This window comes from Pseudomonas sp. Irchel s3a10 (assembly GCF_900187525.1).
Taxonomy (GTDB): Bacteria; Pseudomonadota; Gammaproteobacteria; order Pseudomonadales; family Pseudomonadaceae; genus Aquipseudomonas; species Aquipseudomonas koreensis_G.
In genome coordinates this window covers 230687-288357 of sequence record NZ_FYDR01000004.1, presented here as the reverse complement: position 1 = coordinate 288357, position 57671 = coordinate 230687, and the positions used below count along the sequence as shown (strand labels likewise).

Here is a 57671-nt window from a genome sequence, read left to right as displayed (position 1 = left end):
CCGCAGTTCATCGAGACGATCCTGGGTCTGGTAGGCAATGATGTTGTTGGTCCGCTCATCCACCGTGATCGAGCCGCGCTCATCGATTTTCGCTTCGGCGCTGGTCACCGACTGAAACAGCTTGGCGATGTCCGCGGCCTTGGCGTAGTTCACTTGCAGCAGCTCGCGACGCAGCGGTGCCAGTTCGGCGATCTGTTTCTGCGACTCCAGTTCCTGGCGCTCGCGAGCGGCAATTTCATCGGCCGGCGCCACCAGCAACACATTGCCGATCTTGCGCTTGTCCAGGCCTTTGGTTTTCAGCACCAGATCCAGCGCCTGGTCCCATGGCACATTCTGCAGGCGCAAGGTGATCCCGCCCTGCACCGTATCGCTGGCCACCAGATTGAGGTTGGTGAAATCGGCGATCAGTTGCAGCACCGAGCGCACGTCGATGTCCTGGAAATTCAGCGAAAGCTTTTCGCCGCTGTAGCTGTTGCGGTCGGCGTTACGCTTTTGCAGGTCATCGACGGTCATCGGGCGAATGCTGACGGTCAGTTTGTTGTCGGTCTGATAGGTGGAATAGTCGAACGTGCCGCTGGGTTCGACGGTGATCACCGCACGATCGCCAGTGGCGGCGGCATTGACGAACTGCACCGGGGTGGCGAAGTCCTTGACGTCGAGGCGTACTCGCAGTCTGTCGGGCAACTGCGTGCGGGCAAAACTGAGGATGATCTTGCCGTCATGCTCCTGGATGTCCGGAGCGATGGTCGGGTCCGACAGATCGATGACGACGTTGCCCTCTCCCGCGGTGCCGCGCTGGAAGTCCACGCCGCGAATGGTTTTGGCGACGGGGGTGTAAGCCTTCGCCGGTGCTGCGACCGGTCGCGGCGCAACAGCGGCGGGCCGTGGCGCAGCAGGCTTGGTGCCCTGCCCGACCACCACGAACAGATTGTTGCCCTCGACCCGCGAGGTATAGGGCGTCAGTTGCGTCAGGTTGATGATCAGGCGCGTCCGGTCGTTGGCCTCGACCACCGTTGCGGTTCGCGCGTTGCCACTGCCCAGATCGCGAGTCTTGCTCGTCAGTTGGCTGGCGACACCCGGCAGATCCAGGGCGATGCGCGCCGGCGATTCGGTGGTGTAGCCCTTGGGTTGCGGTGGCGGGCTGTCGAACGACAGCTTCAACTCGATGCGGTCACCCGGTAACGCCGCGACATCCAGCGTCTTGAGGCTGGCCGCCTGAACCATCGGTGAAAGCAACGCTATCCATAGCGAAAAACCGAGGGTGGAGAAAATCCTGTTCATTGTTCGACTTCCACTATGAGTGCTCTTTCAAAGGAATGGTGCGCGGACGTTCCAGCCAGGCGCCTTCGCCGTCGGGCACGATCTCGACCACATCGACCTGAGTGGCGCTGATGGCGACAATGCGCCCGTCGTTACGCCCCAGGTAGTCGCCGACTTTCAACCGATGCACCGCACCCGCCCCGCGCAGCAAAGCAAACGAGCCGGAAGCATTGGAGATAGTGCCGACCATTTCAAACTGCTCGATGTTGAAACCTTCGAGGTATTGCTTGACCCGGTTGGGGTCGGGTTTGACATTGCGCGAACCGCGCTGCTGCCCGGCCAGATCGACCCGAACCTGGCGCGAGAACGGGCTGCGCAGGTTGGCCGCGCTGTAGGTAAAGGCGGGATAGGAACGGAACGTCGGCGTCGGCTCGATCCGGCCGGCCGGCCGCAGACGCACTTCGTTCATGTAGGCATCGAGGTCGCTGAACCCGTCACTGCTGCCGCAACCATTGAGGCCGAGCAACAGCATCGACAGGGCGATATAACGGTTCGGGGTCATTTATCCAGCCCCTTGTCGTTATAGCGGTAAGTCTTGGCGAGGATGCTCATGCGCAATTTCGTCCCGCCGTCGGGGTTGGCCGGGGCCAGTTCGAAATCGTGCAACGTGACGATCCGTGGCAGTCCGGCGACGCCGCTGACGAAGGTCGCAAGGTCGTGGTAAGCCCCGGTGACGGTGATCTGGATCGGCAACTCGATGTAGAACGGCTGGGTGACTTCCGACAGCAGCTTGATTTCTTCGAACTCGAGGCCACTGCCCAACCCGGTGCGGGTGATGTCCTCCAGCAACCCGGGGACTTCGGTGTCGCTGGGCAATTGGCGCAGGAGCACGCCGAAGGTGTTTTCCATCTCCTTCATCTGCTGGGTGTACAGCTCCAGGTTGGCAGCCATGCGTGCCTTGCTGGCGAATTGCTCCTTCAAGGTGTCTTCTTCCTGACGCTTGGCATCCAGCTGGTTTTCCATGTCACTGATGAAAAAGTTATAGCCAAACGCCAACACCAGCACCATCAGCAGCGCCCCCGCCATGGCTTTCACCGCAGCCGGCCAGGAACCGATATTGCTGGTGTCCAGATCATTGAAGTCGATGTTGCGCAGACTTTGCAGCCATTCGGACGGCTTCATTTGTCGCCCTCCGTAGCTGCAGGCTGGGTCTGACGCACGGTCAACTGAAAGACGTTGGCCTGATCCACCTGACCGGCGGTCGTCGCTTTCACTTCATTAAGGCTCGGCGCATCGAACCAGTCGGAGGCATCCAGATTGCGCATCAGCTCCGAGACGCGATTGTTCGACTCCGCCGCGCCACTGATCGACAGTGTTTTGCCGAGCAGTTTCACGCTGGTGAAATACACCCCGTCCGGCAGCGTGCGCGCCAGTTGATCGAAGATCCGTCCGCTGATCTGCCGGTTGCCCTGCAAGTCCTGGATGATGCGCATGCGTTCGACCAGTTGCTGGCGCCGCGCCTTGAGCTCGCTGATCTGCTTGATCCGTTCATCGACCACGGCAATCTGTTTACCGATGTAGTCATTACGCGCCGCCTGCCGCTCGATGGCGGTGCTGACGATCTGATCGGCGATGAACACCGCACCCACCGAGCCGACGAACACCCCGATCAGGATCAGCAGAAAGCGTTTGCGCCGCTCTTCGCGGCGCTCCTCACGCCAGGGGAGAAGGTTGATCCGCGCCATCAGTCGAAACTCCTGAGCGCGAGCCCGCAGGCAATCATCAGGGCCGGCGCGTCACTGGCCAGAGCCCCGGCGTTGACCTTGCTGCTCAAGGCCATTTCGGAAAACGGGTTGGCGACCTGGGTCGGAGTGCCCAGACGCTGCTCGATCAGCCGATCCAGCCCCGGCACCGACGCCGTGCCGCCGGCCAGCAGGATGTGATCGACCGCGTTGTACTGCCCGGAGGCAAAGAAGAACTGCAACGAGCGCGAGACTTGCTGCACCAGTGCGTCACGGAATGGCTGCAACACCTCGCTGACATAATCATCCGGCAGACCACCCTGCTTTTTCGCCAGCCCGGCCTGCTCGACGGTCAGGCCGTAGCGGCGCTGGATCTCCTCGGTCAGTTGCCGGCCACCGAACAGCTGCTCGCGGGTATAGATGATGCGGCCGTTGTGCAGGACGCTGAGGGTGGTCATGGTCGCGCCGATGTCCACCACGGCGACGGTCAGGTGTTCCTGCGAGGCCGCCAACTGAGTGGCAAGCAGGCCGAACGAGCGCTCCAGCGCATAGGCTTCGACATCGACCACCCGCGCGGTCAGCCCGGCCAGCGCCAGCGCTGCTTCGCGCACTTCAACGTTTTCCTTGCGACAGGCGGCCAGCAGCACGTTGACCCGCTCCGGGTTGCGCGGCGACACACCCTGGACTTCGAAATCGATGGCGACTTCGTCCAGTGGATAGGGAATGTATTGGTCGGCTTCGAGCCTGAGCTGGTTTTCCAGTTCGTCTTCGGAAAGCCCGGCGTCCATCTCGATGATTTTGGTAATCACCGCCGAGCCGGCCACTGCAACTGCCACGCCCTTGAGCCCGGTGCGCGCCTTGACCAGCACCCGACTCAGGGCTTGGCCAACGCCTTCGAGTTCGGCGATGTTCTTTTCGACCACGGCATTGGGCGGCAGCGGTTCGACCGCGTACGCCTCGACCCGGTAGCGGTCGCCCTGACGGCTCAGTTCCAGCAGCTTCACCGAAGTGGAGCTGATGTCGATCCCCAGCAACGCATTGGTCTTTTTCTTGAAGAGTCCCAGCACTACCAATTCCCTATGACTTTCCGTGAGTTACGGACTCTGTAATACGCATTGCGTTCCTTCACCCCGTCTTGACAGAAGCGCAAATGACGCCCCCAGCAGAAAAGTGCTTATAATGCCCAGCGTTTTTTTCCGCTTTTTACTGCCGGCGCGGGCCGTTCTGTGTGTAACCGGAACCCTGTCGCCACATTCATTCTTTGCCCTGGGTGCCCAAAAGCCTTGATTCGTCTGCTGAAATTTTTCGGTTGGTCCATCGTCGCCGTTTTCTGCGGACTGCTTTTAGGTCTCAGCGGCGCGTTTCTTTACCTTAGTCCGGGTTTGCCGTCTGTGGAGGCGCTGAGAAGCATTCAGTTGCAGATTCCCCTGCGGGTCTACAGCAGCGACAACAAGTTGATCGCAGAATTTGGCGAAATGCGCCGTACTCCGATCCGTTTCGCCGACATTCCGCCCAATTTCATTAATGCGTTACTAAGTGCTGAAGACGACAATTTCGCCAACCACTATGGCGTTGATCCGAGCAGCCTGATGCGTGCCGCGACCCAACTGGTGAAAAGCGGGCACATTCAGTCCGGCGGCAGCACCATCACCATGCAGGTGGCGAAGAACTTCTTCCTGACCAGCGAACGCAGCTTCTCGCGCAAAACCACCGAGATTCTTCTGGCCCTGCAGATCGAACGGCAGCTGACCAAGGACGAGATCCTCGAGTTGTACGTGAACAAGATTTATCTGGGTAACCGCGCCTACGGCATCGAGGCGGCGGCGCAGGTGTATTACGGCAAGTCGATCCGCGACGTCAGCCTGGCGCAGATGGCGATGATCGCCGGCCTGCCGAAAGCCCCGTCGCGCTTCAACCCGCTGGCCAATCCGGCGCGCAGCAAGGAACGCCGTGACTGGATTCTCGGCCGCATGTACAAGCTCGGGAAGATTTCCGAGGCCGACTACACCGCCGCGATCAACGAGCCGCTGAACGCCAGTTATCACGTGCCGACCCCGGAAGTGAACGCGCCGTACATCGCCGAAATGGCCCGTGCCGAAATGGTCGGCCGCTATGGCAGCGACGCTTACACCGAAGGTTTCCGCGTCACCACCACGGTGCCGAGCAACCTGCAGGAAATGGCCAACACCGCGCTGCACGAAGGCTTGATGACTTACGACCAGCGTCACGGCTACCGTGGCCCCGAGTCGCGCCTGCCGGGCAAGACCCACGAGGCATGGGCGACCGAGCTGACCAAGCAGCGCACCATCAGCAGTCTGGAACCGGCGATCGTCACCCAGGTCGACAAGAATGGCCTGCAGGTGCTGACCCGTACCGGCGAAGAACACGTCGCCTGGGACACCATGAAATGGGCGCGGCCGTTCCTCAATACCAACAGCATGGGCGCCGCACCGCGCCAACCGTCGGATGTGGCGCAGGTCGGCGATCTGATTCGCGTGCAGCGTCAGCCGAACAATTCGCTGAAATTCAGTCAGATTCCGCAGGCGCAAGGCGCGCTGGTATCGCTGGATCCGCAGAACGGCGCGATTCGCTCGCTGGTCGGTGGTTTCGCCTTCGAGCAGAGCAATTACAACCGCGCCCTGCAGGCCAAGCGTCAGCCGGGTTCGAGCTTCAAACCGTTCGTCTACAGCGCTGCGCTGGACAGCGGTTACACCGCCGCGACTCTAGTCAACGACGCGCCGATCGTGTTCGTCGACGAGTACCTGGACAAGGTCTGGCGGCCGAAGAACGACACCAACACCTTCCTCGGCCCGATCCGTCTGCGCGAAGCGCTGTACAAGTCGCGTAACCTGGTGTCGATCCGCCTGTTGCAAGCGATGGGTGTGGGCAAGACCATCGACTACATCACCCGTTTCGGCTTCAACAAGCAGGACCTGCCGCCGAACCTGTCGCTGGCACTGGGCACCGCGACCCTGACCCCGATGGAAATCGCTACCGGCTGGAGCACCTTCGCCAACGGCGGTTACAAGATCACCCCGTACATCATCGACAAGATCGAAAGCCGCAACGGCGACACGCTGTTCGTCGCCAACCCGCCGACCGTGCCACAGGGTGGCTCGGCGACCGATGGCCTTGCCGCGCCGGAGTCTCAGCCGATCACCGTCAACGCCGCTCCGGTTCCGGGTGAAGCACCGGGCGCTGCCGCCGCGCCACAAGCGCCGGCCGTGGCTGAGCGGATCGTCGATGGCCGCACCACGTACATCCTCAACAGCATGCTGCAGGACGTGATCAAGCTCGGCACCGGTCGTCGCGCTCTGGCCATGGGTCGCAGCGACATCGCCGGCAAGACCGGTACCACCAACGAATCGAAGGATGCGTGGTTCTCCGGTTACAACGCCGATTATGTGACCACCGTGTGGACCGGCTTCGACCAGCCGGAAAGCCTCGGTCGCCGCGAGTTCGGCGGCACCGTAGCGCTGCCGATCTGGATGAACTACATGTCGGCTGCACTGAAGGACAAGCCGCCGCACGTGCAGCCTGAGCCGGAAGGCATCCTCAGCCTGCGGGTGGATCCGATCAGCGGTCGTGCCGCCACCCCGAGCACGCCGGGCGCGTACTTCGAACTGTTCAAGTCCGAAGACACGCCGCCCTCGGTGAACGAACTGGGTAACGGCGCCGTACCGGGCAGTCCGCTGCCGGCGGATGAGCAGGCACCGATCGATCTGTTCTGATCCAGCCTTGGCAAAAAGCCCCGACTTCGATTGAAGTGCGGGGCTTTTTATTGCCTGTTGGTTTTGTGGTGAGACCACTGGCCTCATCGCGAGCAGGCTCACTCCTACAGGGGCCAAGGTGCGGCATAGATAGAGTGAACAACTCAAACCCTGTAGGAGTGAGCCTGCTCGCGATGACGCCATTCCAGTCGCGACAAAAATATCAGACATAAAAAAGCCCCGACTCATTACGAGCCGGGGCTTCTGGTTGAGGCGCTACAAAGGCTTAGCCGTTGAACACGTCATCCACGCTTTTCAGCGGGTAGTTCTTCGGATACGGCAGGGTCGCCACACCGGTCTCGATCGCGGCCTTGGCCACAGCGTCGGAGATCAGGGTGATCAGGCGCTTGTCCATTGGCTTCGGAATGATGTACTCACGACCGAATTCCAGCGGCGCACCACCGTAGGCGTCACACACGTCCTGTGGCACTGGCAGTTTGGCCAGTTCGCGCAGGGCATTGGCCGCAGCCACTTTCATTTCCTCGTTGATGCGCTTGGCGCGAACGTCCAGGGCACCACGGAAGATGAACGGGAAGCCCAGTACGTTGTTGACCTGGTTCGGGTAGTCGGAACGACCGGTGGCCATGATCACGTCGCTGCGGGTGGCGTGCGCCAGTTCCGGGGAGATTTCCGGATCCGGGTTCGAGCAGGCGAAGACGATCGGGTTGGCCGCCATCGACAGCAGGCCTTCAGCGCTCAGCAGATTCGGGCCGGACAGACCGACGAACACGTCAGCGCCTTTCAGAGCGTCAGCCAGGCTGCGCTTGTCGGTGGCGTGAGCGAACACGGCTTTGTACTGGTTCAGGTCATCACGGCCGGAGTGGATCACGCCGGTACGGTCAACCATGAAGATGTTTTCGATTTTTGCGCCCATGCTCACCAGCAACTTCATGCAGGAGATGGCCGCAGCGCCGGCGCCGAGGCAGACGATCTTGGCTTCCGGCAGGGTTTTGCCGGCGATTTCCAGGGCGTTGATCATGCCCGCAGCGGTCACGATCGCGGTGCCGTGCTGGTCATCGTGGAATACCGGAATGTCGCACTGCTCGATCAGAGCACGCTCGATCTCAAAGCACTCAGGCGCCTTGATGTCTTCCAGGTTGATGCCACCGAAGGTGATGGAGATGCGTTTTACGGTGTCGATGAAGGCTTGCGGGCTTTCGGAATCGACTTCGATGTCGAACACGTCGATGCCGGCGAAGCGCTTGAACAGTACGCCTTTACCTTCCATCACTGGCTTGGAGGCCAGTGGGCCGAGGTTACCCAGGCCCAGAATCGCGGTGCCATCGGAAATGACTGCAACCAGGTTGCCCTTGCCGGTGTATTTGTAGGCCAGTTCAGGATCGCGGGCGATCTCACGCACTGGTTCAGCTACGCCGGGGCTGTAGGCCAGCGACAGGTCGCGGGCGGTAGCAGTGGCCTTGGTGAGCTCGACACTCAGCTTCCCTGGACGAGGATTGGCATGATATTCGAGAGCGGCAGTTTTCAGATCAGACATTTTGGCATTCCGCTTTTTACTGTTGGACAGACTGGTCAGCGAGGATACGCGCCTCGCAAAGTCCCCACAAGACTGAGCGGTCACCCCTGTCAAGCGCCCTGTCCTACGACTTTGGGCCAAGAGCCACGGCGCACAAGGGCTTGACTGTTCACAATCGATAGAAAAAATGTCTACAATTTTTCTTCAGCGAGTGCTTTGCAGCATCGACGGATCGGTCAATGGCAGCAGCCAACGCGGCTGACCCGGTTTCAACCCGCCACGCCGCGAACGATCGACAACCCACCCGCGAGCCTCGATCTGTCTGCCCTGCAGCGCCTGCAACCGAGCGCTGTCGAATTGTCCGACCAGATTGGGTGCAACGCGCAGTACAACCGCGTCCTGCAACTCGATCCAGATTCCGCCGCGATTGCGCTGAACCCTGCTCACACGCCCACTGACCACGGCGAAACCCGAAGTGCGGATCTGCTCCGCTTTCAGTACAGGCGACTGGCGCCACAGGCCTCGACCGGCCTGCCGGGCGCTGCGTTCGGCCGCCTGCTGACAGGCAACAAGATCGACATTCGGCGCCACCGCCACCTGAAATCCAAGGCCGTCGGCGAGCATTTGCGCTTCAAGATTGGTGCCGTTGGTGCTGTAGACATGCGCGAGGATGCGGCCGTAATGGTCTTTGGCCTGCTGGCCGGGTTGCAAACCGACCCGGCCACCGCTGTCCGCCACCAAGGCTTCAAGGCGTTTACGTGCCGCCACGGCGAAGGGTTCGTCACTGCGACCCTGCTTGCCCAGCTCCGGCGTGTTGAGACCGATCATCCGCACACTGCGCCCATCGCTCAGGCGTAGCGTGTCGCCATCGACCACGCGCTGGACGCTGACGCTGCTCAGGCCGGCAGGCGTGGGGCAAAACGCCTGGGCAGCGGACAGCCAAATCGCGGACACAAAAAAGGCGCCCACAAGGGACGCCTTTTTCATCAGCCTGGAGAAACCGTCGAAGTTTTCCAGAATGACCAATCTTACTTCTTGGCGCCGAAGGCACCGAAACGGTCGGCGAACTTCTGAACGCGACCACCGGTGTCCAGAGTCTTCTGCTTACCGGTGTAGAACGGGTGGCACTCGTTGCAAACGTCGATCGCCAGGGCCTTGCCGAAGGTCGAACGGGTTTCGAACTTGTTGCCGCAGCTGCAGGTTACTGCAACTTCTGGGTAATTCGGGTGGATATCAGCTTTCATGATGTCTTCCTCAGCTAGCGTGCCGCCACCCAACACTATTGTTGAATACCGCACGTAATTAGGCCGCGGATTCTACCAGACAATGTCAATCGCGCAAGCTGTCCCTGAGACCGACCGTCTGCTAGGCTCCCGGGCTTGAACGCACTCCCCTGTGGGAGCGAGCTTGCTCGCGAATGCGGTGTGCCAGGTGATGACTTCGTGCCTGAAACACCGCGTTCGCGAGCAAGCTCGCTCCCACAATTGATCTGCGCCAAGCCTCCTTTTGTGTTGATAGAGATCCCCCCGCGTGCCCGACGCCATTCTGCGCCTCGCCCTGCCTTCGCCCCTGCGCCGCCTGTTCGACTATCGGGCGCCGGCCGGGGTGTTGCGTGCCCAGTTGCAGCCGGGCATGCGCCTGCGGGTGCCGTTCGGGCGACGGGAAATGATCGGGATTCTGGTCGAGATCACCGACACCAGCGACGTGCCGCTGGAAAAACTCAAGCCGGCGCTGGCCCTGCTCGATGTCGAACCGCCGTTGCCGCCCGCACTGTTCAAGCTGTGCCTGTGGACGTCGCAGTATTACCAGCACAGCCTCGGCGACACTTTGAGCTGGGCGCTGCCGGTGCTGCTGCGTCAGGGCGAACTGGCCGAGGCGCGCCAGGAGCGCTTCTGGTCAGTTGCCCCCGGCGCCAGCCTCGATGATCCGCGCGTCGCCCGCGCCCCGCGCCAGCGTGAAGCACTGGCGACACTGGCGCAGCACCCGCACGGCGTCGCCCATCAGTTGTTGAGCAAGCTGATGCTGAGCAAGGACAGCCTCGACCTGCTGCTGGCCAAGGGCCTGGTACAAGTGGAAATCCGCCGGCACGCCCCCGGCGTGCGCCATGAACACTGGTTGGCGCAACCGGAGTTGCCGCTGAACACCGAACAACGCGCCGCTTACGAAGCGATCCGCGCCGGGTTCGACAGTTATCACGCGTTTCTGCTGGCCGGGGTCACGGGCAGCGGCAAGACCGAAGTCTATCTACAGCTGATCCGCGAAACCCTCGAGGCGGGCAAACAGGCCCTGGTGCTGATCCCGGAGATCAACCTCGGCCCGCAGACCCTGGTGCGTTTCGAGCAACGCTTCAATGCGCGTATCGCCCTGCTGCATTCGGCGGTCAACGACCGTGAGCGCCTCGACGCCTGGCTCGCTGCCCGCGACGGCGAGGCCGACATTATTATCGGCACCCGCTCGGCGCTGTTCACCCCGATGAAGAACCCGGGGCTGATCATCATCGACGAAGAGCACGACGGCTCCTATAAACAGCAGGAAGGCCTGCGCTACCACGCCCGGGATCTGGCGCTGGTGCGCGCGCGACAGGAAAACATCCCGATCGTCCTCGGCTCCGCCACGCCGTCGCTGGAAAGCCTGCACAACGCCTACACCGGTCGCTATGGCCTGCTGCGCCTCAACGAGCGGGCCGGCGGCGCCAAACAACCACGATTCCTGCGCCTGGACGTAAAAAGCCGTCCGCTGGACAGCGGCATTTCCGGGCCGATGCAACAAGCCATCGGCCAGACCCTCGCGGCGGGCCAGCAGGTGCTGGTATTCCTCAACCGGCGCGGCTTTGCGCCGACGTTGCTGTGCCACGATTGCGGCTGGATGTCCGAGTGCTCGCGCTGCGATGCGCGAATGACCGTGCACCAGCGCTACGGCGAACTGCGCTGCCACCACTGTGGCAACGTCGAGCGCACGCCGCGCCAGTGTCCCAAGTGCAACAAAGTCGATTTGCGACCGGTCGGCGCCGGCACCGAGCGCGCCGAGGAACGCCTGGCGATTCTGTTCCCGGACTACCCGGTACTGCGCGTCGACCGCGACAGCACCTCGCGCAAGGACGCGATGAATCAACTGTTCGCGACGATTCAGAAGGGTCAGCCGTGCATTCTGGTCGGCACCCAGATGTTGGCCAAGGGTCACCATTTTCCTCGCGTGACACTGGTGTCGATTCTGGATGCTGACGGCGGCCTGTTCTCCGGCGACTTCCGCGCCAGCGAACGGATGGCGCAATTGATCGTACAAGTCGCCGGCCGTGCCGGGCGGGCGGAAGAGCCGGGCAAAGTGATCATCCAGACCCACCTGGCAGACCATCCTTTGTTGGTGCAACTGACCGAGCAGGGCTACTTCGCCTTTGCCGAGCAGGCCTTGAGCGAGCGCCGTGCCGCCGGACTGCCGCCGTTTTCACACTTGGCGCTGTTGCGTGCCGAAGCGCACAAACCGGGGCAGGCCGAAGGTTTTCTCGATGAGGCATGCAGCGCGGCCGAGCGCTTGCTGGTCGAGCAGAATCTGAGCGGCATCGAACTGCTCGGGCCGGTGCCGGCGCCGATGGAGCGCCGTGCCGGGCGCTATCGTGCACAGTTGTTGGTGCAGGCGGCCGCGCGGGCACCGCTGCATCGGTTGCTCGCCAACTGGTTGCTGGAGCTGGAGCAGATGCCGAGCGGGCGGGCGGTGCGCTGGTCGCTGGATGTCGATCCCGTGGATCTGTATTGATCTGAAAATCGCCTTCGCGAGCAAGCCCGCTCCCACAGGGTATGAGCCAGACAAATGAACGCCGCTGATCCATTGTGGGAGCGGGCTTGCTCGCGAAGAGGCCCGAATTGTCACCACATATCCATAAGCTGCCTGCTAAGGTTGGCAAGCCCGTCTTCGCAACGGATAATGCCCAGTTTTTCCACCCGCGCATCGATGCGCCGCCGCGCTTGCGGTCGAAAGAGAAGACCATGAAAGACACCATTCGCCAGCTGATCCAACAAGCCCTCACCCAACTCGTCAACGAAGGTGTGTTGCCTGAAGGCCTGTCGCCGGCGATTCAGGTGGAGAACGCCCGTGACAAGACCCACGGCGACTTCGCCAGCAACATCGCCATGATGCTGGCCAAGCCTGCGGGCATGAAGCCGCGCGATCTGGCGGAGAAAATCATCGCTGCGCTGCCGGCCGACGAGAACGTCACCAAGGCCGAAATCGCCGGTCCAGGCTTCATCAATTTCTTCCAGAACACCCAGGCCCTCGCCTCGCGCCTCGACGCCGCTCTGGCTGACGCGCATGTTGGCGTGCGCAAGGCCGGCCCGGCGCAGCGCACCGTGGTCGACCTGTCGGCACCGAACCTGGCCAAAGAGATGCACGTCGGCCACTTGCGCTCGACCATCATCGGCGACGGCGTGGCCCGCGTTCTCGAATTCCTCGGCGACGAAGTGATCCGCCAGAACCACGTGGGCGACTGGGGCACCCAGTTCGGCATGTTGATGGCGTATCTGCAGGAAAACCCGATCACCAGCGACGAGCTGTCCGACCTGGAAAACTTCTACCGCGCCGCCAAGCAGCGTTTCGACGAATCCGAAGAGTTCGCCGACCGCGCCCGTGGTCTGGTGGTCAAGCTGCAGGCCGGCGATGCCGAGTGCCTGGCGCTGTGGACCAAGTTCAAGGACATCTCGCTGTCGCACTGCCAGAAAATCTACGAACTGCTCAACGTCAAACTGACCATGGCCGACGTGATGGGCGAAAGCGCCTACAACGACGACCTGATCAACGTGGTCAACGACCTGAAAGCCGCTGGCATGCTGGTCGAGAGCAACGGCGCCCAGTGCGTGTTCCTCGACGAGTTCAAGAACGCCGACGGCGATCCGCTGCCAGTGATCATCGTCAAGGCTGACGGCGGTTACCTGTACGCCACCACTGACCTGGCGGCCGTGCGCTACCGCAGCGGCAAGCTCAAGGCTGACCGCGCACTGTACTTCGTCGACCAGCGTCAGGCCCTGCACTTCCAGCAAGTGTTCGCCGTGGCACGCAAGGCCGGTTTCGTGACCCATCCGATGGAAATGGAGCACATGGGCTTCGGCACCATGAACGGCGCCGACGGCCGTCCGTTCAAGACCCGTGACGGCGGCACCGTGAAGCTGATCGACCTGCTGACCGAAGCGCAGGAACGTGCCTATAACCTGGTCAAAGAGAAGAACCCGACACTGGCCGAAGACGAACTGCGCAACATCGCCAAGGTTGTCGGCATCGGTGCGGTGAAATACGCCGACCTGTCCAAGCACCGCACCAGCGACTACAGCTTCAACTTCGACCTGATGCTGAATTTCGAAGGCAACACCGCGCCATACCTGCTGTACGCCTACACCCGTGTGGCCGGTGTGTTCCGCAAACTGGGCAAGGACTTCAGCGAAGTCGACGGCCAGATCGTCCTCGAAGCCGAGCACGAGCAAGAGCTGGCGGCGAAGCTGGCGCAGTTCGGCGAAGTGCTGAACAACGTCGCGGAAAAAGGCACGCCGCACATCCTCTGCACCTATCTGTATGACGTCGCCGGTCTGTTCTCCAGCTTCTACGAGAACTGCCCGATCCTCGCCGCCGAAACGCCGGCCCAGATGCAGAGCCGTCTGCGTCTGGCCGCGCTGACCGGTCGTACTCTCAAGCAAGGCCTGGAGCTGCTGGGCCTGGAAACTCTGGAGCGCATGTAAGTTGGCTGCCAAGAAAAAACCTGCACCCAAGCGTGGCGCCAGCCGTTACCAAGCTCCTGCAAAGCAACCGATCCCGGGCTGGCTGTGGATGGCCATCGGCCTGACGGTCGGTGCGTTCATCGTGTTCCTGATGAAACTGGAGCCGGGCAAGGGCAGCGACACGGTCAAGCGCGAGAAAATCGAGCAGGCGCAACAGCAGAAAGCGTCGAAGATCGCTGAGGCCAACAAGACTCCGCCGAGCCCGACGCAACCGGTGAAGCCGAAGTACGACTTCTACACGCTGCTGCCGGAATCGGAAGTGATCGTGCCGCCGGATGCCGTGCCGGAGAAAACCCTGCCGACGCCACAAGTGCCGACCACGCCGGTCACACCGGCGGAAGCGGCGAAGATCGACACCGCGCGGGCGCAGGCTGCGCTGTCGGGCATTACCCCGCCACCCGCGCCGCCGGTGGCGAAAGCGGCGCCGGTGACCAAGTTCTTCCTCCAGGCCGGATCCTTCCGCAAAGAGGCGGATGCGGACAAGGTGCGGGCGCAGATCATCCTGCTGGGCCAGGCCGTTTCGGTTGAGTCGGGCACGGTGAAGGATGAAACCTGGTACCGCGTATTGGTCGGCCCGTTCAGCAATCGCGAGCAACTGACCACCGCACAGAAACAACTGGCCGGCAGCGGCTTCAGCAACCTGTTGTTACAACAACGCCAGAGCCGCTGATTCAGCTTCCACAGGCAACACCAATCCCCTGTAGGAGCTGCCGCAGGCTGCGATCTTTTGATTTTGTTTCAAGATCAAGATCAAAAGATCGCAGCCTTCGGCAGCTCCTACAGTGGGTCACCGCTCGTCTCCTCTCTCCGCCCCCGGTTGAAATCCTCTCCAGCACCCCCATATGAATGGGCATAAGGCATTTTCGCCCCGCTGCGTGGAGACTCTTCCCTTGACCACCATCGTTTCAGTCCGCCGCCACGGCAAAGTCGTCATGGGCGGCGACGGCCAGGTTTCTCTCGGCAACACCGTGATGAAAGGCAACGCCAAAAAGGTGCGTCGTCTGTACCACGGCCAGGTCATCGCCGGTTTCGCCGGTGCCACCGCCGACGCCTTCACTCTGTTCGAACGTTTCGAAGGCCAACTTGAGAAACATCAGGGCCACCTGATCCGCGCCGCTGTCGAACTCGCCAAAGAATGGCGCACCGACCGCTCCCTGAGCCGCCTCGAAGCCATGCTCGCGGTCGCCAACAAGGACGCCTCGCTGATCATCACCGGCAACGGTGACGTGGTCGAACCCGAAGACGGCCTGATCGCCATGGGCTCCGGCGGCGCCTACGCGCAAGCTGCGGCCAGCGCGCTGTTGAAAAAGACCGACCTGTCGGCCCGTGAGATCGTCGAAACCGCCCTCGGTATTGCCGGCGACATCTGTGTATTCACCAACCACACCCAGACCATTGAGGAGCAGGATCTCGCTGAATAAGCCTGACGCGGCCTAAGTGCCACGGCTTGTTTCTGCTTGAGGACCGTCAATTACTATGTCCATGACTCCCCGCGAAATCGTCCACGAACTCAACCGCCATATCATCGGCCAGGACGATGCCAAGCGCGCCGTCGCGATTGCCCTGCGCAACCGCTGGCGCCGCATGCAGCTGCCTGAAGAGCTGCGTGTTGAAGTGACCCCGAAAAACATCCTGATGATCGGCCCGACCGGTGTCGGTAAAACCGAGATCGCCCGTCGTCTGGCGAAACTGGCCAACGCGCCGTTCATCAAGGTCGAAGCAACCAAATTCACCGAAGTCGGCTACGTTGGCCGTGACGTCGAATCGATCATCCGTGATCTGGCCGACGCCGCGATCAAGATGCTCCGCGAGCAGGAAATGACCCGCGTGCGCCACCGTGCCGAAGACGCTGCCGAGGACCGTATCCTCGACGCACTGCTGCCACCGGCACGCATGGGCTTCAGCAATGAAGAGGCACCGAGCAGCGATTCCAACACCCGTCAGTTGTTCCGCAAACGCCTGCGCGAAGGTCAGCTGGACGACAAGGAAATCGAGATCGAAGTCGCCGAAGTGGCCGGCATCGAGATCGCTACGCCACCTGGCATGGAAGAGATGACCAGCCAGTTGCAGAACCTGTTCGCCAACATGGGCAAGGGCAAGAAGAAAGCGCGCAAGCTCAAGGTCAAAGAAGCGCTGAAACTGGTGCGCGACGAAGAGGCCGGGCGCCTGGTCAACGAAGAAGAGCTGAAGGCCAAGGCCCTGGAAGCGGTCGAGCAACACGGCATCGTGTTCATCGACGAAATCGACAAGGTCGCCAAGCGCGGTAATGTCGGCGGCGCCGATGTCTCCCGTGAAGGCGTACAGCGCGACCTGCTGCCGCTGATCGAGGGCTGCACCGTCAACACCAAGCTTGGCATGGTCAAGACCGACCACATCCTGTTCATCGCCTCCGGTGCGTTCCACCTGAGCAAGCCGAGCGATCTGGTGCCTGAGCTGCAAGGCCGTCTGCCGATCCGCGTCGAACTCAAAGCCCTGAGCCCGGAAGACTTCGAGCGCATCCTCAGCGAGCCGCACGCTTCGCTCACCGAGCAATATTGCGCGCTGCTGAAAACCGAAGGCCTGAACATCCAGTTCCAGCCGGAAGGCATCAAGCGTCTGGCGGAGATCGCCTGGCAGGTCAACGAGAAAACCGAGAACATCGGTGCCCGTCGTCTGCACACGCTGCTTGAGCGTCTGCTGGAAGAGGTGTCGTTCAGTGCCGGCGACCTGGCCAGCGCACATGACGACAAGCCGATCCTGATCGACGCTGCATACGTCAACAGCCATCTGGGCGAATTGGCGCAGAACGAAGACCTGTCCCGTTATATCCTGTAAGCCATACTTACAGCGGTAGCGGACCCTGTGGGAGCGGGCTTGCTCGCGAAGAGGCCGTGCCAGTCGACACCAATGTTGGCTGACACACCGCATTCGCGAGCAAGCCCGCTCCCACATTTGAATCAGGGTCGCCCACACAACGGACGCCAGACCATGACCTCAATCCCCACCGACATCAAACTGCACAAAGCCTCGAAAACCCTGACGCTCAAATACGCGTCCGGCGAGGAGTACACCCTGCCCGCCGAATTTCTGCGCGTGCATTCCCCTTCCGCCGAGGTCCAGGGCCACGGCAAACCGATCCTGCAATTCGGCAAGCTCAATGTCGGCCTCAGCGGCCTGGAACCGGCCGGTCAGTACGCACTGAAACTGACCTTCGATGACGGCCACGACAGCGGCTTGTTCACCTGGGATTATCTCTACGAGCTGGGGCGACGTCATGACGTACTCTGGGCCGATTATCTGGCCGAGCTCAAAGCGGCCGGGAAAACCCGCGATCCGGACGAGTCAATCGTCAAGCTGATGCTCTAGTCCGAGACTCTTGCTCTTTAGAGGGCATTTTCTAAATTCATCTGTTTGAATGCTCTGCTGTGTGGCCGAGGATCGGCCTGCTTGCGAAAAAAATTAAACTCGGGTAACCAATGGAGCTGGCAAGTTCCCTGCAGTGCTCTACGACTGTAAAGCAGCTATGCAGAATTAACGGTCACCCGAGCAGTAGTACCTGGCATTCGCTGTGGAACTGCACAGCAGAAACCGGGTACTCGTCTCAGGACAATGGAGCGTCGTAGATGAGTAACAAGAATAACGATGACCTGAAGTACCAAGCCTCGGAAAACACCCTGGGGCTTAATCCCGTCGTTGGGCTGCGCGGAAAGGATCTGCTGGCCTCTGCTCGAATGGTGCTGACCCAGGCCATCAAACAACCGATCCATAGCGTCAAGCACGTGACCCATTTCGGTCTTGAACTGAAGAACGTGCTGTTCGGCAAATCGGAACTGCAACCGGCCAGCGATGACCGTCGCTTCGCTGATCCGGCGTGGAGTCAGAACCCGCTCTACAAACGTTATCTGCAAACTTATCTGGCGTGGCGCAAGGAGCTCCACTCCTGGATCGACGACAGCAGCCTGTCACCCAAAGACATCGCACGCGGCCACTTCGTGATCAACCTGATGACCGAAGCCATGGCCCCGACCAACACCGCAGCCAATCCGGCAGCGGTCAAACGCTTCTTCGAGACCGGCGGCAAGAGCCTGCTCGATGGCCTCTCGCATCTGGCCAAGGATCTGGTGCACAACGGCGGTATGCCGAGCCAGGTCAACATGGGCGCGTTCGAGGTCGGCAAGAGCCTTGGCGTGACCGAAGGCGCGGTGGTGTTTCGCAACGACGTGCTGGAGCTGATCCAGTACAGGCCGATCACCGAGCAGGTACACGAACGCCCATTGCTCGTGGTGCCGCCACAGATCAACAAGTTCTACGTATTCGACCTGAGCCCGGACAAGAGTCTGGCGCGCTTCTGCCTACGCAATAACGTGCAGACCTTCATCGTCAGCTGGCGTAACCCGACCAAGGCCCAGCGCGAGTGGGGCCTGTCGACCTACATCGATGCGCTCAAGGAAGCGGTCGACGTGGTCACGGCCATCACCGGCAGCAAAGACGTGAACATGCTCGGCGCCTGCTCCGGCGGTATCACCTGCACCGCGCTGCTCGGCCACTACGCCGCCCTCGGACAGAACAAGGTCAACGCCCTGACCCTGCTGGTCAGCGTGCTCGACACCACCCTGGACAGCGACGTCGCCCTGTTCGTCGACGAACAGACGCTGGAGACCGCCAAGCGCCATTCGTATCAGGCCGGCGTGCTCGAAGGCAAAGACATGGCCAAGGTCTTCGCGTGGATGCGCCCCAACGACCTGATCTGGAACTACTGGGTCAACAACTACCTGCTCGGTAACGAGCCGCCGGTGTTCGACATCCTGTTCTGGAACAACGACACGACCCGGTTGCCGGCAGCGTTTCACGGCGACCTGATCGAGATGTTCAAAAACAACCCACTGATCCGCCCCAATGCACTGGAAGTGTGCGGCACGCCGATCGACCTCAAGCAGGTCACCGCCGACATCTTCTCGCTGGCCGGCACCAACGACCACATCACCCCGTGGAAGTCCTGCTACAAGTCGGCGCAGCTGTTTGGTGGCAAGGTCGAGTTCGTGCTGTCGAGCAGCGGGCACATCCAGAGCATCCTGAACCCGCCGGGCAACCCGAAATCGCGCTACATGACCAGCGAAGGCATGGCCGCCAATGCCGACGAATGGCAAGAGAACTCGACCAAGCACACTGATTCCTGGTGGCTGTACTGGCAGGCGTGGCAGGCCGAACGCTCGGGCAATCTGAAAAAGGCGCCGACCAAACTCGGCAACAAGGCTTACGCGCCAGGTGAAGCATCGCCGGGCACATATGTTCACGAGCGGTAACTGACACACCTCATCCCCCTGTGGGAGCGGGCTTGCTCGCGAAAGCGGTTGATCAGCCAACAACATTGGCGACTGACACGACGCCTTCGCGAGCAAGCCCGCTCCCACAAGGGATTGGAGGTGATATTGAGATTGACCCACAGGGCCTGAAGCATGCCGCAACCGTTCATTTTCCGTACCGTCGATCTGGATGGGCAGACCCTCCGCACCGCGGTACGCCCCGGCAAGCCTCATTTGACGCCCTTGCTGATTTTCAACGGCATCGGCGCCAACCTGGAGCTGGTGTTTCCGTTTGTCGCGGCGCTGGACCCGGATCTGGAAGTGATCGCCTTCGACGTGCCCGGTGTCGGCGGCTCGTCGACGCCCAACCGGCCGTATCGCTTTCCCGGGTTGGCGAAGCTGACGGCGCGGATGCTCGATTACCTCGACTACGGTCAGGTCAATGTGATCGGCGTGTCCTGGGGCGGTGCGCTGGCGCAGCAATTCGCCCACGACTACCCCGAACGCTGCAAGAAACTGGTGCTGGCGGCGACTGCGGCCGGCGCCTTCATGGTGCCGGGCAAGCCGAAAGTGCTGTGGATGATGGCCAGCCCGCGGCGCTACATCCAGCCGTCCCACGTGATCCGCATTGCGCCGTTGATTTACGGCGGCTCGTTCCGCCGCGACCCGACGCTGGCTGCCAGCCATGCGGCGAAAGTGCGTTCGGCGGGCAAGCTCGGTTACTACTGGCAGTTGTTCGCCGGCCTCGGCTGGACCAGCATTCACTGGCTGCACAAGATCCATCAGCCGACCCTGGTGCTGGCCGGCGACGACGATCCACTGATCCCGCTGATCAACATGCGCATGCTCGCCTGGCGGATTCCCAACGCCCAACTGCACATCATCGACGACGGTCATCTGTTCCTGATCACCCGCGCCGAAGCCGTGGCGCCGATCATCATGAAATTCCTTGAGGAGGAGCGGCAGCGCGCCGTGATGCACCCGCATCCGACCCCGCTGGGCGGATAAATCACGGCGGCAGGCTTTATGCAGGGTTTTGAACAAAGTGCGCGGCAGGACGCCGCGCAGGCAGCAACCCGTAACAGCGACTATGGTGTTCTGGTTCGGTGAGTTTGTTTTTGACCTGAAGACGAAGGAGTGTTGAGTCATGCGCGACAAACCTGCGACGGGCGTAGTGCCCAGTCCCGCCGTGTTCATCAATGCACAAAGTGCAATGACCGGCCTGCGTGGGCGGGACCTGCTCTCGACCTTGCGCAGCGTCGCCGCCCACGGTCTGCGCAACCCGATTCACAGCGCGAAGCACGCCTTGAAACTCGGTGGCCAGCTCGGTCGCGTGCTGCTCGGTGAAACCCTGCACCCGACCAACCCGCAGGACGCGCGGTTCGCCGATCCGGCGTGGAGCCTCAATCCGTTCTACCGGCGCAGCCTGCAGGCGTATCTGGCCTGGCAGAAACAGGTCAAGAGCTGGATCGATGAAAGCAGCATGAGCGAGGATGACCGCGCCCGCGCGCACTTCGCGTTCACCTTGCTCAACGATGCCGTCGCGCCCTCCAACACCTTGCTCAATCCGTTGGCGGTGAAGGAACTGTTCAATTCCGGCGGCCAGAGCCTGGTGCGCGGCCTGAGCCATCTGTTCGATGATCTGCTGCACAACGATGGCCTGCCGCGACAGGTTACCAAGCAGGCGTTCGAGGTCGGCAAGACCGTTGCCACCACCACCGGCGCGGTGGTGTTTCGCAACGAGATGCTCGAGCTGATCCAGTACAAGCCGATGAGCGAAAAGCAGTACGCCAAGCCGCTGCTGGTGGTGCCGCCGCAAATCAACAAGTACTACATTTTCGACCTCAGCCCGCAGAACAGCTTCGTCCAGTACGCGCTGAAGAACGGCCTGCAGACCTTCATGATCAGTTGGCGCAACCCGGACGTGCGCCATCGCGAATGGGGCCTGTCGACCTATGTCGAGGCGGTGGAAGAAGCGATGAACATCTGCCGGGCGATCACCGGCGCGCGCGAGGTCAACTTGATGGGCGCCTGCGCCGGCGGCCTGACCATCGCTGCGCTGCAGGGTCATCTGCAGGCCAAACGGCAACTGCGGCGGATCTCCAGTGCGACCTATCTGGTCAGCCTGCTCGACAGCGAGATCGAGACCCCGACCACCCTGTTCGCCGACGAACAGACCATCGAAGCGGCCAAACGCCGCTCCTATCAGCGAGGCGTGCTCGACGGTCGCGACATGGCCAAGGTGTTTGCCTGGATGCGGCCCAACGATTTGATCTGGAGCTACTTCGTCAATAACTACCTGCTCGGCAAAGAGCCGCCGGCCTTCGACATTCTCTACTGGAACAACGACAACACCCGCCTGCCCGCCGCGTTCCACGGCGACCTGCTGGACTTCTTCAAACACAATCCGCTGACCCACCCAGGCGGGCTGGAAGTCTGCGGTACGCCAATCGACCTGCAGAAAGTCACCGTCGACAGCTTCAGCGTGGCCGGCATGAACGACCACATCACGCCGTGGGACGCGGTGTACCGCTCGACCCTGCTGCTCGGTGGCGAGCGACGTTTCGTACTATCCAACAGCGGTCATGTGCAAAGCATCCTCAACCCGCCGAGCAACCCGAAAGCCAATTACGTCGAGAACGGCAAGCTGAGCAGCGATCCGCGTGCCTGGTACTACGACGCCAAGCGCGTCGACGGCAGTTGGTGGCCGCAGTGGCTGGAGTGGATACAGCAGCGCTCCGGCGCCCAGCGCGAAACCCTGATGACCCTCGGCAATCCGAACTATCCACCGATGGAGGCAGCGCCCGGCACCTACGTGCATGTGCGCTGACGCTTAACCGAACTTTTCTAAGAAGACTGGATGAAAACCCGCGACCGGATTCTCGAATGTGCCCTGCAACTGTTCAACGAAAAGGGTGAGCCCAACGTCTCCACCATGGAAGTTGCCAACGAAATGGGGATCAGCCCCGGCAACCTCTACTACCACTTCCACGGCAAGGAGCCGATGATTCTCGGCCTGTTCGAGCGCTTCCAGAACGAACTGGCGCCGCTGCTCGATCCGCCATCGGATGCCGAACTGGCGCCGGAGGATTACTGGCTGTTTCTGCACCTGATCGTCGAGCGTCTGGCGCAGTACCGGTTTCTGTTCCAGGACCTGTCGAACCTCGCCGGGCGCCTGCCGAAACTGGCCAAGGGCATTCGCAACCTGCTCAACGCGCTCAAGCGCACGCTGGCATCCTTGCTGGCGCGGTTGAAGGCTTCGGGCCAACTGGTCAGTGACACCCAGGCGTTGGGGCAACTGGTGGAACAGATCACCATGACCCTGCTGTTCTCGCTGGACTATCAGCGGATTCTCGATCGCGAAGGCGAGGTCAAGCTGGTGGTGTACCAGATCATGATGCTGGTGGCGCCGCATCTGCTGCCGCCGGTGAAAGTCGCTACTGAACGGATGGCCCTGCAGTATCTCGAAGATCACGACTGAATGGGCTACACATTGCCCCCCCTGTGGGAGCGGGCTTGCTCGCGAAAGCGGTGGCTCAGCCAATATCAATGCTGAATGACACACCGCCTTCGCGAGCAAGCCCGCTCCCACAGGAGAATGGCGTTGTTCCAGCGATTATCTGCATAAACAAAAACGCCCGACCTTCACAGGCCGGGCGTTTTGTTTTGCCCTGAAAAATCAGGACTGACTGGTTGGCGTCGACGGGGTCGATGCAGCAGTCGGGGTAGCTACCGGAGTCGGTGCAGCGGCCGAGTTCGACGCGCTGGCCGGGGTTGCCGGGGTGGCTGGCTTGGCTGCTGCGGGTGCAGCAGGCTTCGGCGCAGCGGCTTTCGGCGCAGCCGGTTTTTTCACTGCCGGTTTTTTCGCCGCAGCCGGTTTGGCCGCTGGCTTGGCAGCCGGTTTGGCGGCAGCGGTTTTCGCTGCTGGCTTGGCTGCTGGCTTCGCCGCGGTTTTAGCGGCAGGCTTCGCAGCTGCCTTGGCGGCTGCAACCGGCTTGGCCGCTGCTTTCGCAGCAGGTTTGGCGGCAGCCGTTTTCGCTACGGATTTAACGGCTGATTTAGCCTTCGCCACCGGTTTCGCAGCCGCTTTGACCAATGGCTTGGCAGCAGTTTTGGTCGCCGGTTTTGCCGCTGCAGTTTTAGCGGCTGGTTTGGCCGCAGCGGTTTTCGCCGCTACCGGACGTGCCTTCTCGCCAGTGAGTTTCTCGATCTGCTTGGTCAGCGTTTCGACCTTGCTGTGCAGCGCTTTGACTTCATTGCGGCTAGGCACACCCAGGCGCGAAATCGCGCTGTTCAGGCGCTTGTCGAAAGCCCCTTCCAGCTCGTCCCACTTGCCCAGTGCGCGATCTTTCACGCCGCTGATGCGCGATTTGGCCGAAGAAGCGGAATCCTTGGCGGCATCGACCTTCTTGCCGACTGCAGACTTGGTGAGCTTCTCGGCTTTCTCGCCGTCTTTGACCAATGTATCGAAGAGCTTGCTGCCGTCAGTGTCGATCTTCGAGTACACGCCTAAACCAGCCAGCCAGATTTTGCGGGAGTAGTCTTCGACTTTCCCAATCCACGAGCTGCCTTCTTTATCGGTGTTCTTTTTACCAGCCATCCCGTTCTCCTTAAGATTTACGCGCGACGCGTTCGAGCAATGCCGTCAGCTCATCGAGCTTAGCAGAGAGTGTCTCAACGTCATGTTTAGACGGAATGCCGATACGATTCAAGGCGCTTGCTACACGGGAGTCGAACGCCTTCTCGACCTTGTCGAGTTGAACTTCGACGCGACCTTTGAACGAGCTGACTTCATCCCTGGCTTCATCGATCTCGGCGTTGGCCGCTTCGAGTTTTTCGGTGACGACTCTTTTGCCTTTCTTTTCAACAGTTTGACCAGCCTTGATCAACTCTTGAAAGTAGTCGCTGCCCTCTTGGCCGACCTTGGTGTAGGCACCCAGGCCTGCCAGCCAGATCTTGCGAGCATAGGATTTGACGTCGCTCAGAGCAGAAGTCGAAGCGTCGATTTTTTTCTTCAGAATGACTTTGGCCATGGTGCACCTCACGCGCAGAAGGTTTGAGGAACTGCCCGCAGATGTGTCGGGCTCAGGCACAAAGTAGGGAGAAAAATTAGAAACGGCACCCTAACAACTGACATAAATGAGGGGTGCCTGAATGAAAAGATCGCAGCCTTCGGCAGCTCCTACAGGAACACACACTCCCATGTAGGAGCTGCCGAAGGCTGCGATCTTTTGATCTTCAGACCAAGGCTTTGTCCAGCGCCTTCTCGATCTCGGCTTTGATCATGCCGCTCATGGCCGACATCATGATGCCCAGTTCCACGTCAACGCGGATCGAATCGTCAGCCACATGCACCGCGCCTTTCACGCCGGAGCGCTTGAGGTTCAGGGTGTCGCCCGACCACTGCGGCTCCAGGCCATATTGATCGGAGAGTTTCTGCGCCAGCTTGTCGGCCTTCTCGCGGGCGGCTTCCTTGCCCAGGCTGTGGGCACGCTCAACACTGATTTTGGCCATCGAATGACTCCTGCTTGATGAATAGGTGACGGTAAATCTTGACCGCGTCTGCGGCAAATCGTCCCGAAGGTCGCCCATCTTACCTTTAGCCATTCCAAGACAAAGCATGGCTTGGGGATTAGAATGTCGCGCATTCTCTTTTGGTGACAGCGATATGACTGATCAGCGCAAAGGCAGCGATGCCGAACCCACCACTCACTTCGGCTTCAAAAACGTTCCGGAAAGCCAGAAAGCGGAAAAAGTCGCTGAGGTGTTTCACTCCGTAGCCGCGAAGTACGACCTGATGAACGACCTTCTGTCGGGCGGCATGCACCGTCTGTGGAAGCGTTTCGCGATCGAACTGTCCGGTGTGCGTGCAGGCAACCGCGTGCTCGACATCGCCGGCGGCACCGGTGACCTGACCAAGAAATTCTCGCACCTGGTTGGCCCGACCGGCCAAGTGGTACTGGCCGACATCAACGAATCGATGCTCAAGGTCGGCCGTGACCGCCTGCTGGATCTGGGTGTGTCGGGCAACGTCGAATTCGTTCAGGCGGACGCGGAAAAACTGCCGTTCCCGGACAACCACTTTGACTGCGTGACCATCGCCTTCGGCCTGCGCAACGTGACGCACAAAGAAGACGCCCTGCGCTCGATGCTGCGCGTGCTCAAGCCCGGCGGCCGCCTGCTGGTGCTGGAATTTTCCAAGCCGACCAACGCACTGATGTCGAAAGCCTACGACGCCTACTCGTTCGCCTTCATGCCGCTAATGGGCAAGCTGATCACCAACGATTCGGAAAGCTATCGCTACCTGGCCGAATCGATCCGCATGCACCCGAATCAGGAAACCCTGAAGTCGATGATGGTCGACGCCGGTTTCGACCGCGTGACCTATCACAACATGACCGCAGGCATCGTCGCCCTGCACCGCGGCATCAAGCCCTGATGTTGCTTACCGGGCTGCTCGCCAGCGTCGAACTCGGCCTCAACCGGGTGCTGCGTCTCGACAGCACGGCGCTGCCGCGGCTGGCGCATCTGACCGGCAAAGTCATTGCCGTCGATTGCCGCAGCCCGGCGCTGCAACTGTTCATCCTGCCCAGCGATGAGGGCCTGATGCTCGCCTCGCAGTGGGAAACCGGCGTCGACTGCACCCTGCGCGCCCCGGCGTCGAGCCTGGTGAAACTGGCCGTGAGCAAAGACAAGACCGCGGTGCTACATGCCCCGGAAGTCGAGCTCGACGGTGACAGCGGCGTGCTGCTGGAACTGGCCGGCGTGCTGCAGGACCTCGAGCTGGACTGGGAGTACGAACTCTCGCGCTGGCTCGGCCCGGTGGCCACGCAACTGATCGGTGGCCATCTGCGCAGCCGTGCACGCTGGTATCAACAAGGATTTGCCAGCCTCAACCAGAATCTCGCCGAATACCTCGCCGAAGAATCGCGCACCCTCGTCGGCCAGCGCGAAGCCGAAGCGCGGTTCAGCGAACTGGACCGGATCAAACTTGATCTGGAACGTCTCGAGGCGCGTTTCGAGCGCCTTTCCCGATCCCTCGACCCAAGCGATAACGCATGAAGCTGCTTGCCGTCCGCCGTCTGTTGCGCATCCAGCGCGTCGTGATCCGCTACCGCCTCGATGATCTGCTGTTCGAGCTGCCGCTGCCCTGGTTCCTCCTGGCGCTGCGCTACGTGCTGCCGTGGCGCTGGTTGCCGCGCAAGCCGCTGGAGCTGAGCCGTGGTGCGCGCCTGCGTCTGGCGTTGCAGGATCTGGGGCCGATCTTCATCAAGTTCGGGCAGATTCTCTCGACCCGCCGCGACCTGCTGCCGGAAGACATCGCCGATGAGCTGATGCTCCTGCAGGACCGCGTGCCGCCGTTCGATTCGCAGCTGTCGATCAAACTGATCGAAGAACAGCTGGGCAAGAAAATCAGCGAAGTGTTCAGCCGTTTCGACGTCGAACCGCTGGCCTCGGCCTCGGTGGCACAGGTACACGCCGCACAACTGAAGACCGGCGAAGAAGTGGTGGTCAAGGTGATCCGCCCGGGCCTGAAACCGGTGATCGCTCAGGATCTGGCGTGGCTGTTCGTCCTCGCCCGCGCCGCCGAAAAGGTCTCCGCCGACGCGCGTTTGCTGCACCCGGTCGACGTGGTGCAGGACTACGAAAAAACCATCTACGACGAGCTCGACCTGCTGCGCGAGGCGGCCAACGCCAGCCAGCTCAAGCGCAACTTCGAAGGCTCGCCGCTGCTCTACGTGCCGCAAGTCTATTGGGACTGGTGCCGGCCGAAAGTGCTGGTGATGGAGCGTATCTACGGGATTCAGGTGACGGACCTGGCGACCCTCGCCGACCAGCGCACCGACATGAAAATGCTCGCCGAACGCGGCGTGGAGATCTTCTTCACCCAGGTGTTCCGCGACAGTTTCTTCCACGCCGACATGCACCCGGGCAACATCTTCGTCAGCACCGTCAACCCGTGGAGCCCGCAGTACATCGCGATCGACTGCGGTATCGTCGGCAGCCTGACCCCGGAAGACCAGGACTACCTGGCGCGCAACCTGTTCGCTTTCTTCAAGCGCGATTACCGCCGTGTGGCGCAGTTGCACATCGATTCGGGCTGGGTGCCGGCGGAAACCAAACTCAACGAATTCGAAGCGGCGATCCGCACCGTATGCGAACCGATCTTCGAAAAACCGTTAAAAGATATTTCATTTGGCCAGGTGCTGATGCGCCTGTTCCAGACTGCGCGGCGCTTCAACATGGAAGTCCAGCCGCAGTTGGTATTGCTGCAAAAGACCCTGCTGAACATCGAAGGCCTTGGCCGTCAGCTGTACCCGGATCTGGATCTGTGGAACACCGCGCAGCCGTTCCTCGAGCGCTGGATGCGCGAGCGCGTCAGCCCCAAAGCCTTGCTCGGCAACGTGCAGAGCCAGTTCGAGCAGCTGCCGCACCTGGCCAACATGGCCCGCGACCTGCTCGAACGCATGTCGCAACCGCACGCCTACGACCCGCCGCCACCGTGGCACAAACGCAAGGACGACTGGTTTCTGCGCCTGCTTGGCAGCGCACATCTGGCCGGCGGCACGATCCTCGCCGCCGGTGGCCCGCTGCACGAACTGGGGCATTGGCCGGCGGGCATCATGGTGGCCGTCGGCTTGTATCTGGTCGTTCGCCGATAGCCAGTTTGCTGATCGGCTGGCACACTGTTTCAACGCCTGAACCTGACTATTGAAGTACGGGTTCGCTGTCGGAGTCGAAGATGAAAAACTGGCTGGACGAGATCAAGTGGGACGCTGACGGCCTGGTGCCGGCGATTGCCCAGGATCACAAGACCGGACGCGTGCTGATGATGGCCTGGATGAACCGCGAAGCGCTGGAACTGACCGCCGCGGAAAACCGTGCAATCTACTGGTCACGTTCCCGTGGCAAGCTGTGGCGCAAGGGCGAAGAGTCCGGCCACGTACAGACCTTGCATGAAATGCGCCTGGACTGCGACGCCGACGTGATCATCCTGATGGTCGAACAGATCGGCGACATCGCTTGCCATACCGGCCGTCAAAGCTGCTTTTACCGCGTCTACGAAAACGGCGACTGGAAAACGGTCGACCCGGTTCTGAAAGACCCGCATGCAATCTACTCCGCAGGACACAAACATGAGTGACACCCTGACCCGCTTGGCCGAAGTGCTCGAAGAGCGCAAAGGCGCAGCTGCCGACAGCTCCTATGTGGCCAGTCTGTATCACAAGGGTTTGAACAAGATTCTGGAGAAAGTCGGCGAAGAGTCGGTCGAAACCATTATTGCCGCCAAGGACGCCGCCATCAGCGGTGACTGCAGCGACGTGATCTACGAGACCGCCGACCTGTGGTTCCACAGCATGGTCATGCTTGCCCAACTGGGGCAGCATCCGCAGGCCGTGCTGGATGAACTGGATCGTCGCTTCGGTCTGTCCGGACACGTCGAGAAAGCCTCGCGTCCGTCCGCCTGAACAATTTTTAGAGAGGAACAGCAACATGGGCATTTTTGACTGGAAACACTGGATCGTCATTCTGGTAGTCGTGGTGCTGGTGTTCGGCACCAAGAAACTGAAAAACCTCGGCACCGACGTTGGCGAGTCGATCAAGGGCTTCCGCAAAGCCATGAACGACGACGAAAAGCCGGCCGCCGATCCGACCGTGACGCCTGCGCAGCCGGTACCACCGGTGCAGCCGCAAGCCACCGCTCAGGCCAACCCGCCGCACACCATCGACGTGCAGGCGCAGAAAGTCGAAGAGCCGATCCGCAAAGACGTGTGAGCACTGACTAATGTTTGGTATCAGCTTCTCTGAACTGCTGCTCGTCGGCCTCGTCGCCCTGCTGGTGCTGGGCCCCGAGCGTCTGCCGGGCGCTGCGCGCACCGCCGGCCTGTGGGTCGGCCGGCTGAAGCGCAGCTTCAACGCGATCAAACAGGAAGTTGAACGTGAAATCGGTGCCGACGAGATTCGTCGGCAACTGCACAACGAGCACATCTTGTCGCTGGAGCAGGAGGCGCGGAAGATTTTCAACCCGGTTCAGCAGGAGCCGACGCCGGTTGAACATGTGGGTCAGCAGACGATTCATGCGCCGACTGCACCCGTCGCGCCTGCTCCGACACCTGCACCTGCTGCCGTTGTAGCGCCGACAGAACCGGCAGCCGTAGAAACCTCGGTTGAACACGATGCGCCAAACGCCGCGCCGATCACACCAGCGCCTCACGACTCCACTCTGCCGCCGCGAGCCCCATGAGCGATCTCCCCGAAAACGACCAGCACATGCCGCTGGTTTCGCACCTCACCGAGTTGCGTACCCGCCTGCTGCGTTGCGTGGCGGCGATCTTCATCATCTTCGCCGGGTTGTTCGCCTTCACCCAGCAGATCTACACCTTCGTCTCGACGCCGCTGCGCCAGTACCTGCCGGTCGGCGCGACGATGATCGCCACTGATGTGTCGTCGCCGTTCCTGACGCCGCTGAAGCTGACGATGATGGTCTCGCTGTTCCTCGCGATCCCGGTGATCCTGCATCAGATCTGGGGCTTCATCGCGCCGGGCCTGTACAAGCATGAGAAGCGCATCGCCGTGCCGCTGCTGGTGTCGAGCATCCTGCTGTTCTACATCGGCATGGCGTTCGCCTATTACTTCGTGTTCCCGCTGATCTTCAAATTCTTCGCCGCCGCCACCCCGGCCGGCGTGGAAATGATGACCGACATCGCCAGCTACCTCGATTTCGTCATGACGCTGTTCTTCGCCTTCGGCGTGGCGTTCGAAATCCCGGTGGCCGTGGTGTTGCTGGTGTGGATCGGCGTGGTCGACGTCGCCTACCTGAAGAAAATCCGCCCGTACGTGATCATCGGCTGCTTCGTGGTCGGCATGATCCTCACGCCGCCGGACATCTTCTCGCAGACCCTGCTGGCGGTACCGATGTGGATGCTGTTTGAAATCGGCATTCTGTTCGGCGGTCTGATCAGCAAGCGCGAACGTCCGGACGAAACGCCGGCCGACGATCACAACGACCAGCCGCCAGCGACCCAGGCATGAACCTGCTGTTGCTCGAAGAGGCCGACTTCATCGCGGCCGACCGCGTCGTGCTGCGTGACCGGCGCCTGACCCACATGCAGGAAGTTCATCGTTCCGAAGTCGGTGACAGCCTGCGCGTGGGGCGGATCAATGGCTTGATGGGCTCCGCTGAGCTGCTGCGCCTTGAGGCCGGTGAAGCCGAGTTGCGTGTCACCCTCGATCAATCACCACCGGCCAAGCTGCCGCTGACTCTGGTACTGGCGCTACCGCGCCCGAAGATGCTGCGTCGGGTGTTCCAGACCGTGGCGACCATGGGCGTGTCGAAGGTGATTCTGGTCAACAGCTACCGCGTCGAGAAGAGCTTCTGGCAGACGCCGTTTCTGGAGCCGGAAGCGATTCGCGACAATTTGATCCTCGGCCTCGAACAGGCCCGCGATACCGTGCTGCCGGACATCATCATCGAGAAGCGCTTCAAACCGTTCGTCGAAGACCGCCTGCCGGCGATCACCGAAGGCACCCTCGGCCTGGTCGGCCATCCCGGCAATTACCCGGCGTGCCCACGAGCACTCAGCGAGCCGGTAACGCTGGCGATCGGCCCCGAAGGTGGCTGGATTCCCTACGAAATCGACCTGCTGGGCAAGTCCGGTCTGCAACCAGTGCAACTGGGCGAACGCATTCTGCGCGTCGAAACCGCCGTCACCGCCCTGCTCGCCCGCCTGTTCTAACCCCAGCAACGTCCCCTTGTAGGAGCTGCCGCAGGCTGCGATCTTTTGATTTTGTTTTTTAACAGCAAGATCAAAAGATCGCAGCCTCGTTGCACTCGTCAGCTCCTACAGAACCCGGGTTGGCATTCAAATCAGGTTACAGATTGCCATCATCCAGCCGATACAGTCCCCATAAGTCCAATTAGCAAGTGGTCCGAGGGGAGTCGTCGCATGTACCGTTGGTTAGCCGAGAATCTTGGAAACGTCAGCGTCAAACGCAAACTGGGCATCGGTTTTGGCCTGGTGCTGTTGCTCACCCTGCTGATTACCTTTACCGGCTGGACCGGCATGAGCGGCATCATCAGCCGTGGCGATAAACTGGGCTTCATCTCCAGCCTCAATGAGCTGACCAAGGACTTGCGCCTGGCGCGCATGGACTACGACATGCGTCGCGGCGAGCAGGGACCGGGCGCCGTCAATGAATTGCTGGCCAAACTCGAAAGCGGCCTGCAATCGGCGCGCAGCATGATCGAACAACCCGCCGATGCAGCGATGGTCGACCAGCAACTGGCGGCCGTAGCCGCGTACAAGCGAGCGTTTGGGGAAATGACCCAGGCCACCGTGCAACGTGAGGACGCGCGCAACAAGCTGGGTGCAAACGCAGACAATGCCGTGGCCAAGGTCAGCGAAGTCGAAAATGCACTGCTGCAAGGGGACAGCGTCGCGCAGTTCAATGCCGTGATTGAGCTGAGCAAACTGCTGCAGCAAGCGCGCTATCAGGTGCGCGGTTACACCTACAGCGGTAAGGCCGAGGCCGAACAACCGGCGCTGACGGCTATCGATAATGCCCTGAAAAACCTCGAAAGCCTGCCGACTCGGGTGCCGGAACAGCACATTGCCAACCTGCAACAAGCCACTGATTCGCTCAAGGCGTACCGCGCCGCAGTCAGCCAATTCCGTGATTCACAGGTGAAGAACGCCGCAGCGCTCGCCAGTATGGCGGCGCAGGGCGACATTCTGATCGCGGTCAGCAAGAAGCTCACCGAATCGCAGACAGTGGTTCGGGACACTGACGCCGCACGCGCCAAGAACCTGCTACTGATCGCCACCGCGCTGGCCTTGGCGTTCGGCTTGCTCGCCGCCTGGGCGATTACCCGGCAGATCATCATTCCGCTGAACCAGACCCTGAAAGTCGCCGAACAAGTGGCCGCTGGCGACCTGACCCACAATCTGGTCTCGCTGCGCCGCGACGAACTCGGTCAGTTGCAACGTTCGATGCAGAGCATGACCCAAGGCTTGCGCGAGTTGATCGGCGGCATCAGCGACGGCGTCACGCAGATCGCCAGCGCCGCCGAGGAGCTCTCGGCGGTGACCGAGCAGACCAGCGCCGGGGTCAACAATCAGAAAATCGAGACCGATCAGGTCGCCACCGCCATGAACGAAATGGCCGCCACCGTGCAGGAAGTCGCGCGCAACGCCGAGGAGGCTTCCGAAGCCGCCGTGGCCGCCGACCAGCAAGCCCGCGAAGGCGACAAGGTGGTTGGTGAAGCCATCGCGCAGATCGAGCGTCTGGCCGTCGAAGTCGGCCACTCCACCGAAGCCATGGGCGAACTCAAGCGCGAGAGCGACAAGATCGGCAGCGTGCTCGACGTGATCAAGTCGGTGGCCCAGCAAACCAACCTGCTGGCGCTCAACGCCGCGATCGAAGCGGCGCGTGCCGGTGAGGCCGGGCGTGGTTTTGCGGTGGTTGCCGATGAAGTGCGCAGCCTCGCCCAGCGCACGCAGAAGTCCACCGAAGAGATCGAAGAGCTGATCGTCGGCCTGCAAACCGGCACCCAGCAAGTGGCAACGATCATGGACAACAGCCGCAGCCTGACCGACAGCAGCGTCGAACTGACCCGCCGTGCCGGTGGTTCGCTGGAAAGCATCACTCGCACCGTGTCGGCGATTCAGGCGATGAACCAGCAGATTGCCGCAGCGGCCGAGCAGCAGAGCGCCGTGGCTGAAGAGATCAACCGTAGCGTGCTGAATGTGCGGGATGTGTCGGATCAGACCTCGGCGGCGAGTGAAGAGACGGCGGCGTCGAGTGTTGAGCTGGCGCGGTTGGGGACGCATCTGCAGACACTGGTGGGGCGGTTCAAGGTTTGAGGTGATCCGAAAACCTCGGTTCGCTCTGAACCGAGGTGATGCATTCGCGAGCAAGCCCGCTCCCACAGTTGACCTGGTTGTCCATGCGGACGCGGTCTAATGTGGGAGCGGGCTTGCTCGCGAAATCGGTAGGTCAGACGCTGAAATTACAAGACCTGACGCAGAAAGGCCTGCGCCCGCGGATCCTTCGGCGCATCAAAAAACTCCGCCGGGGAAGCATCTTCCAGCAGTTTGCCGTGATCGAAGAACAGCACCCGATCCGCCACTTCCCGGGCGAAGCCCATTTCGTGGGTGACGCAGACCATGGTCATGCCTTCCACGGCCAGATTCTTCATCACATCCAGCACTTCACCGACCATTTCCGGGTCGAGGGCCGACGTCGGTTCGTCGAACAGCATCACTTTCGGGTCCATCGCCAACGCCCGGGCAATCGCCACGCGCTGTTGCTGACCGCCGGACAAACGTGACGGGTATTCCCGCGCCTTCTGCGCAATACCGACCTTTTCCAGCAACGCCAGGGCCTTGGCCTCGCTTTCCTTCTGCCCACGCTTGCGCACGACTTTCTGTGCCAGGCAGAGGTTTTCCAGCACGGTCATGTGCGGGAACAGGTTGAAATGCTGGAAGACCATGCCGACTTCGCGGCGGTAGGCGTTTACGTCGGTTTTCGGGTCAGCCAGTTGCAGGCCGTCGATGCTCACCGAACCCGAGTCGAATTCTTCCAGGCCATTGAGGCAGCGCAGGAAGGTCGATTTACCCGAGCCGGACGGGCCGATCACCACCAGCACTTCGCCCTTGGCCACCGTGGTGGTGACGTTATCCACAGCCCGGACTACCTGACCACGGGTGTCGAAAACTTTTACCAGATCGCGGACTTCAATCACTTTGCGCGAGCCTCCGCTCAAGCCGGCTGGCGATTTTCGACAGCGGCAGGTTGATCAACAGGTACAGGCCGGCAACGCAGAACAGAATCTCGAACGGCGAGAACGAGGTGGTGATGACTTCACGGCCGCTTTTCAGCAGCTCGGTGATGGCGATCACCGACACCAGCGAGGTGTCCTTGACCAGACTGATGAACTGCCCGGCCAGTGGCGGCAGTACGCGTTTGAATGCTTGCGGCAGTACCACGTGGCGCATCGACTGGCCGGCGCTCAGACCGAGCGAACGCGCCGCTTCGTTCTGGCCACGGGCAATCGACTGCACGCCGGAACGGATAATCTCCGCGACATAGGCGCCAGTGAACAGCGACAGCGCGGCGATCCCGGCGAACTCACGGGACAGGTTCATCACCGTGCCGATGAAGAAGTAGAAAATGAAGATCTGCACCAGCAGCGGCGTGCCGCGCACCAGCTCGACGTAGATGCTCGACAGGTCGCGCAGGGTCGGGTTGCTCGACAGGCGGCACAGTCCGGTGACCAGACCGATCAGCAGACCGAGTACGCCGGACACTACCGACAGCCACAGCGTGGTCCAAAGGCCCCACAGCAGCGGCCCTGCCGCCCAATGCCGGGTTACGCCCACGACGTCGCCTTCTGCCACATCGTCGCCCTGAGCGAATTGCAGGCTGTTCTCGTCGACAGTCAGGTGCTGCTCGTCACCGGCATCGTTGCGCAGAGTGACCTGCGCACTGCCGCCCTTGCGCACCAGCTCGGTGACGGTGGAGATGTCGGTGGCACGCTGGGATTCTTCGGCCTGATAGGCGAAGTACTGCGGCACGCGGTTCCAGCGCCATTCGTAGGACATCAGCGACGTGGCGTAATACAACGCGCCCGCCAGGCCGACCAGCACCAGCACGGTCAGGACGTGCCAGGGCCATTGGGCTTTTTTCTGTTTCATTGCAGGTTCCGGATTCTGTATCGCCTTGGAGGCCCTCATCGCGAGCAGGCTCACTCCTACATTGGAATGCGCTCCCCTGTAGGAGTGAGCCTGCTCGCGATCGAGGCAACGCGGTCTATCTGACCGGGCTTATTCCATGTCCTTGAGCCACTCGGTGCTCTTGAACCACTTGTCATGGATACGATCGTAGGTGCCGTCTTCGTGGATCTGGTGCAGGAAGTTGTTGATGAAGTTGATGCTGTCGTAATCACCCTTCTTCAGACCGAAGGCCAGCGGCTCGTAAGTGAACGGCTTGTCGAGGAACACCAGTTTGCCGGCGCCGACCTTGTTTACTGCAACCACGTTGTACGGCGCGTCGTAGATGAACGCGTCAGCCTTGCCGTTGACCACGTCGAGCACCGCTTCCTGCTCGTTGTCGTAGCCGTGGTACTTGGCCTTGGCGATCAGCTTCTTGGCGACCATTTCACCGGTGGTGCCGAGCTTGGAGGTGATGCGATAGTCGGCGGTGTTCAGGTCTTTATAGGACTTGATGGTGCCTTCCAGTTCCTTGCGGATCAGCAGTGTCTGGCCGACCACGATGAACGGTTCGCTGAAGTTCAGGCGCAGGTTGCGCTCCTGAGTCAGGGTCATGCCGCTGCCGATCATGTCGAATTTGTCGGTCATCAGGGCCGGGATGATCCCGTCGTAACCGGTGGACACCAACTCGAGCTTGACGCCCATGGCCTTGGTCATGGCTTTGAGGATGTCGACTTCGAAACCGATGATTTCGCCGCGCTTGTTGGTCATTTCGAACGGCATGTAGGTCGGATCCATACCGACTTTCAACGTGCCGCGCTTGACCGCGTCATCGATTGCGCCGGCCTGCGCCGCAGTGACTGCAACCAGTGCCGTGACGCCGACCAGCAGCATCGACAGATACTTCTTCATCTTCAAGTCCCCAAAACCATTGCGTTTGCGGCGCGAAAACCGACAGAAATGGACAAGATTGTCCGGGTGCGCCAATTCGGGGACGGATGCTAACGCACTCGTTCGTTTGCACAAGGTTTTTTGATCGATTGCAGATCAGCGCCCGCTGTCGTCAGGACAAAAAAAACCCCGCTTTCGCGGGGTTTCTTCATCAGGCCGGTTGCGCCTGCAGACTCACAGGCTTGAGCGGCAGCAGCGGCGCATGCGGATCGGCTTTCACCGAAGCGCGCCAGGCATCCAGCCACTCGTTGTGGCCTTCGGCCCAGACCAGTTCGTGCAGACGGGCCAGGGCCACCGGATCGCTCAGCAGTTGCAGACGATCATGGTTGTTCAGCCCGGCCGGGCCGACCTTGATCGCGTGACGTACACGCTCCTGACGCAGCCACTCGATCGGCTCGGCCTGACCGTGACGCGAGGTCGCCAGCGAGCACGCCAGGGCGTTCTGCTGCGGATCGACCACGGCGCGGATGAAGCCGTCGTTCAGCGCGTGCCAACGATTCTCGTGGGTGTACTGGTCGGTCGCCAGCAGCGCCTGTGGCGGATTGTATTCCTCGGGGATGAGGAACAGGCTCTCGTCACGGGATTTGAGGCCCAGGCCGACACGGCTGGAAATCACCGACACCGGGATCGACAGCATCAGCGAACCAACGATCGGCACCAGCCACCACAGGAAGCTCGGGTTCAGCCAGATCACCAGCAGTGCCCAGCAGAAGCCCAGCAGGGTCTGCGGACCGTGGCGCTTGACCGCCTCGCTCCATGGCGTGGAGTCGTCGTCACGCTGTGGCGAGTTCCAGGTTGCGGCCCAGCCGAGGAACGCGGCGAGGACGAAACGGGTGTGGAAAATCATCCGCACCGGCGCCAGCAGCATGGAGAACAGCATCTCCAGCAGCATCGACAGGGTCACCTTGAACTTGCCGCCGAACTCTTTCGCGCCCTTGGCCCAGATCAGGATGATGCTCAAAAGCTTCGGCAGGAACAGCAGCACGATAGTGGTCGAGAACAGCGCGATCGCCTTGTCCGGGTGCCATTGTGGCCACAGCGGATAGAGCTGACGCGGTTCCAGGAAGTACTGCGGCTCCATCAGTGTGTTCACCGCCAGCAGCGCGGTCGACAGCACCAGGAAGAAAAACCACAACGGCGCCGACAGGTACGACATCACGCCGGTGAGGAACACTGCGCGGTGCACCGGGTGCATGCCTTTGACCAGAAACAGGCGGAAGTTCATCAGGTTGCCGTGGCACCAGCGACGGTCACGCTTGAGCTCGTCGAGCAGGTTCGGCGGCAGTTCTTCGTAGCTGCCCGGCAGGTCGTAGGCAATCCACACGCCCCAGCCGGCACGGCGCATCAGCGCAGCTTCAACGAAGTCGTGAGACAGAATCGCCCCGGAGAACGCACCCTTGCCAGGCAACGGCGCCAGGGCGCAGTGGTCGATGAACGGCTTCATGCGGATGATCGCGTTGTGACCCCAATAGTGGGATTCACCCAACTGCCAGAAGTGCAGGCCGGCAGTGAACAGCGGACCGTAAACGCGGGTAGCGAACTGCTGCATGCGCGCATACAGGGTATCCATGCCCGACGCACGCGGCGCGGTCTGGATGATCCCGGCGTCCGGCGTGGCTTCCATCAGGCGTACCAGACTGGTCAGGCACTCGCCGCTCATCACCGAGTCGGCGTCGAGCACGACCATGTACTTGTAGTCACCGCCCCAGCGACGGCAGAAGTCGTCGAGGTTGCCGCTCTTGCGTTTCACACGGCGGCGACGGCGGCGATAGAAGATCTTGCCGAAGCCCTTGGCTTCGCGGCAGACGTCCAGCCAGGCCTGTTGCTCGGCGACGCAGATATCGGTGTCGTTACTGTCGCTGAGGACGAAGAAGTCGAAGCGATCCAGATCACCGGTAGCGGCGACCGACTCGAAGGTGGCGCGCAGACCGGCGAATACCCGAGGCACGTCTTCGTTGCAGATCGGCATCACCAGCGCGGTACGGGCGTCTTTCGGAATCGGCTCGTTACCGGCGCTTTTGCCGGAGATGCGGTATTTATCGTGACCGGTGAGCAACTCGAGGAAGCCCATCAATGCCGTCCAGAAACCGGCCGAGACCCAGCAGAACAGAATCCCGAACAGGATCAGGATGCTGGTTTGCAGCGCATACGGCAGCACCTGCGTGGCAGTTTGCAGCAGCGGCTGGTGCAACACTTCGTCCAGATCGACGAACGACCAGCCCTGGTACGGCATGATGCCTTTCATGTACCAGCCGGCAACGATGGTCTGGCCGAGCATCAGCAGCAACAGAATGTAGCGGCGGATAGAACCGACCGTGCGCCAGCGCGCGGCCGGCAACACGTTCGCATCTTTCGGCGGCTGTGGCGGGTTGGTGCGCCCGGTCAGGCGGCGCCAGCCACGCACCAGAATATTGGTGCGCCATGGCTCCGGCACGACTTTGGTCCGACGGATGGGCGGCGTCGCCTTCATGCTGACCCGACCGCTGGCGTCGAGCACCAGCATTTCCGCCTCTTCCAGCTCCTCGGCGGTGCTCAGGGTCAGGCGCTTGCCCACCGAAGCCTGGGCGGCTTCGGCAGGGGCGTCGAACGTCGGCGACGACAGGCGTTGGTGCAGTTCGCTGAATGACTGGCAGCCCGCGAGTTCCGCGCGCTGCTCGTCGGTCATCGGCAGATGCGCCAGATACTCGGACAGAGTCTCTGGCTGTACTTGAGAGTTACTCATCGGCAGGCAACTGATAGCTCCAGGTCTCGGTCAGGACTTCTTCAGTCGGTGCCGATTCCGGTGTGGCTGGGGCCGCGTTGGCAGCGGTTGGCTGCTTGGCGTCTTTGTTGGCCTTGTCCTTGGCATCTGCGGCTGGCTTGGCGTCGGCCTGTTTGGCCTCGGCTGCCTTGGCTTCCTTCTCGATCTTCTCTTGCTGCTTGGCCGCGACCTTGTCCGCCTTGGCCACCGACGAATTCGACGCCGGTACCGAAGACTTGGCCAGATCAGCGGTGACCACTGGCTGAACCAGGGCGGCACGCATCTCGGTGGACTTGCTCGCGTCCTTGATCTTCATCCGCAGGGTCAGGCGCCAGCCCTTGGTTTCCGGGTTGTAACGCACGCTGTTCTCGACCAGTTCGGCGTTGTCGCCAACGCTGACCTGACTGCGCACGTCGGCATCCGGGGCCAGAGCCGCCAACGACGGGCCTTCGAAGTCGACCAGGTAGGCGACGCTACCATCCGGCTGACGGATCAGGTTCGACTGCTTGACGTCACCGGTCGAACGCAGGGTCTGCTTGACCCAGGCGCTGTCGGGGGCGTGAAGCGCTGCTTCGTCCATGGTCCAGTGCAGGCGGTAGGCGAAGTCCAGCGGCTTGCCTGGCTCCGGCATGGTTTCCGGGCTCCAGAACGCAACGATGTTGTCGTTGGTTTCGTCAGCGGTCGGAATCTCTACCAGATCAACGGTACCCTTGCCCCACTCGCCCTTCGGCTCGATCCAGGCGCTTGGGCGCTTGTCGTAACGGTCGTCGAGGTCTTCGTAGTGGCTGAAGTCGCGACCACGCTGCAGCAGACCGAAACCACGCGGGTTCTCGACGCTGAAGTTGCTCACGGCCAGGTGTTTCGGGTTGTTCAGCGGACGCCAGATCCACTCGCCGTTGCCGGCATGGATCGACAGACCGCTGGAGTCGTGCAGTTCACGACGGTAGTTGAGGACTTTCGACGGCTGGTTGGCGCCGAACAGGAACATGCTGGTCAACGGTGCGATGCCCAGTTTGCCGACTTTGTCACGCAGGAACATCTGCGCCTTGACGTCGACAATGGTGTCGCTGCCCGGACGCAGGATCAGGCGGTAGGCACCGGTGGCGCGCGGCGAATCAAGCAGGGCAAAGATCACCAGATGCTTGTCGCCGGGCTTCGGCTGCTGAATCCAGAACTCGCGGAAACGCGGGAATTCTTCGCCCGACGGCAGTGCGGTGTCGATGGCCAGACCACGGGCCGACAGACCGTAAGTGTGCCCCTTGCCGACGACGCGGAAGTAGCTCGCGCCGAGCATGGTCATGATTTCGTCTTGCTTGTCGGCCTTGTTGATCGGGTACAGCACACGGAAACCGGCGTAGCCCAGTTGCTCAGTGGCTTTCGGATCGAACTTGAGGTCGCCGAAATCGAAGCGGGTCGGATCGTATTTGATCTCTTCGACGGTGTTCGCCGTGATTTCGTTGATTTTCACCGGCGTGTCAAAGTGCATGCCCTGGTGATAGAAGGACAGCTTGAACGGTGTCTTCTGATCAGCCCACTCAGCCTTTTCGGTGAGGAAGCGGATTTTCTGATAATCCGCGAACTTCATGTCGCGGAATTCGTTCGGCAGGTTGCTGCGCGGGGCTTCGAACTTCTGCCCGGCCAGCTCTTTAGCCTTGGCTGATACATCGTCAAGATTGAACGCCCAAAGCTGGCCGGCGCTGAGCAGGCACAGGAGCGCCGAACCCGCTACCAGGGCACTTCGCATGCGTTTGGCAGACATTTTTGCTGCATTACAGGGACTAACAATCACGAGCAACCCTCGCCGAAAACAGATCAAAAAACCAACGGCCAGCTATCTATATGCCAGGTTGGCGAGCATTGTTCCGACTCCGCTGGGGCAAAATGATTCCCCAATCGGATCCAGACAAGTCTCTACCTAAGTCAAAAATGGACCAACGAACGCTGATCCCCATAGCGCGCGATTATCTAGTAGCCCGCGTGACAACGCATCAGGGGTAACAAAGTATTTATCGCGAAAAACGCCTGTTTTCAGTCGAAAAGCCCTTGAAAAGATGTTTCAAGCGCTTTCATGTCTGTAACAGGAAGGTTACCGGGCCATCGTTGACCAGGTGCACCTGCATATCCGCGCCGAATCTACCTGATGCCACAGTGCCATGCATCTGTTTCGCTTTGCTCAATAGATAGTCGAACAATTCCTCGCCCAATGCCGGAGGGGCCGCGGTCGAGAAACTTGGACGCAGCCCGCTCTTGGTGTCGGCAGCGAGGGTGAACTGAGAGACCAGCAGCAACCCGCCGCCCACATCCGCCAGGGACAGATTCATCTTGCCCTCGGCGTCACTGAATACCCGATAGTTAAGCAGCTTATGCAGAAGTTTGTCGGCGCTGGTACGGGTGTCGTCGGGTTCGACCGCCACCAGCACCAGCAAACCCTGATCCACCGCGCCGACTATCTCTCCCGCGACTTCGACCCGTGCACCGCGCACGCGCTGTAACAGCCCCTTCATGCTTCTTCGGGCGGCAGGTCGAGCAGGCGACGGGCCATGTTGCTTGCGGCCCGCACCAGCGCATCGGTGATGCCCGGCTCGGAGGCCGCGTGACCGGCGTCGCGAATCACCTGCAGCTCGCTGTTCGGCCAGGCCTGATGCAGTTCCCAGGCGTTGTCCAGCGGGCAGATCACGTCGTAGCGACCGTGAATGATCACCCCTGGCAGATGAGCAATCTTGCCCATGTCGCGGATCAACTGATTCGGCTCAAGAAACGCATTATTGGTGAAGTAGTGACACTCGATCCGCGCGATCGACAGGGCGCGCTGCGGCTCGGAGAAACGGTCGACCACCAGCGGGTTCGGGCGCAGGGTCGCGGTGCGCCCTTCCCACGTCGACCAGGCTTTGGCCGCGTGCATCTGCGCGATCTGATCGTTACCGACCAGACGCTTGTGGAAGGCGCTGAGCAGATCGTCGCGCTCGTCCAGTGGGATCGGCGCGATGTAGTCCTGCCAGTAGTCGGGGAACAGACGGCTGGCACCGGCCTGATAGAACCACTCGATTTCCTGCGGGCGGCAGAGAAAGATCCCACGCAGGATCAGACCGTGTACGCGCTCCGGGTGGGTTTGCGCGTAGGCCAGCGCCAGGGTCGAGCCCCACGAACCGCCAAACAGCACCCATTTGTCGATGCCCAAGTGCTTGCGGATACGCTCGAGGTCGGCGACCAGATCCCAGGTGGTGTTGTTTTCCAGGCTGGCGTGCGGGGTGGAGCGTCCGCAGCCGCGCTGGTCGAAGGTGACAATGCGATACAGGTTCGGGTCGAAATAGCGACGGCTCTGCGCGTCACAACCGGCACCCGGGCCGCCGTGGATGAACACCACTGGCAAGCCTTCCGGCGAACCGCTTTCGTCGACGTACAGCGTGTGGGTGTCATCGACAGCCAGATCGTGCCGGGCATGGGGTTTGATCTGCGGAAACAATGTCTGCATTGCGTGCTCCGTAAGGGGTCGAGGTCATCCCTGGGGGGACTTTCTATTATTCTGCCGTCCGGCATCATAAACCCGATTTACGTCAATGAGCATGCCCGTACGCAGTCACAATTTTTCTGCTGCATACAAAACCTATGGGAGCGGGCTTGCTCGCGAAAGCGCTATGTCATTCAACGCATATGTTGCCTGACGCGCCGCTTTCGCGAGCAAGCCCGCTCCCACAGTGGGTTATGCGGAGTAGTGAGACTCTGCCCAGGCCAGATAGCCCTGCAGCAACTCCTTGAGCACCACCCGCGTCGGCTCCGCCAGGTCGGCGCGGTAGCGGAACGGTACGAACTCTTCCATGTAGGTGCTCTGGCACAGCTCCAGTTGCACGGCGTGGATGTTCTCGGCCGGGTTGCCGTAATGGCGGGTGATGTGGCCGCCCTTGAAGCGTCCGTTGAGCACGTGGCTGAAGTTGCCGTGACGGGCGCAAATGGCATCCAGTTGCGTCGCCAGTTGTGGATCGCAACTGGCGCCGTTGAAGGTGCCGAGGTTGAAATCCGGCAGTTTGCCGTCGAACAGGTGCGGGATGATCGAGCGGATCGAGTGCGCGTCGAACAGCAGCGCATAGCCGAACTCGGCCTTCAGCCGCGCCAGTTCTTGTTGCAGGGTGCGGTGGTACGGCGTCCAGATCTGTTCCAGATAGGTCGCGCGTTCCGCTTTGGAGGGCTCCAGCCCTTCGCGGAACAACGGAATGCCTTCGAACAGCGTCGCCGGGTACAGCCCGGTGGTGGCGCCGGCATACAACGGCTTGTCATCGGACGGACGGTTGAGGTCGATGACGAACCGCGAGTATTCGGCGGCCAACGTGCTGGCGCCCAACTCCTCGGCGAAATCATAGAGCTGCGGAATGTGCCAGTCGGTGTCCGGCAGGCTTTTCGCGTCGGCGATCAGCCCGGCTTCGACCGCAGGCGTCAGGCGCACGCCGGCATGCGGCATGCTGATCAGCAGCGGTACGCGACCTTGTTTGAAATTCAGAACCTTATCCACAACCGCTCTCCTACAGACTTGATTCGACGCCGTGACGCACGACGCGTTTGTCCAGATCACCACCGAGCCAATAGGCCAGATCCGCCGGACGATCGATGTGCCAGGCGACGAAGTCCGCGACCTTGCCGACCTCCAGCGAACCGTGGGTGTCAGCCATCCCCAGCGCTTGTGCGGCATGAATGGTCGCACCGGCCAGGGCTTCTTCCGGGGTCATGCGGAAACAGGTGCAGGCCATGTTCAGCATCAGACGCAGCGACAGCGCCGGCGAGGTGCCGGGGTTGAGGTCGCTGGCGATGGCGATCTTGACCTTGTGTTTGCGCAGGGCGTCCATCGGCGGCAACTGGGTTTCGCGCAGGAAGTAGAACGCCCCCGGCAGCAGCACCGCGACGGTGTCGGACTTGGCCATGGCGATGGCGTCGTCTTCGTCCATGAACTCCAGATGGTCGGCGGACAACGCGTGATACCGCGCGGCCAGACTGGAGCCATGCAGCGACGACAATTGCTCGGCGTGCAGCTTCACCGGCAGACCGAGTTTCTGTGCGGTGATGAACACCCGCTCGACCTGCTCCGGCGAGAACGCCAGGTACTCGCAGAACGCATCCACCGCATCGACCAGCCCTTCGGCCGCCAATGCCGGGAGCATCTCGGCGCAGATGTGCTCGATGTAGTCGTCAGCGCGATCCTTGTACTCCGGCGGCAGCGCGTGGGCGGCGAGGCAGGTGCTGCGCACGCTGATCGGCAGCTCCTTGGCCAGGCGACGAATGACCCGCAGGATCTTGCGTTCGCTGGCCAGGTCCAGACCGTAGCCGGACTTCATCTCGACCGTGGTCACGCCGTCGCGCATCAGGCTTTTCAGACGCTTGGCGGCGCTGGCGAACAGCTCATCTTCGCTCGCTTCACGAGTGGCGCGCACAGTGCTGGCAATGCCGCCGCCCTGCGCCGCGATCTCGGCATAGCTGACACCTTGCAGACGCTTCTCGAATTCGCCGCTGCGGTTGCCGCCGAACACCGTGTGGGTGTGGCAGTCGATCAGGCCCGGGGTCACCCACGCGCCTTGCAAATCGTTGACCGCCGGGTATTCGCCGGACGGCAGCAGATTGCGCGGACCGATCCACTCGATGTGCGCACCGGACGTCACAATGGCCGCATCCTCGATGATCGAGTAGACGCCCTGCGCCATGGTTGCGACGTGGCAGTGTTGCCAGAGGGTTTTCATCCCAAGTCCTCGTCTTGTTCAAAATCGATTCGCGAGCAAGCCCGCTCCCACAGTTGAAATGCGTTCCCCTGTGGGAGCGGGCTTGCTCGCGAAGAGGCCCTTACAGGCTAGGCAAAAGCTTCGCAGGAACCAGCTCAGTCAGGCAGCGCGAAGCCAACAACTCAGTCGCCGCATTGATGTCCGGCGCAAAGAAGCGGTCCTTCTCATAGAACGGCACTTCCTTGCGCAGAATCGCCCGCGCCTGTTCCAGTTTGGCCGAGGTCTTCAGACCGTTGCGCAGGTCCAGCCCCTGCACCGCCGCCAGCCATTCCACCGCGAGAATCCCGCGAGTGTTCTCGGCCATTTCCCACAGGCGCTTGCCGGCGGCCGGCGCCATCGACACGTGGTCTTCCTGGTTGGCCGAGGTCGGCAGGCTGTCGACCGAATGCGGATGGGACAGCGCCTTGTTCTCGCTGGCCAGTGCCGCGGCAGTCACCTGAGCGATCATGAAGCCGGAGTTCACCCCGCCATTGGCCACCAGAAACGGCGGCAGTTGCGACATGTGCTTGTCCATCATCAGCGAGATACGGCGCTCGCTCAGCGAGCCGATTTCAGCGATGGCCAGGGCCATGTTGTCGGCGGCCATGGCCACCGGTTCGGCGTGGAAGTTACCGCCGGAAATCACATCGCCTTCAGCGGCGAATACCAACGGGTTGTCGGAGACGGCGTTGGCTTCGACCACCAACACTTCAGCGGCCTGGCGGAACTGGGTCAGGCAGGCGCCCATGACTTGTGGCTGGCAACGCAAGGAGTACGGGTCCTGAACCTTCTCGCAGTTCTGGTGCGAGTCGGAGACTTCGCTGCGCTCGCCGAGCAGATCGCGATATGCGGCAGCTGCATCGATCTGACCTTTCTGACCGCGAGCGGCGTGAATACGTGCATCGAACGGCGAGCGCGAACCCAATACCGCTTCAACCGTCAGACCGCCCAGTGCGATTGCGCCGGCAAACAGGTCTTCACCTTCAAACAGACCGCGCAGGGCAAATGCGGTGGACACCTGAGTGCCGTTGAGCAGCGCCAGACCTTCTTTCGCCGCCAAAGTCAGCGGGGTCAGACCGGCAACTTTCAGCGCTTCGGTGGCTTCCATCCACTCGCCCTTGTAACGCGCCTTGCCTTCGCCCAGCAGCACCAGCGACATGTGCGCCAGCGGCGCGAGGTCACCCGAGGCGCCGACCGAACCTTTGAGCGGAATGTGCGGATAAACCTCGGCGTTGATCAACGCGATCAGCGCGTCGATCACCACGCGGCGGATGCCGGAGAAACCACGGCTGAGGCTGTTGACCTTGAGCACCATGATCAGCCGCACCAGCTCATCGCTGATCGGCTGGCCGACGCCGGCTGCGTGCGACAGCACCAGCGAACGCTGCAGGTTTTCCAGGTCTTCGCTGGCGATGCGGGTCGACGCCAGCAGGCCGAAACCGGTGTTGATGCCGTAGGCGGTGCGGTTCTCGGCGAGGATCTGCTCGACGCAAGCGACGCTGGCTTCGATCTGCGCCGCAGCGCTGTTGTCGAGGGTCAGTCTAACCGGTTGCTGATAGACGTCACGCAGTTGGGCGAGGCTCAGTTGGCCGGGAATCAGGTTCAGCGCAGTCATTAAAATGCTCCTTTTGAACATTGTTATTAACTACCAGTCGCTCCGGAGCATTCCGTTATCCGTCGTTTCTCGTCTTGTGGACGATCCGCGCCTTGGCACGCTGGTATGGGTATTGTCAGTGCAGATTGGGTAATACGTTGTGCAGCGCATTCGGTTTTTTCAGAACGCTGGCGGCGGCGGCGATATCCGGCGCCAGCCAGCGATCCTGATCGTAGGCCGGGACGGTTTCACGCAGCAGGCGCCACGCCCGGTCAGTGCCCGCGCCAAAGCGCTGCTCCTTGAGGAATTCAAAGGCCTGCGCCGCCAGCAGGTATTCGATGGCGAGGATCTGCGTGCAGTTTTCCAAGGCGCGGTGCAGCTTCAGCACAGCGCTGGTGCCCATGCTCAGGTGATCTTCCTGCAGGCCCGAGGTGACGTAATTGTCGAGCACCGCCGGCTGCGCCAATTGGCGGTTCTCGGCACACAGCGAAGCGGCGACGTATTGCACGATCATCATCCCGGAGTTCACCCCCGGATTGGCCACCAGAAACGCCGGCAGACCGCTGACGTGCGGGTTGACCAGACGATCGAGGCGGCGCTCGGCAATCGAGCCGATTTCAGCCATGGCAATCGCGAGCAGATCCGCTGCCATCGCCACTGACTGGCCGTGCGGGTTGGCCTGCGACATCACCCGGAAGTTGTCGGGCGTGCCCAGCAGCAACGGGTTGTCAGTGCAGCCGTTGAGTTCGGCTTCGACCTGTTTGATCGCATGTTCCAGTTGATCGCGCGCAGCGCCGTGCACCTGCGGAATCGAACGGATGCTCAGCGCATCCTGAGTGCGAATGCCTTTGCTGGTCGCGATTACTTCACTGCCATCGAGCAAGGCGCGCAGGTTGCTACCGACCTGTTGCATGCCAGGGTGCGGCTTGAGCGCGATGATCTCGGCATCAAACGCGGCGATCTGCCCGCGCTGCGCTTCGAAACTCATGGCGCCGATCACATCGGCCCATTGCACCAGGCGCATCGCGTCGGCAATCGCCAGGCAACTGAGGCCGGTCATGCACGGCGTGCCGTTGACCAGGCACAAGCCGTCCTTCGCACCCAATTGCACCGGCTGCAAACCTTCTTCGGCCAGCGCCTGTTGCGCTGAGGTGATCTGCCCGCGATAGCTGACATTGCCCACGCCCAGCAGCGCGATGCCGATGTGCGCCATGTGCGTCAGATAACCCACCGAACCTTGCGACGGAACCTGTGGAGTAATGCCGCGATTGAGCAGCGCCAGCAGCGCTTCGACCACGCGGCGATGAATGCCGGATTTGCCGTGGCTGAAGTTGTGAATCGCAGCGCAGATGATCGCGCGGGTTTGCTCATCAGGCAGTACCGGGCCGACGCCGCAGGCGTGACTGAGCAAGGTGTTGCGCGAGAGCTGGCTGAGTTGTTCGTCCTTCAGCGACACGTTGGACAGACCACCCAGACCGGTGTTGACGCCATAGGCACGCTCGCCGCTTTCGACGATGCGCTGGACGATGCCCTGAGCGTTTTCGATGCGCGCCCAGGTCTCGCTCGACAGTTCCAGTTGCGCGCCGTGACGGGCGACGGCGACCACGTCCTGCCAACGCAGGGGGCTGCCGGTGATGATGATTTTTTCAGCCTGGGACATCTAAAACCTCATGCCTATTCTTTGATACAAAACCTGTGGTGAGGGGATTTATCCCCGATGGGCTGCACAGCAGCCCCAAAACCTGCAGCCAAGATGTTTCAGGTGCGCCGCATGCAATGTTTGGGGGCGGCTTCGCCACCCATCGGGGATAAATCCCCTCGCCACAAAGGCAATCCATATTCAGACTACTGCCGCCCGCCGCTGCACGAACCGGTCGACATATTCGTCCGCCGGCGAATGCAGGATCTCTCTTGGGGTGCCGACCTGAATCAGCTTGCCGTCCTTGAGAATCGCGATGCGGTTGCCGATGCGCACGGCCTCGTCGAGGTCGTGAGTGATGAAGACGATGGTCTTGTGCAGGGTCTTTTGCAGCTCCAGCAACTGGTCCTGCATCTCGGCGCGGATCAGCGGATCCAGCGCGCTGAACGCTTCGTCCATCAGAATGATGTCGGTGTCCGCCGCCAAGGCGCGGGCCAGGCCGACACGCTGACGCATGCCGCCGGAGAGCTGATGCGGGTATTTGTTTTCGTAGCCTTTGAGGCCCACGGTGTTGATCCAGTGCAACGCGCGTTCGGCGCACAGTTGCTTGCTCTCGCCGCGCACTTTCAGGCCATAGGCGACGTTCTCGATCACGGTCTTGTGCGGCAGCAGGCCGAAGCTCTGGAACACCATGCTGATCTTGTGCCGGCGAAATTCGCGCAGGGCTTCCATGTCGTATTGCAGGATGTCCACGCCGTCCACCAAGATCGCGCCGCTGGTCGGGTCGATCAGGCGATTGAAGTGGCGCACCAGAGTCGACTTGCCCGAGCCGGACAGGCCCATGATCACGAAGATCTCGCCAGTGCCGATGCTCAGCGACAGGTCGTTGACCCCGACCACGCAACCGGTTTCGTTCAGCACCTGGTCCTTGGTCTTGCCCTGGCCGACCATCGCCAGTGCGTCCTTGGCGCGGTTGCCGAAAATCTTGAAGACGTTTTTGACTTCGATCTTGCTCACGGTTGCGTTGTTCATTTGCTCACCTCATGCCGTGGCCGACCGTACGCCTGAGTAATGCGGTCGATGACCACTGCGAGAATCACGATCGCCAGACCGGCTTCGAGACCGCGTCCGACGTTGAGGGTCTGAATCCCCACCAGCACGTCTTCACCCAGACCGCGGGCGCCGATCATCGAGGCGATGACCACCATCGACAGGGCCATCATGGTGGTCTGGTTGATCCCGGCCATGATGCTTGGCAGGGCCAGCGGCAGTTGCACGCCGAACAGTTGCTGCCAGCGGTTGGCACCGAAAGCGTTGATGGCTTCCATCACTTCCCCGTCGACCTGGCGAATGCCCAGATCGGTCAGGCGGATCAGCGGCGGCGCGGCGTAGATCACTGTGGCGAAAATCGCCGGGACCTTGCCCAGACCGAACAGCATCAGCACCGGGATCAGGTACACGAAACTTGGCATCGTTTGCATGATGTCGAGCAACGGCATCAACACCGAACGCAGGCGGTTGCTGCGCGCCGAGAGGATCCCCAGCGGAATGCCGATCAGCACCGAAATGATCGTCGCGACCATCATCAGCGCCAGGGTCTGCATGAGCTTGTCCCACAGGCCGACAGCACCGACGAGGAACAGCAGACCGACGATGACGGCGGTGGTCACGACTTTACGCGTGGCGTGCCAGGCGACGACGCCGACGATCGCCAGCATCAACCACCACGGCGCCGCACGCAGCAGGCCTTCGAGGTTGACGATGGCCCACAGCAGGGTGTCCGAGATGTGGCGGAACACATCACCGTAGTTGGTGACCAGCGAATCGACCCAACCGTTGACCCAGTCGGCGATGGAAAAGGTAAAGCTTTCGGGAAACATAAGCGGCTCTCAATCAGAAATCTCAATCAAGCGATTTACGGCATATCTCCCGGCCAGCCTCACGGTTGACCGGGAGGTATCGACCTACAGCGCCGCGTCGATTTTCTTGGCTGCGTCTTCACTGACCCACGCATGCCAGACTTCAGGATGTTCCTTGAGGAAGATTTTCGCCAGTTTTGGCGACTCGATACGCTCCTTCGCCATGCGGCCCAGGTTCTGGTTCAGCAGGTCGATCGGCAGGTTGACCTTCTCCAGCACGGCCACCAGTTCCGGCGCTTGTTCGTGGAAGGTTTTGGACAGGCCGACCTTGATGCTCACGCTCTTGTCGACGCCCGGTTTTTCTTCCAGCTTGACCGCGTCGATCTGGCCCATCAGCGGGGTTGGCGACCAGTAATAGAACAGGATCGGCTCGCCACGCTTGTAGCTCGACAGCACCGCCGCATCCAGGGCCGGGCCGGTGCCCGGGCGGAAGTTGGTGTAACTGTTTTCCAGGCCGTAGCTTTTGAGCATTTCGCTGTTGTCCAGCTCGCAGGTCCAACCCGCCGGGCAGTTGTAGAAACGGCCCTTGGACGGCTCTTCGGCGTCTTTGAAAACGGCCGCGTATTTGCCCAGATCGGCGATGTTTTTCAGATCCGGGGCTTTTGCCTCGATCTTGCGTTTGGCGTCGCCTTCGATCACGTAGCGCGGCACGTACCAGCCTTCGATCGCGCCGACGATCGGGGCGCCGACACCGACGACTTTGCCGGCCTTCTCGGCCTTGTTCCAGACTTCGCTGCGGCCGACCCATTCTTCGGCAAAAACTTGAATGTCGTTGCTGCTCAGGGCGTTCTCCATGGTGATGGAATTGCCCGGCAGGCTGTCGGTCTTGCAGTCGTAACCTTTCTCCAGCACCACTTGCAGCACGTCGGTCAGCAGCATGCCGCTTTCCCAGTTGAGGCCGGCGAATTTCACCGGTTTGCCGGACTCGCACCAGCCGGCTGCCTGAGTGGCACCGGCACTGGCCAACAGGCCCATGGACAGCAGTGTGGTGAGCAGGGTCTTGTTCGATTTCATTGTAGCGACGCTCCTAATCATGAATTGGCTTACGGCAGTCAAGAGGCATCCAGCCCTGTCCACGTCCAATCAGGCCTGCGCCGCAGCGCGCCCGGCCCCACTTTTTTCAGGTGGTACAACGCTGTTCTGCTCGACCGGCAGAATCAGTTGATCAGGCACCGAGCCGTGCCATTTTTTTGCGCACACGTAGTAGAGGGCAGCAGGCAGCACCAGGCCGATGATCCAGGAGATATCCACATCACCGAGGGCAGCCACCAACGGGCCGGTGTAGAACTTGGTGGAGATGAACGGCAGCTGCACCAGCACACCGAACACATAGACACTGATCCCGAGCAGGTTCCAGCGCCCGTAGCGACCGTTCGGATCGGCCAGCGCCGGCACGTCGTAGCGCTCGCGGGTGATGCAGTAGTAGTCGACCAGATTGATCGCGCTCCATGGCGTGAAGAACGCCAGCAGGAACAGGATGAACGACTTGAACGCACCGAGGAACGAGTGCTGACCGAGCAAGGCGACCAGGGTTGCCGCGCCGACGATCACCAGCACGAACACCAGACGCTGCATGCGCGTAACGGTCAGGTGACCTTTGAAACCACTGATGATGGTCGCGATGCACATGAAGCTGCCGTAGGAGTTCAGCGTCGAGATGGTGACCTTGCCGAACGCGATGCTGAAGTACAGCAGCGCGGCGGTGGCACCAGTGCCGCCCAGCCCGACGATGTAGGCCACTTCGTGACCGGCAAACTGGCCGTTGGCCGAAGCCGCGGCGAATACGCCAAGCACCATCGCCACCTGCGCACCGATGACCGAACCGGCGCCAGCGGCAAAGAAGGTTTTCACCGAGGAAATCTTGCTCGGCAGGTAGCGCGAATAGTCCGCCACATACGGGCCGAACGCGATCTGCCAGGATGCCGCGAGCGACACCGCCAGCAGGAAGCTGCTCCAGCTGAAGTGACGGATCTGCAACAGTGCGCCCACATCCACCTGGCTCAGCAAACGGCTGAACAGGTAAACAAAGGCAATCACGCCGATGACACTGGCGACCCGGCCGATCCAGTGGATCACCCGATAACCCAGCACCGTGACCAGCACAATGACACTGGCGAACAGCAGGATGCCAACCGTGTCACTGACGCCAAACAACTGGCCCAGCGCCTGCCCGGAAAGCACCGTACCGGTGGCGGTGAACCCCAGGTACATCAGGCACACCAGCACGATCGGGATCGCCGCGCCGTACACGCCAAATTGCACGCGGCTGGAAATCATCTGCGGCAGGCCCAGTTTCGGCCCTTGCGCCGCATGCAGCGCCATCACCCCGCCGCCCAGCAGTTGACCGATCAACAGACCGATCAACGACCAGAACACATCACCGCCCAGCACCACGGCCAGCGCCCCGGTGACAATCGCGGTGATTTGCAGATTCGCACCCATCCACAGGGTGAACTGGCTCAACAGACGACCGTGTCTTTCCGCTTCCGGGATGTAGTCGATCGAACGCCTTTCGATCAACGGTTTGTTGCCTGCACGATCGGGGGTTACAGCCATGATTCAACCTCTGTGGATTGTTTTAATTGTTCACTGAGCTTCGGTAGGGCTGCTTTTCTGTGGGAGCGAGCTTGCTCGCGAATTGGCCAGCACATTCAACATCTGTGCTGGCTGACAGATTGCTTTCGCGAGCAAGCTCGCTCCCACATAAAGCCAAAGCGTGTTACTTGCCGCCGGTAATCATCGGCAAGTTCAGCCCCTGCTCCTTCGCACAATCGATAGCGATCTGGTAACCGGCATCGGCGTGACGCATGACGCCAGTGGCCGGATCGTTGTGCAGCACGCGCGCAATACGCTCGGCCGCTTCGTCAGTGCCGTCGCAGACAATCACCATGCCCGAGTGCTGCGAGAAGCCCATGCCCACGCCACCGCCGTGGTGCAGGGAAACCCAGGTCGCGCCGCTCGCGGTGTTCAGCAGGGCGTTGAGCAGTGGCCAGTCGGACACGGCGTCCGAACCGTCCTGCATCGATTCGGTTTCGCGATTCGGGCTGGCCACCGAGCCGGAGTCGAGATGGTCGCGACCGATCACGATCGGTGCCGACAGCTCACCGCTGCGCACCATTTCGTTGAACGCCAGACCGAGCTTGGCGCGCAGGCCCAGACCGACCCAGCAGATACGTGCCGGCAGACCCTGGAAGCTGATGCGCTCGCGGGCCATGTCCAGCCAGTTGTGCAGGTGCGCGTCGTCCGGGATCAGCTCTTTGACTTTGGCGTCGGTCTTGTAGATGTCCTGCGGATCACCCGACAGCGCCGCCCAGCGGAACGGGCCGATGCCACGGCAGAACAGTGGGCGGATGTAGGCAGGGACGAAGCCCGGGAAGTCGAACGCGTTTTCCACGCCTTCTTCCTGCGCCATCTGACGGATGTTGTTGCCGTAGTCGAAGGTCGGAATGCCTTGCTTCTGGAAGTCCAGCATCGCTTTGACGTGAACAGCCATCGACTGCTTGGCGGCTTTGATCACAGCGGCCGGCTCGGTCTTGGCGCGGGCGCGATACTCGTCCCAGGTCCAGCCCGCCGGCAGGTAACCGTTGAGTGGGTCGTGGGCGCTGGTCTGGTCGGTGACCATGTCCGGGCGCACGCCGCGCTTGACCAGTTCCGGGAGAATTTCGGCGGCGTTACCCAGCAGCGCGATGGAAATCGCTTTGCCTTCGGCGGTGTATTTGGCGATGCGCGCCAGGGCGTCGTCGAGATCTTTGGCCTGCTCATCGACGTAACGGCTTTTCAGGCGGAAATCGATGCTCACCTGCTGGCATTCGATGTTCAGCGAGCAGGCGCCAGCCAGGGTTGCAGCGAGTGGCTGAGCACCGCCCATGCCACCCAGACCGGCGGTCAGCACCCACTTGCCCTTGAGGTTGTCGTTGTAGTGCTGGCGACCAGCTTCGACGAAGGTTTCGTAGGTGCCCTGGACGATGCCCTGGCTGCCGATGTAGATCCAGCTGCCGGCGGTCATCTGGCCGTACATGGCCAGGCCTTTAGCGTCGAGTTCGTTGAAGTGCTCCCAGCTCGCCCAGTGCGGCACCAGGTTGGAGTTGGCGATCAGTACGCGCGGGGCGTTGCTGTGGGTCTTGAACACGCCGACCGGCTTGCCGGATTGCACCAGCAGGGTCTCGTCGTCGTTCAGATTGGTCAGGCTTTCGACGATCTTGTCGTAGCACTCCCAGTTACGCGCGGCGCGACCGATACCACCGTAAACCACCAGCTCTTTCGGGTTCTCGGCCACTTCCGGGTCGAGGTTGTTCATCAGCATGCGCAGCGGCGCTTCGGTCAGCCAGCTCTTGGCGGTCAGCTTGTTGCCGCGGGCAGCGCGGATCTCGACGTTGCGAAACTTTGTAGGCTTATTGTCAGTCACGAAAAAGACTCCTCAGCGATCAATTCAAACCAACCCTGGCAGTGGGCAAGCAGCCTGTGCGCCTCAATGCGCGACAAGCGAATCAGTGGACGCTGCGGACTTATACGCATACGTCTTTACTTGTACATACAAGCATATGCAATCAAGCGGCCAACTTACTGGAGGGGCGTTCAAGAAAAATCGCGGACAGGGCTGCAGAGCGCCTGAGTCAAGGGTTGCGGCGTGAATGAAAATTTTTGCGGAGGTGTATGAGGGAAGTGTGCGGCTGTTACGAAAGCGTGGTTATGCGCCACGCTGGGGCGTTCGGTAACAAGTTGGTGCGCCGAGGGAAACGGCCTGTAGAAATGCAATTGTGGCGAGGGAGCTTGCTCCCGCTGGAGGCCGAAGGACTCCCATTCCGGCATTTACCGAAATGGGGCCGCTTCGCAGCCCAGCGGGAGCAAGCTCCCTCGCCACAATGTGTTTTATATGAGCAGAAGGATCAGCGCGCAGTCAGTTCAATAACGCAGCACCCGGCATTGACCGCCACTTCAACCAGCCCGGTGTTACCGTCCAGTTGCAGACAATCATGCCGACCCAGTTGCGCAGTGCTGTCACCGACCTGCACTTGCAGCAGCTCACTGACACTGAACACCAGCACCGTCGATGCCGAGCTGAAGAACCGCTGCTCACCATCCAGCCACTGCAACCGCGCGCTGTACCGCTGTGGCGCGTAGATCAGGTTGAAGTCGCGGATCGCACCACCAAGCAAAGTGCAGGACACCCGACTTTCGCCGCTGAACGCAAACGGATCCAGCGGTAACAATGGGCGCGTGTCATCACCATCGACGCACAGGGTCATGCCATCGCCCTGCAATACCGTGATCACCCGCTGGTAACCGGCAAAGGTCGAGAAACCACCGGACTCGGCAATGTCGGCAATCGACAGCCGCCAACCGAAACCATCGAGGCCAGCTCCGGCGTCACGGGTTATTTCTTCGGTGCTGCCGCCGCCGTTTTTCCACGGCATGCGCGGGTAACCCTCGGCGCGTAAAACCTTCAAACCATTCATTTATGAAAGCGTCCTTCCAGACGATGACGGGAACCGGGGTGGATCAAGCGAGCGGCGGTCACCGGCTGACGCCCCGACCAGGTGCGGCGACGGATCAGCAGGCAGGGCTCGCCTTTTTCGATCTGCAGCAGCTTGCACTCGGACGGCTCAGCGAGGATCGCTTCGACCACATGCTCGCCTTCGGTCAGCGGCGCCACCTGATTGAGATAGGCGTAAGGCGTCTGCAGGGTAAAGTCCTGCTTGAGGTATTCCGGGGCGACCAGTGCGTTGACGAAGCGGTCTTCGATTTGCACCGGAATGTCGTTTTCGTAATGCACGATCAGCGAGTGGAAGACCTTCTGCCCTTCGCGCATGTCCAGCGCCAGCGCACGCTCGGAGCCGGCAGCCTCTTCTTCGAGTGTGATCACCTGGCAGGTGTGGCGATGGCCACGGGAGGCGATTTCGTCGGCGATGTTGTGCACTTCGAACAGCGCGGACTGGCTCTTCGGTTCGGCGACAAACGTACCGACACCTTGCATGCGCACCAACAGGCCGTCGGCGGTCATTTCGCGCAGCGCGCGGTTGATGGTCATGCGGCTGAAACCGAGCTGGCTGACAAGTTCGCTTTCCGACGGTACGCGGTAATGCGGTGGCCAGTTACCGCTGTCGATCTGCTGGGTAATCATCTGTTTGACGCGGGCGTACAAGGGCGCCGGACTGTCGCCCATGTTCGCGGCCAACGGGGAGACTGGAGGCGGAGTCGGCACGGTTGATCCCTGTTCATTGGATGAAGGTTGCTAGCTTGCCGGAGTTTACCGGGCAGGCAAACGTCTGTATATGTATATACAAATAACACACGATGGGGTGCTGAACCATGTCCGCTTTCTTTGCCGAACGCGCGCTGCTGCCTAACGGATGGGCCAATAATGTACGTCTTGAGGTCAATGCCGATGGCGTGTTGACCCAAATCCTGGCCGATTCCACCGCAGACGGCGCCGAACGGCTGAGCGGTCCGCTGCTGCCGGGCATGCCCAATCTGCACTCCCACGCCTTCCAGCGCGCGATGGCCGGGCTGGCCGAAGTGGCCGGTAATCCCAACGACAGTTTCTGGACCTGGCGTGACCTGATGTATCGCCTCGTCGGAAAAATCAGCCCGGAGCAGCTCGGCGTGATCGCCCGTCAGCTGTACATCGAAATGCTCAAGGCCGGTTACACCTCAGTTGCTGAATTCCACTATGTGCACCACGACAACAACGGTCAGCCGTATGCCGATCCGGCCGAGCTGGCACTGCGCATCAGTCAGGCAGCGAGCGAAAGCGGTATCGGTCTGACTCTGTTGCCGGTGCTGTACAGCCATTCCGGATTCGGCGGCCAAACGCCCAATGATGGGCAGCGCCGCTTTATCAACAGCACCGAAAACTACCTGAAGCTGCAATCGCGCCTGCAACCGCTGCTGGCTCAGCAAAAAGCGCAATCGCTGGGTCTGTGCTTCCACTCGCTGCGCGCGGTCACCCCGCAGCAGATCAGCGAAGTATTGGCCGCCAGCGACAAGCAATGCCCGGTGCACATCCACATCGCCGAACAGCAGAAAGAGGTCGACGACTGTCTGAGCTGGAGCGGTCGCCGGCCGCTGCAATGGCTCTACGAAAACACCGAAGTCGATCAGCGCTGGTGCCTGGTTCACGCGACCCACGCCAACCCGGAAGAAGTCACGCTGATGGCCAAAAGTCGCGCCATCGCCGGCCTGTGCCTGACCACTGAAGCGAATCTGGGCGACGGGATTTTCCCGGCCGTGGATTTCCTCGCTCAGGGCGGGCGCATGGGCATCGGTTCCGACAGCCATGTCTCGCTCAGCGTGGTCGAGGAATTGCGCTGGCTGGAATACGGCCAGCGTCTGCGTGATCAGCGGCGTAACCGTTTGTATGGCGCGGATCAACCGATGGTCGGGCGCACGTTGTATGACGCGGCGCTGGACGGCGGCGCCCAGGCGCTGGGGCAGCCGATTGGTGCGCTGGAAGTCGGCAAGCGTGCCGACTGGATCGTGCTCGATGGCAATGATCCGTATCTGGCGACGGCCAGCGGTGACGGGATTCTGAATCGCTGGTTGTTCGCTGGCGGCGATCGTCAGGTGCGCGACGTGTTGGTCAATGGCCAGTGGGTGGTGCGCGATGGCCGACATGCGGGCGAAGAAGACAGTGCACGCGCCTTCACCCAGGTTCTGCGTGACCTTTTAGGCTGACACAAAACAAAAATGTGGGAGCGGGCTTGCTCGCGAAAGCGGTGTATCAGTCAATATTTCAATCGACTGACACGCCCTCTTCGCGAGCAAGCCCGCTCCCACATTTGATCTTCGAAGGCTTAGTTCGAAGTCTTGGCCATCTGCCGATCCGACGCCCGCCAGATCAGTCGCGTGGTGTCGTAACCCTGCTGACGCGCCTTGCTCAAAAGCTCTTCACGCACCACACCGTTGACGGTCGGCGTGCGCGACAGCAACCACATGTACTTGCGACTCGGGTCGCCGACGATGGCGGTCTTGTAGTCGTCGCTGACGTACAACACCCAGTATTCGCCTTTCGCCACACCCGGAATCAAGCGCGAGAACCAGGTATCGAACTCGACCCACAACTTGTCGGTCTTGCCCGGCACCTGTGGGTAGGC

At 61.3% G+C, this 57671-nt stretch carries 52 protein-coding genes and 1 pseudogene (2 of these 53 running past the window's edge); 23 read left to right on the top strand and 30 right to left on the bottom strand.

What is annotated here, in order from left to right; translation table 11 throughout:
- The 5 genes in view from pilQ to CKW11_RS14205 are tightly spaced (at most 13 nt apart) and all read right to left on the bottom strand, a layout consistent with a single transcriptional unit that may run on beyond the window.
- On the bottom strand, window positions 1-1281 hold the 5' portion of the coding sequence (gene pilQ / locus CKW11_RS14225) for a type IV pilus secretin PilQ (protein WP_095138009.1). It extends 792 nt beyond the left edge of the window; 1281 of the gene's 2073 nt are visible here — the first part of the coding sequence; its start codon is at window positions 1279-1281; its stop codon lies beyond the left edge, outside the window.
- A gap of 13 nt (window positions 1282-1294) precedes the next feature.
- On the bottom strand, window positions 1295-1822 hold the full coding sequence (locus CKW11_RS14220) for a pilus assembly protein PilP (RefSeq protein WP_095138008.1): 528 nt from the start codon (window positions 1820-1822) through the stop codon (window positions 1295-1297).
- Window positions 1819-2442 carry a type 4a pilus biogenesis protein PilO gene (gene pilO, locus CKW11_RS14215; protein WP_095138007.1) on the bottom strand — a complete coding sequence of 208 codons (624 nt, stop codon included), beginning with the start codon at window positions 2440-2442 and terminating at the stop codon, window positions 1819-1821. Before pilO ends, CKW11_RS14220 begins: the two co-directional genes overlap by 4 nt.
- On the bottom strand, window positions 2439-3005 hold the full coding sequence (locus CKW11_RS14210; RefSeq protein ID WP_095138006.1) for a PilN domain-containing protein: 567 nt from the start codon (window positions 3003-3005) through the stop codon (window positions 2439-2441). The genes pilO and CKW11_RS14210 overlap by 4 nt, the downstream gene beginning before the upstream one ends.
- Window positions 3005-4069 carry a pilus assembly protein PilM gene (locus CKW11_RS14205; RefSeq protein WP_095138005.1) on the bottom strand — a complete coding sequence of 355 codons (1065 nt, stop codon included), beginning with the start codon at window positions 4067-4069 and terminating at the stop codon, window positions 3005-3007. Before CKW11_RS14205 ends, CKW11_RS14210 begins: the two co-directional genes overlap by 1 nt.
- Before the next feature lie 219 nt (window positions 4070-4288).
- On the opposite strand from CKW11_RS14205, the gene CKW11_RS14200 reads away from it, so the two are divergent.
- Window positions 4289-6733 carry a penicillin-binding protein 1A gene (locus CKW11_RS14200; protein ID WP_371917876.1) on the top strand — a complete coding sequence of 815 codons (2445 nt, stop codon included), beginning with the start codon at window positions 4289-4291 and terminating at the stop codon, window positions 6731-6733.
- Window positions 6734-6998: 265 nt separating this feature from the next.
- On the opposite strand, the gene CKW11_RS14195 is transcribed toward CKW11_RS14200, so the two are convergent.
- The 3 genes from CKW11_RS14195 to rpmE form a co-directional block, all read right to left on the bottom strand.
- Window positions 6999-8267, bottom strand: a complete 1269-nt coding sequence (locus CKW11_RS14195) for a malic enzyme-like NAD(P)-binding protein (protein ID WP_003220889.1) — start codon at window positions 8265-8267, stop codon at window positions 6999-7001.
- A 183-nt stretch (window positions 8268-8450) separates the two neighbouring features.
- A complete protein-coding gene (locus CKW11_RS14190) occupies window positions 8451-9233 on the bottom strand; it encodes a thermonuclease family protein (protein ID WP_095138245.1) in 783 nt (260 codons plus the stop codon).
- Between the two features lie 41 nt (window positions 9234-9274).
- A complete protein-coding gene (gene rpmE / locus CKW11_RS14185) occupies window positions 9275-9490 on the bottom strand; it encodes a 50S ribosomal protein L31 (protein WP_007968345.1) in 216 nt (71 codons plus the stop codon).
- Between the two features lie 286 nt (window positions 9491-9776).
- Between rpmE and CKW11_RS14180 the strand changes: the two genes are divergently transcribed.
- From CKW11_RS14180 to CKW11_RS14135, 10 genes are all read left to right on the top strand, one after another.
- Window positions 9777-11996, top strand: coding sequence for a primosomal protein N' (locus tag CKW11_RS14180; protein ID WP_095138003.1), 2220 nt, complete (start codon window positions 9777-9779; stop codon window positions 11994-11996).
- A 230-nt stretch (window positions 11997-12226) separates the two neighbouring features.
- Window positions 12227-13963, top strand: coding sequence for an arginine--tRNA ligase (gene argS / locus CKW11_RS14175; protein WP_095138002.1), 1737 nt, complete (start codon window positions 12227-12229; stop codon window positions 13961-13963).
- Window position 13964: 1 nt separating this feature from the next.
- Window positions 13965-14672 (top strand): SPOR domain-containing protein, encoded by a 708-nt coding sequence (locus CKW11_RS14170; RefSeq protein ID WP_095138001.1) that lies wholly within the window; start codon window positions 13965-13967, stop codon window positions 14670-14672.
- Window positions 14673-14892: 220 nt separating this feature from the next.
- Window positions 14893-15423: an ATP-dependent protease subunit HslV gene (gene hslV, locus CKW11_RS14165; protein WP_007968352.1), complete on the top strand. Its 531-nt coding sequence runs from the start codon at window positions 14893-14895 to the stop codon at window positions 15421-15423.
- A gap of 55 nt (window positions 15424-15478) precedes the next feature.
- Entirely contained in the window at window positions 15479-16816 is a 1338-nt protein-coding gene (hslU, locus tag CKW11_RS14160; RefSeq protein ID WP_007968354.1) for an ATP-dependent protease ATPase subunit HslU, read from the top strand.
- A gap of 153 nt (window positions 16817-16969) precedes the next feature.
- Window positions 16970-17347: a gamma-butyrobetaine hydroxylase-like domain-containing protein gene (locus CKW11_RS14155; RefSeq protein ID WP_095138000.1), complete on the top strand. Its 378-nt coding sequence runs from the start codon at window positions 16970-16972 to the stop codon at window positions 17345-17347.
- Between the two features lie 257 nt (window positions 17348-17604).
- Window positions 17605-19284 carry a class II poly(R)-hydroxyalkanoic acid synthase gene (phaC, locus tag CKW11_RS14150; RefSeq protein WP_095137999.1) on the top strand — a complete coding sequence of 560 codons (1680 nt, stop codon included), beginning with the start codon at window positions 17605-17607 and terminating at the stop codon, window positions 19282-19284.
- 153 nt (window positions 19285-19437) lie between these two features.
- On the top strand, window positions 19438-20292 hold the full coding sequence (phaZ, locus tag CKW11_RS14145; RefSeq protein WP_027611303.1) for a poly(3-hydroxyalkanoate) depolymerase: 855 nt from the start codon (window positions 19438-19440) through the stop codon (window positions 20290-20292).
- 139 nt (window positions 20293-20431) lie between these two features.
- On the top strand, window positions 20432-22114 hold the full coding sequence (gene phaC, locus CKW11_RS14140) for a class II poly(R)-hydroxyalkanoic acid synthase (RefSeq protein WP_095137998.1): 1683 nt from the start codon (window positions 20432-20434) through the stop codon (window positions 22112-22114).
- A gap of 30 nt (window positions 22115-22144) precedes the next feature.
- Window positions 22145-22765, top strand: a complete 621-nt coding sequence (locus CKW11_RS14135) for a TetR/AcrR family transcriptional regulator (protein ID WP_095137997.1) — start codon at window positions 22145-22147, stop codon at window positions 22763-22765.
- A 198-nt stretch (window positions 22766-22963) separates the two neighbouring features.
- Here CKW11_RS14135 and CKW11_RS14130 read toward each other — a convergent pair whose 3' ends face one another.
- The 3 genes from CKW11_RS14130 to CKW11_RS14120 all read right to left on the bottom strand — a co-directional run bounded on the left by CKW11_RS14130 (window position 22964) and on the right by CKW11_RS14120 (window position 24798).
- Window positions 22964-23884: a phasin family protein gene (locus tag CKW11_RS14130; protein ID WP_095137996.1), complete on the bottom strand. Its 921-nt coding sequence runs from the start codon at window positions 23882-23884 to the stop codon at window positions 22964-22966.
- A 10-nt stretch (window positions 23885-23894) separates the two neighbouring features.
- Complete coding sequence (locus CKW11_RS14125; RefSeq protein WP_095137995.1) at window positions 23895-24317, bottom strand: phasin family protein; 423 nt, start codon at window positions 24315-24317, stop codon at window positions 23895-23897.
- Between the two features lie 205 nt (window positions 24318-24522).
- Entirely contained in the window at window positions 24523-24798 is a 276-nt protein-coding gene (locus CKW11_RS14120) for a polyhydroxyalkanoic acid system family protein (protein ID WP_003220859.1), read from the bottom strand.
- Between the two features lie 154 nt (window positions 24799-24952).
- Between CKW11_RS14120 and ubiE the strand changes: the two genes are divergently transcribed.
- The 11 genes and pseudogenes from ubiE (at window position 24953) to CKW11_RS29125 (ending at window position 33149) form a co-directional block, all read left to right on the top strand.
- On the top strand, window positions 24953-25723 hold the full coding sequence (ubiE, locus tag CKW11_RS14115) for a bifunctional demethylmenaquinone methyltransferase/2-methoxy-6-polyprenyl-1,4-benzoquinol methylase UbiE (protein WP_007961779.1): 771 nt from the start codon (window positions 24953-24955) through the stop codon (window positions 25721-25723).
- A complete protein-coding gene (locus CKW11_RS14110; RefSeq protein ID WP_095137994.1) occupies window positions 25723-26346 on the top strand; it encodes an SCP2 domain-containing protein in 624 nt (207 codons plus the stop codon). Before ubiE ends, CKW11_RS14110 begins: the two co-directional genes overlap by 1 nt.
- Window positions 26343-27947, top strand: coding sequence for a ubiquinone biosynthesis regulatory protein kinase UbiB (gene ubiB / locus CKW11_RS14105; protein ID WP_095137993.1), 1605 nt, complete (start codon window positions 26343-26345; stop codon window positions 27945-27947). Before CKW11_RS14110 ends, ubiB begins: the two co-directional genes overlap by 4 nt.
- An 80-nt stretch (window positions 27948-28027) precedes the next feature.
- A complete protein-coding gene (gene hisI / locus CKW11_RS14100) occupies window positions 28028-28429 on the top strand; it encodes a phosphoribosyl-AMP cyclohydrolase (protein WP_003220851.1) in 402 nt (133 codons plus the stop codon).
- A complete protein-coding gene (locus CKW11_RS14095) occupies window positions 28422-28754 on the top strand; it encodes a phosphoribosyl-ATP diphosphatase (RefSeq protein ID WP_007909355.1) in 333 nt (110 codons plus the stop codon). The genes hisI and CKW11_RS14095 overlap by 8 nt, the downstream gene beginning before the upstream one ends.
- Window positions 28755-28779: 25 nt before the next feature.
- Window positions 28780-29061, top strand: coding sequence for a twin-arginine translocase TatA/TatE family subunit (locus CKW11_RS14090; RefSeq protein ID WP_003220847.1), 282 nt, complete (start codon window positions 28780-28782; stop codon window positions 29059-29061).
- Window positions 29062-29071: 10 nt separating this feature from the next.
- Window positions 29072-29530, top strand: coding sequence for a Sec-independent protein translocase protein TatB (gene tatB / locus CKW11_RS14085; protein ID WP_095137992.1), 459 nt, complete (start codon window positions 29072-29074; stop codon window positions 29528-29530).
- The gene (tatC, locus tag CKW11_RS14080; protein WP_095137991.1) at window positions 29527-30318 is read left to right on the top strand and encodes a twin-arginine translocase subunit TatC; all 792 of its coding nucleotides are present in this window, start codon (window positions 29527-29529) and stop codon (window positions 30316-30318) included. The genes tatB and tatC overlap by 4 nt, the downstream gene beginning before the upstream one ends.
- On the top strand, window positions 30315-31022 hold the full coding sequence (locus CKW11_RS14075) for a 16S rRNA (uracil(1498)-N(3))-methyltransferase (protein ID WP_095137990.1): 708 nt from the start codon (window positions 30315-30317) through the stop codon (window positions 31020-31022). Before tatC ends, CKW11_RS14075 begins: the two co-directional genes overlap by 4 nt.
- Window positions 31023-31232: 210 nt before the next feature.
- Window positions 31233-32294, top strand: a pseudogene (locus tag CKW11_RS29130) (methyl-accepting chemotaxis protein); the annotation flags it as partial.
- Window positions 32277-33149 carry a methyl-accepting chemotaxis protein gene (locus CKW11_RS29125; protein WP_371917875.1) on the top strand — a complete coding sequence of 291 codons (873 nt, stop codon included), beginning with the start codon at window positions 32277-32279 and terminating at the stop codon, window positions 33147-33149. The pseudogene CKW11_RS29130 and the gene CKW11_RS29125, both read left to right, overlap by 18 nt.
- A 146-nt stretch (window positions 33150-33295) precedes the next feature.
- Here CKW11_RS29125 and CKW11_RS14065 read toward each other — a convergent pair whose 3' ends face one another.
- From CKW11_RS14065 to hutC, 18 genes are all read right to left on the bottom strand, one after another.
- Window positions 33296-34030 (bottom strand): amino acid ABC transporter ATP-binding protein, encoded by a 735-nt coding sequence (locus CKW11_RS14065; protein WP_095137988.1) that lies wholly within the window; start codon window positions 34028-34030, stop codon window positions 33296-33298.
- Window positions 34023-34982, bottom strand: coding sequence for an amino acid ABC transporter permease (locus tag CKW11_RS14060; RefSeq protein WP_027611292.1), 960 nt, complete (start codon window positions 34980-34982; stop codon window positions 34023-34025). Before CKW11_RS14060 ends, CKW11_RS14065 begins: the two co-directional genes overlap by 8 nt.
- A 129-nt stretch (window positions 34983-35111) precedes the next feature.
- Window positions 35112-35909 carry a transporter substrate-binding domain-containing protein gene (locus CKW11_RS14055; protein ID WP_095137987.1) on the bottom strand — a complete coding sequence of 266 codons (798 nt, stop codon included), beginning with the start codon at window positions 35907-35909 and terminating at the stop codon, window positions 35112-35114.
- Between the two features lie 190 nt (window positions 35910-36099).
- Window positions 36100-38670 carry a glucans biosynthesis glucosyltransferase MdoH gene (mdoH, locus tag CKW11_RS14050; RefSeq protein WP_095137986.1) on the bottom strand — a complete coding sequence of 857 codons (2571 nt, stop codon included), beginning with the start codon at window positions 38668-38670 and terminating at the stop codon, window positions 36100-36102.
- Window positions 38663-40447, bottom strand: a complete 1785-nt coding sequence (locus CKW11_RS14045) for a glucan biosynthesis protein G (RefSeq protein WP_166496377.1) — start codon at window positions 40445-40447, stop codon at window positions 38663-38665. Before CKW11_RS14045 ends, mdoH begins: the two co-directional genes overlap by 8 nt.
- A 307-nt stretch (window positions 40448-40754) precedes the next feature.
- Window positions 40755-41192 carry a D-aminoacyl-tRNA deacylase gene (gene dtd, locus CKW11_RS14040; protein WP_003220826.1) on the bottom strand — a complete coding sequence of 146 codons (438 nt, stop codon included), beginning with the start codon at window positions 41190-41192 and terminating at the stop codon, window positions 40755-40757.
- Complete coding sequence (pip, locus tag CKW11_RS14035; RefSeq protein WP_003220824.1) at window positions 41189-42160, bottom strand: prolyl aminopeptidase; 972 nt, start codon at window positions 42158-42160, stop codon at window positions 41189-41191. Before pip ends, dtd begins: the two co-directional genes overlap by 4 nt.
- Window positions 42161-42388: 228 nt before the next feature.
- Window positions 42389-43192: an N-formylglutamate deformylase gene (gene hutG / locus CKW11_RS14030; RefSeq protein ID WP_095137984.1), complete on the bottom strand. Its 804-nt coding sequence runs from the start codon at window positions 43190-43192 to the stop codon at window positions 42389-42391.
- Between the two features lie 10 nt (window positions 43193-43202).
- Complete coding sequence (gene hutI, locus CKW11_RS14025; protein WP_095137983.1) at window positions 43203-44408, bottom strand: imidazolonepropionase; 1206 nt, start codon at window positions 44406-44408, stop codon at window positions 43203-43205.
- A gap of 100 nt (window positions 44409-44508) precedes the next feature.
- Window positions 44509-46041, bottom strand: a complete 1533-nt coding sequence (hutH, locus tag CKW11_RS14020) for a histidine ammonia-lyase (RefSeq protein ID WP_095137982.1) — start codon at window positions 46039-46041, stop codon at window positions 44509-44511.
- Window positions 46042-46156: 115 nt separating this feature from the next.
- Window positions 46157-47680 (bottom strand): histidine ammonia-lyase, encoded by a 1524-nt coding sequence (gene hutH, locus CKW11_RS14015; protein ID WP_095137981.1) that lies wholly within the window; start codon window positions 47678-47680, stop codon window positions 46157-46159.
- Window positions 47681-47860: 180 nt separating this feature from the next.
- On the bottom strand, window positions 47861-48691 hold the full coding sequence (locus tag CKW11_RS14010) for a glycine betaine/L-proline ABC transporter ATP-binding protein (RefSeq protein ID WP_007961757.1): 831 nt from the start codon (window positions 48689-48691) through the stop codon (window positions 47861-47863).
- On the bottom strand, window positions 48688-49539 hold the full coding sequence (locus CKW11_RS14005; protein WP_007949591.1) for a proline/glycine betaine ABC transporter permease: 852 nt from the start codon (window positions 49537-49539) through the stop codon (window positions 48688-48690). Before CKW11_RS14005 ends, CKW11_RS14010 begins: the two co-directional genes overlap by 4 nt.
- 84 nt (window positions 49540-49623) lie before the next feature.
- Window positions 49624-50592 carry an ABC transporter substrate-binding protein gene (locus tag CKW11_RS14000; RefSeq protein ID WP_095137980.1) on the bottom strand — a complete coding sequence of 323 codons (969 nt, stop codon included), beginning with the start codon at window positions 50590-50592 and terminating at the stop codon, window positions 49624-49626.
- 69 nt (window positions 50593-50661) lie between these two features.
- Window positions 50662-52134 carry a cytosine permease gene (locus CKW11_RS13995; protein ID WP_095137979.1) on the bottom strand — a complete coding sequence of 491 codons (1473 nt, stop codon included), beginning with the start codon at window positions 52132-52134 and terminating at the stop codon, window positions 50662-50664.
- A 163-nt stretch (window positions 52135-52297) separates the two neighbouring features.
- A complete protein-coding gene (gene hutU / locus CKW11_RS13990; protein WP_095137978.1) occupies window positions 52298-53983 on the bottom strand; it encodes a urocanate hydratase in 1686 nt (561 codons plus the stop codon).
- Window positions 53984-54464: 481 nt separating this feature from the next.
- Entirely contained in the window at window positions 54465-55034 is a 570-nt protein-coding gene (locus tag CKW11_RS13985; protein WP_095137977.1) for a HutD family protein, read from the bottom strand.
- Entirely contained in the window at window positions 55031-55741 is a 711-nt protein-coding gene (gene hutC / locus CKW11_RS13980; RefSeq protein WP_162803449.1) for a histidine utilization repressor, read from the bottom strand. Before hutC ends, CKW11_RS13985 begins: the two co-directional genes overlap by 4 nt.
- Window positions 55742-55887: 146 nt before the next feature.
- Between hutC and CKW11_RS13975 the strand changes: the two genes are divergently transcribed.
- Window positions 55888-57252, top strand: a complete 1365-nt coding sequence (locus CKW11_RS13975) for a formimidoylglutamate deiminase (protein ID WP_095137976.1) — start codon at window positions 55888-55890, stop codon at window positions 57250-57252.
- A 119-nt stretch (window positions 57253-57371) separates the two neighbouring features.
- On the opposite strand, the gene CKW11_RS13970 is transcribed toward CKW11_RS13975, so the two are convergent.
- On the bottom strand, window positions 57372-57671 hold the 3' portion of the coding sequence (locus CKW11_RS13970; protein WP_041071454.1) for a lipocalin family protein. It continues 270 nt past the right edge of the window; the window shows 300 of its 570 coding nt (coding positions 271-570); the start codon falls outside the window, past its right edge; it ends in the stop codon at window positions 57372-57374.

Coding starts and splice junctions, on each gene's coding strand:
- CKW11_RS14220 (WP_095138008.1), bottom strand. CDS start 1,822: ATGACCCCGAACCGTTATATCGCCCTGTCGATGCTGTTGCTCGGCCTC.
- pilO (WP_095138007.1), bottom strand. CDS start 2,442: ATGAAGCCGTCCGAATGGCTGCAAAGTCTGCGCAACATCGACTTCAAT.
- CKW11_RS14210 (WP_095138006.1), bottom strand. CDS start 3,005: ATGGCGCGGATCAACCTTCTCCCCTGGCGTGAGGAGCGCCGCGAAGAG.
- CKW11_RS14195 (WP_003220889.1), bottom strand. CDS start 8,267: ATGTCTGATCTGAAAACTGCCGCTCTCGAATATCATGCCAATCCTCGT.
- CKW11_RS14190 (WP_095138245.1), bottom strand. CDS start 9,233: ATGAAAAAGGCGTCCCTTGTGGGCGCCTTTTTTGTGTCCGCGATTTGG.
- rpmE (WP_007968345.1), bottom strand. CDS start 9,490: ATGAAAGCTGATATCCACCCGAATTACCCAGAAGTTGCAGTAACCTGC.
- argS (WP_095138002.1), top strand. CDS start 12,227: ATGAAAGACACCATTCGCCAGCTGATCCAACAAGCCCTCACCCAACTC.
- hslU (WP_007968354.1), top strand. CDS start 15,479: ATGTCCATGACTCCCCGCGAAATCGTCCACGAACTCAACCGCCATATC.
- CKW11_RS14155 (WP_095138000.1), top strand. CDS start 16,970: ATGACCTCAATCCCCACCGACATCAAACTGCACAAAGCCTCGAAAACC.
- phaC (WP_095137999.1), top strand. CDS start 17,605: ATGAGTAACAAGAATAACGATGACCTGAAGTACCAAGCCTCGGAAAAC.
- phaZ (WP_027611303.1), top strand. CDS start 19,438: ATGCCGCAACCGTTCATTTTCCGTACCGTCGATCTGGATGGGCAGACC.
- phaC (WP_095137998.1), top strand. CDS start 20,432: ATGCGCGACAAACCTGCGACGGGCGTAGTGCCCAGTCCCGCCGTGTTC.
- CKW11_RS14135 (WP_095137997.1), top strand. CDS start 22,145: ATGAAAACCCGCGACCGGATTCTCGAATGTGCCCTGCAACTGTTCAAC.
- CKW11_RS14130 (WP_095137996.1), bottom strand. CDS start 23,884: ATGGCTGGTAAAAAGAACACCGATAAAGAAGGCAGCTCGTGGATTGGG.
- CKW11_RS14125 (WP_095137995.1), bottom strand. CDS start 24,317: ATGGCCAAAGTCATTCTGAAGAAAAAAATCGACGCTTCGACTTCTGCT.
- CKW11_RS14120 (WP_003220859.1), bottom strand. CDS start 24,798: ATGGCCAAAATCAGTGTTGAGCGTGCCCACAGCCTGGGCAAGGAAGCC.
- ubiE (WP_007961779.1), top strand. CDS start 24,953: ATGACTGATCAGCGCAAAGGCAGCGATGCCGAACCCACCACTCACTTC.
- CKW11_RS14110 (WP_095137994.1), top strand. CDS start 25,723: ATGTTGCTTACCGGGCTGCTCGCCAGCGTCGAACTCGGCCTCAACCGG.
- ubiB (WP_095137993.1), top strand. CDS start 26,343: ATGAAGCTGCTTGCCGTCCGCCGTCTGTTGCGCATCCAGCGCGTCGTG.
- hisI (WP_003220851.1), top strand. CDS start 28,028: ATGAAAAACTGGCTGGACGAGATCAAGTGGGACGCTGACGGCCTGGTG.
- CKW11_RS14095 (WP_007909355.1), top strand. CDS start 28,422: ATGAGTGACACCCTGACCCGCTTGGCCGAAGTGCTCGAAGAGCGCAAA.
- CKW11_RS14090 (WP_003220847.1), top strand. CDS start 28,780: ATGGGCATTTTTGACTGGAAACACTGGATCGTCATTCTGGTAGTCGTG.
- tatB (WP_095137992.1), top strand. CDS start 29,072: ATGTTTGGTATCAGCTTCTCTGAACTGCTGCTCGTCGGCCTCGTCGCC.
- tatC (WP_095137991.1), top strand. CDS start 29,527: ATGAGCGATCTCCCCGAAAACGACCAGCACATGCCGCTGGTTTCGCAC.
- CKW11_RS14075 (WP_095137990.1), top strand. CDS start 30,315: ATGAACCTGCTGTTGCTCGAAGAGGCCGACTTCATCGCGGCCGACCGC.
- CKW11_RS29125 (WP_371917875.1), top strand. CDS start 32,277: ATGCAGAGCATGACCCAAGGCTTGCGCGAGTTGATCGGCGGCATCAGC.
- CKW11_RS14060 (WP_027611292.1), bottom strand. CDS start 34,982: ATGAAACAGAAAAAAGCCCAATGGCCCTGGCACGTCCTGACCGTGCTG.
- CKW11_RS14055 (WP_095137987.1), bottom strand. CDS start 35,909: ATGAAGAAGTATCTGTCGATGCTGCTGGTCGGCGTCACGGCACTGGTT.
- mdoH (WP_095137986.1), bottom strand. CDS start 38,670: ATGAGTAACTCTCAAGTACAGCCAGAGACTCTGTCCGAGTATCTGGCG.
- CKW11_RS14045 (WP_166496377.1), bottom strand. CDS start 40,447: ATGTCTGCCAAACGCATGCGAAGTGCCCTGGTAGCGGGTTCGGCGCTC.
- dtd (WP_003220826.1), bottom strand. CDS start 41,192: ATGAAGGGGCTGTTACAGCGCGTGCGCGGTGCACGGGTCGAAGTCGCG.
- pip (WP_003220824.1), bottom strand. CDS start 42,160: ATGCAGACATTGTTTCCGCAGATCAAACCCCATGCCCGGCACGATCTG.
- hutI (WP_095137983.1), bottom strand. CDS start 44,408: ATGAAAACCCTCTGGCAACACTGCCACGTCGCAACCATGGCGCAGGGC.
- hutH (WP_095137982.1), bottom strand. CDS start 46,041: ATGACTGCGCTGAACCTGATTCCCGGCCAACTGAGCCTCGCCCAACTG.
- hutH (WP_095137981.1), bottom strand. CDS start 47,680: ATGTCCCAGGCTGAAAAAATCATCATCACCGGCAGCCCCCTGCGTTGG.
- CKW11_RS14010 (WP_007961757.1), bottom strand. CDS start 48,691: ATGAACAACGCAACCGTGAGCAAGATCGAAGTCAAAAACGTCTTCAAG.
- CKW11_RS14005 (WP_007949591.1), bottom strand. CDS start 49,539: ATGTTTCCCGAAAGCTTTACCTTTTCCATCGCCGACTGGGTCAACGGT.
- CKW11_RS14000 (WP_095137980.1), bottom strand. CDS start 50,592: ATGAAATCGAACAAGACCCTGCTCACCACACTGCTGTCCATGGGCCTG.
- CKW11_RS13995 (WP_095137979.1), bottom strand. CDS start 52,134: ATGGCTGTAACCCCCGATCGTGCAGGCAACAAACCGTTGATCGAAAGG.
- CKW11_RS13985 (WP_095137977.1), bottom strand. CDS start 55,034: ATGAATGGTTTGAAGGTTTTACGCGCCGAGGGTTACCCGCGCATGCCG.
- hutC (WP_162803449.1), bottom strand. CDS start 55,741: ATGGGCGACAGTCCGGCGCCCTTGTACGCCCGCGTCAAACAGATGATT.
- CKW11_RS13975 (WP_095137976.1), top strand. CDS start 55,888: ATGTCCGCTTTCTTTGCCGAACGCGCGCTGCTGCCTAACGGATGGGCC.